Consider the following 57,671-nt stretch of genomic DNA (forward strand, 5'->3'; position numbering starts at 1 on the left):
CACCTCCCTCGAGGTGGATGTTGAATCAGCACAAAACGCAGCCGTCACATCACAATCGATTCATCGATCACAGGACGTGCTCTAGGCGAGCCTCCGGGTCACGGCCGCGCAATTCGGCTTCGATCCGATACAGTTCGCCGATCCGTTTGATGCCCTCCTCGGCAATAGGTGCCGTTGCGTTCCGGGTGATCTCCACCAGCTTGCGACGAGCGTGCGCCCAGCAATAGGCAAGCCGAATGTCCGGCCGATGCGGTCGGGTCCGATCAGTCTGTTGTATCCGGCATAGCCATCGACCTGAAGGACACCGGAGAAGCCCTGCAATATCCGTTCGGCATGAATGCCCCGCGACCGGGAGCGTAGGTGAAGGCCACACCTGGCGGCGCACCTCCGTTCCAAGGACGATCATCCCGCGCGAGTGCCCAGAAGTATCCGGTCTTGGTTTTGCGCGAACCGGGATCGAGCACCGGAGCACGGGTCTCGTCCATGAAGAGCTTGGTCGAGCGCTTCAAGTCGGCAATCAACGCATCGAAGACCGGGCGAAGCTCGTAGGCTGCCCGACCGACCCAGTCGGCAAGTGTGGAGCGGTCGAGATCGATGCCCTGGCGGCTCATGATCTGGGCCTGACGGTAAAGCGGAAGGTGATCGGCATATTTGGAGACCAGCACATGGGCCACCGTCGCTTCCGTCGGCAAGCCCGCCTGGATGAGCTGTGCCGGAGCCGGAGCCTGAACGACGCCGTCGGTGCAGGCACGGCACGCATATTTGGGGCGGCGGGTACAATGACGCGGACTGCGCCGGGACTACATCCAGCCGCTCGGAGACATCCTCGCCGATGCGATGCAGGCAACCACCGCAGGCGCAGACCAGACTTTCCGGCTCGATGATCTCTTCGAGACGGGGAAGATGCTGCGGAAAGGAGCCGCGATTGGTCGCGCGTGGCCTGTTAATCCTGTTCCCGGCGGGAGCATCCGCCTCGTCTTCGGCATGGATCGTGGCAATCGCCGTTTCCAGGTCTTCCAGTGCCAGATCGAACTGGTCGGGATCGGTCTTCTCGGACTTGCGTCCGAAGGCTGCCTGTTTGAAGGCCGCGACCAGCTTCTCAAGCCGTTCGATCCCCTCATCCTTGCGGGCAATCTGGGCGTCTTTGCCTGCCTCGCTTAGCCGCGCCGCGATTCAGCATCGCCTTCAGGGCGGCAACATCGTCGGGAAGATCGGCGGTATCAAGCATGACCAGAAGTTACCAAATCCCGACCCGTTTTGCCTTCGGAATCTATCGTCCTGAGTCATCGTGCCGCAGCTATTCGACAGTCTCCGGCGTTCTCGTCTTGATGGCATGAACCCGCCGCCAATCCAGGCCCGCAAACAGGGCTTCGAACTGGGCGTGGGTCAGCGTCATCAGTCCATCCTTGATACCGGGCCAGGTGAAGGTGTGCTCTTCCAGCCGCTTGTAGGCCAGGACGATACCGGAGCCATCCCAATAGATCGCTTCAGCCGGTCTGCCTTACGCGACCGGAACACGAAGACCGTGCCGGTGAACGGGTCCTTGTGCAGTTCGTTCTTCACCAATGCCGCCAATCCGTCATGACCCTTGCGGAAGTCCACGGGTTTGGTCGCCACCATGATCCGCACGCGGTTCGATGGGAAGATCATGTCGTCGTCGCCAAGGCACGCGCGATGGCAGCGATCCGGGCAGCAGACGCCCCTTCCTCAAGACGGATGGTGACCGGACCCACGACAATCTCGGCGCGGGAGGCGGCTTTGGCAGCCAACGGCTCCGGCGCGGTCGTGTCGACAACCATGGCCGCGAATTCGACTGCGTCTTCCGGCTCAGGCAAAACCAGCTTACCCTGCCGGGCCAGTGTTCGCCAGGACGACAGATGATTGGCTTTCAGCCCGTGACGTTCCGCGACCTCGTTCACCGTCACGCCAGGACGCAAGCTTTCCGAAACGATCCGTGCCTTGACCGCGTCCGGCCATTGGCGATGAACCTCCCGTCGGCCCCGCCGCGTCGTGAGAACCTCCAACGTAGTCTCCATGGAGAAACTCCTTGCCGCTCATCCATGGGCACTCAATCACAGATCACGCGACAATGGGCAACGTGGGGGGGAGAACAGCGGTTACCATGCAGGCACGCTGGCGTTGCGATCAAGCGGCCTGTCGGTGCTGTAGGGGCTGCGCTCGATAACGGTGCCAGCCTCCAACTTTCGATCCGCGCAAACGGCACGGTCAAACGGTCAAACATCCGGGCCGGCAGTTCCAGCCACAGGCACGTCAGCCCGTCCGCCACGCAGCAACGGCAGATATTCCAGCTGCCCCTTTTGATCACCTCATGGACACGGGCGGTGCGCTCGAGCCACGGGCGCCCAAAGCAGCGCAACATTTCAGCCGACGGACACGGTTTTCGCAGGGCGCCCGGAACGCTGTTTCGGTGCGGCCGTTCGACACACTGCCTACATTAGAAGGTGTTAATAAGTTATCACCTAGCCTCATTCTCGCCGCAAATGGCAGGTTTGGTTACGTACATCGTCCTCGAATGATCAATTCACACAGGTACAAAGCCGTGTGTGAAAAGGTTAGAAAACGGAAGTACCTGTGTTTTACTTAGCGACGCGGGTCAAATTAAAACAAAAAACCGCAATGAGCTAATGGTCTACGGTGCTTATACTATACGACAGGCTCGGCGTTACGTCCGCCGGAAGAGTTGCTCTCACTTCGATCCGGCAGCGGCTGGAACCGTTGAACACCTTGTGGGGCGTCGGCAGCGACACCGTATATGGTTTCAAGGAGGAGGCCCTGATGAGCATTCCCGTTGACAAAACTCACCTTCGAGGGCGGGCTTAACGTTAAGCTCGCTCGACAATATGTCTGGGCGAGGACCTCCAAATCTCCGCTACTTAGAAATCCGTTCGCGGTGCGTAGCTGCGAGCATGCTCATGTCGCGCGCCTCGGCGATGCGCGGCAGTAGAAATCCCTTTTTTCAACCTCAAAGAGGATCACCAAATGGCGCTTTCCACACCCTCAGGCTTTGCCTCTAGCGACCTGGTCTACGAGGAGAACTTCTCCGGTACGGCGCTCGACAGCGATTGGCATACCTACATCACCAGCAATGCCGCCAACGGCTGGCCATGGAATACCAATGGGTCGGGAGGAAGTACACCGGGCGGCCCATATAATGCCGACTACGATATGCCGAGCCAAGTGTCCGTGAACAACGGGACCTTGGATCTCACGGCGATCCAACAGCCCATCAGCGGCATGAATCAGGGGACGGCACAAACATTCCCGATCACGTCCGGCGCTGTCAGCAGCTACGGCAACTTCGAATTCAACGGCGGTTACCTTCAGATCAGCATGCAGGCGCCGAGTGGCGACGGCGCATGGCCAGGCCTCTGGATGATGCCCGGCCAAGGCGCGGGCAGCAGCGGCGACAATTTCGAGATCGATATACAGGAGGGTGGATTCACCGGTTCGGGGCCCACAGATCATAATTTCGCCTGGCACCTCCACGGGCCGTCAGGGGCGACCGGTGGCGTCGTCGACAGCGGCGTCGACCTCACGGCGGGCTTCCACACGTACGGCCTCAACTGGGTGCCCGGTGAATCGATCACCTGGTATCTGGACGGGAAGCAGATGGCGCAAGTGACCAGCGCACAGGCCGTGATCCCGGATGAACCGATGGAATTGATGATGAACAATGGGGTCGCGAATTCGAACGCGAGCGGATGGCATTCGGCTCTCGACAGCTCGACCCCATCGTCGATGCAGATGCAGGTCGACGAGGTGCAGCTCTATCAAAAGACAGGTAGCGGCGACACTGTCACGGGCGCGAACGTCGCTCCCCCAATCACTGGCTCGACCGGGACCGAGACTGGGTCTGGAACCGTGACTGTCCCTCCTTCCGGCGACACCAGCGATGGCACCTTGTACGGTACCAGCGGCGCCGATGTATTGCATGGAACCAGCGGCCACACGATGATCGGCTATGGCGGCAACGACACTTACTATGTCGATAATGCCAACGAGAAGGTGGTTGAGGCAGTGGGCGGCGGCAACGACAGTGTGATCGCCTCGGTGAGCTATGCGCTTTCGGCCGGCTCGGAGATCGAGCATCTCGCCACCAACAACCCGTCCGGCACGAAGACGATAAGCCTCACCGGTAACGAGTTCGCCCAGACCATCCAGGGCAATGCCGGCAACAATGTCATCAACGGCGGGCTCGGCGCCGACGTCTTGACCGGTTTGGGAGGCCACGATGCCTTCTCGTTCAATACTGCTCTTGGAGCCGGCAATGTCGATAAGATCACGGACTTCAAGCGCTCCCTTGACACGTTCCATCTCAGCGACACGGTTTTTGCCGGGCTTCAGCCGGGAGGGCTACCATCCAAAGCTTTCTTTGTTGGTGCAGCCGCGCATGACAGTTCCGATCATATCATCTACAACAGTGAAACTGGGGCGCTCTCTTTCGACAGTGACGGGGCCGGCGGCGCATCTCAAATACAGTTCGCCACTCTTTCCCCACATCTCTCGCTCGCCGCAGCCTCATTCTATGTGACCTGAAGGAACTCGGGGCTGCCGTGGCCGAATAAGGACTGGATAACAGCACCTCGAAGCCATCGTCCCGAACCGAAGTCAGCGTAGCAAAAAGCGGGAGCCCGGTTTTCGGAGAAGATCTGCCAAGCAAAAGAGATGGGGTTCCATCCCGATGCCATCGGGATGGAACAGGCTCTGGTTGTGAGCTTTCTGTAGGTTGTCCATTCGGACCGAACTGAGGAGACTGGAGTTACCAAGCTTCGGGTCCGAATGAACATCCCAGACAGGCACACGCAGCATCATCAGCTACTTTCGCTCTCCAATGATGCCACACAAGCAGCAAACACTGCGAGAGCGGTAAGAAGCCGGTTTGCAGCCGACGAAAGTTCGCCCTCCGGTTTCAACTCGAGAGCGCCGCAATCTGTCGAGGCGCAGCCGAAGCATGCGATACGCAAAGGCGGGAAGCGGTCGGCTCGAAGCTGGATGACCAAAGCCGGGTGTGGAAGGTCGAACTGGAAGAACTCGCTCGCGAGACAGGCCTCGCGCTCCACATTGCATCACCATCCGACGGGCACATCGACGTGGAGCAACATCGAACACCCCTGTTCTGCCGCATCACGCAAACTGGCGCGGACGGCGCCCTCCTCAATCGCGCGGCCCTGGTCGAGCTGATCGCAGTCACGACAACCAAACGGGCCTGAAGTTGGGCGCGCGGTCGATTCCGCGACCGGCGAAAAAAGGGAACAAGTGAACGATGTCGAGATGGAGGCGCTCGCCATCTAAGGCGACGCATTCGTTCCGGAATGGATCTACACCATCCGCCTGAGATCAGTGGCAAATCGGAGCAGTTGACGGGTCCTAGCCCGAGCTCCCTCCCCTGCGCAATAAGACCAATGCTTGCAGGTGACGCCGATTTGGGAAACTATTGACCCGCGAGGCCTCTCACGCGGTTGATGTGGTTCAGGTTGCCGCAGCTGAATTCGTGGCGATCTCTAAACCCGACCTCGTTGTGCTGGGAAATACAAGTGCTGACGTCGCGGCGCTCATTCCTGAAGCTCTTTGGCGCCGTGTCGCTCGCGACATTCGGTCTGGCGAGTTATGCGCTCGCGATTGAACCCCGGTTTCGACTGAGCGTCACGCGCTACAAGGTCCTACCGCCGCGCTGGCCGACCACTGCCAAGCCCCTGCGCATCGTCGTGATCGCTGACATCCACGCCTGCGAGCCTTGGATGCCGGTTTCCAGGATCGACGAGATCGTCGGTGTTTCGAATAGCCTGCAGCCCGACATCATCCTTCTCCTTGGCGACTATGTGATGGGCGTGCGGCCGCGCTATGCCACCGGGATCGTGCCCGACACTGTTTGGGGCAATTCACTTTCGAAACTTACCGCGCCACTTGGCTGCCACGCCATTCTCGGCAACCACGACTGGTGGCACGGTGTGGACAGCGTCCGCGCAGCCCTCGTGGACAATGGAATTCCGGTCCTCGAGAACACCGCCACGCTTATCCGTCAGCAGGATGGCCCAGCATTCTGGCTCGCGGGTCTTGGCGACCAGTGGGCCATGCAGTTTTCTCGCGGGGTGTACAAGGGCGTCGACGATCTGCCTGGAACAATGGCCGCAATACCGGACGACGGCAATCCGATATTGCTCCTCGCGCATGAACCGGACATCTTCATTACTGTCCCTGACCGTGTCAGCCTGACGTTATGCGGCCATACGCATGGCGGACAGGTGCGCTTGCCATTCATCGGCCCCCCCATCATCAATTCAGCCTACGGACAGCGCTTCGCCTATGGGCATATCGTCGAGGGTGGGCGGCACATGATCGTATCCGGGGGTTTGGGCGTATCGTGGCTGCCGGTGCGCTTCGGCGTGTCGCCGGAGATCATGGTCGTCGATATCGGCTCGAATAACTCTCGTCCTGTCGACGAACGACATCTGCTGTCCCAGAGAGACCTGCCGTGCGCGGACCGTTCCGCGCGAGGGTATTGATGGTCGTGTACATGCGGTCGGGGTTTCGCCGTGTTCCCATCGCCTTCCAACACGAACGCAGCACAGTCCCTCATCCTTTCTCCGGACGGGCGGAGTTCGGCGGATAGCTCTCGATTTCCACTAGAATGTCTTTAAGGAGCTGAGCCAGGCATCCAAAACACCTTTCTTCGACATTTTCGGGGAAGGGAAAACCTGAATGCGGTCAGCGGCAGCTTGCACCCCATCCTTGTCGTTGGCGCCAGAGCAGAACGCATCTTGGAGCATGCAAATGGCCATTCTTGCACGAGACCTCGTTTGGCCATCGGCGGGCATACTCCGATTGGATGAGGCGGCGCGAACCAGCGTTTTAGGACTACTCCAATTCCTGAAGGGGCCTGCGCCCGGCAGCGTGTTAGGACTGTTGCGCGCAACACCGGATCAAAACCGTGACCCTCGACATGCTCGGCCAAGCCAGGCCGAACACATTCGTCTTTGAAAGCAGTGCTCTCATCAAAGCCACTGGCTTTCGGGAATACGACGCGCGCTGGTGGTTCGGCCATGCAGACCGGGAGAAAAAGCCCGAACTCAACCTGATCGGCGTGCAGGCGATCGGCATGGCGCTTCGCACCTTGATCGGCCGAATAGGTGTAGTTCCCGACACCATCACTGGTCACTACTTGCATAACCGCCATCTAGAGGCGCGTTGCCAAACTCGTCGATGCCACAGCTGGCTTGGAAAAGTCGGGGCATTTCTTCTTCAACCCGCCGATCGGGCGCGGCTAGGACGACGGGCTCCTCACGGCGATAGCTGTTTGCCAGATGCTCGACCGCAGCTTGGGCAAGACACCGGCGGACCTTTATCGCGATCTGCCGCTGACCTTGAGCACCCCGACAATGTCGCCCCACTGCCTAGAGGAGGTAAAACGCGTGGTCGCGATACTTGCGGGGGAATTCACGCAGGACGGGATCGAGTTCGCCAGCCATGCGCTGGCCAATCTCGTCACCGTGAATGGGAGCGTGTCGTTGCCCAGACGGCACGTAGGCTCTGGTCAGAGCCTTGTTGAACGAGCCCGAAATTGTTGTCGTCGTGGGAGGCCCCGTCTCGCCGGAGCGACGTCGCGAGATGTTCGGGGCTCTCAATGCCGTGCGGCGCCGCAATCCAAAGGTCGGAGCCTACAACTGAGAGGGACTGGACCATGTCGGACCGGATCATAAGTTTTGTCATGAGCGGGGGCGTCGGCTCACGGCTATGGCCGCTGTCGCGCGAAGACAATCCCAAGCAATTTCACGACGTTTCGGGCGACGGCTCCATGCTCGCGAAGACTGTCGGACGCCTCAAGGCGCGGCCGGACGGCGAGATGCCGATCTACCTGCTAGCTTCCGAACGGCATGCTGACCGCGTTATATCGGATATATATCCGCTCGGCCTGAACGGCGGCACACCGATTTTCGAACCCGTCGGCCGCAATACCGCCGCTGCGGTGGCCATAGCCACTTTGCACACGCTCTCCGAATTTGGTGGCGACGCGCTTGTGCTCATGGTCCCCTCCGACCATCAGATATCGACCGAATCGCAATTCTGGGAAACCGTCGAGGCGGGCATGCCTGCCGCCGATTCAGGAAGCATTGTCTTGTTCGGCATCAAGCCGACGCATCCCGAAACCGGGTACGGTTACATCGAGGTTGCGGCAACTGGTGACGGAGTGCCCACCGTTTCCGTTTCGCGCTTTGTCGAAAAACCCAATGCCGAGGCGGCCCGCAACTATGTGTGTTCGGGAAGATTCTACTGGAACGCCGGCATCTTCCTGTTTCGTGCCGACACGATGCGGAAGGCATTTCTCGACTTCCGGCCGGACATCTGGGACACCGCGGAACGGGCCTATAAGGCTGCACGGACCGACGTCTCGGGCATCTACCTGCCCCAGGGCTTCTATCGGCTGTCCCATCGACGTCGATCGACTACGCGGTCATGGAGCATGCACGCGGTATTGCGATGGTTACGGCTTCCTTCCGCTGGAACGACCTTGGATCGTGGCAATCGCTGCTGGAAGCCAGCCCGACGGACCGCGACGGCAATGTCGTAATGGGCGACGTTGTCGCCATGGATTGCGGCAACTCCTATCTCCGGAGCCAGGGCAGACTGCTGACAGTCATCGGAATGAAAAATGTGGCGGTGGTGACGACACCGGACGCGGTTTTCGTCGCTCCTGTCAGCCACAGCCAGAATGTCAAGAAAGTCGTCGAACAACTCGAGAAGAGCGGACGACTCGAGACGAAGTTCACGGCGTCGGAAGACCGGGTCATCATCAGCGGGTCATGGCGGAAGCGCGTCGAACATTGGCTCTTCAACGAAACCCTGCCGCTGTGGTCCACTGCAGGTGTCGACGATGTGTATGGCGGCTTCCACGAGGCGCTCGGTTTCGATGCAAGGCCGCTGGGCAAACCCAAGCGCATGCGGACGATGGCTCGCCAGATTTACGCTTTCGCGGTGGCCAAAGAACGCGGCTGGGTCGGACCGGCCGACAAGCTCATCGACCACGGCATCGACTTCATCGCGAGACACGGCCGCACCGATCGCGGTGGCTGGGTGCGCACCCTTAATTCCGACGGCAGCGTGGCTGACCCGACGGAGGACGCCTACGACCATTCCTGCGTGCTCCTGGCGCTTGCCCATGCTCACCGATGCGGCCATCAGGATGCCCTGCAGCTGGCACAAGAGACGTTCCATTTCATCGACACCCATCTCGAGGACGTCAGCCTGAACGGCTTCCTCGAGACTCCCGGCTGGAAGGGGGTACGGTACTCGAACCCGCACATGCACATGCTGGAATCCTTCCTTGCCTGGCATGATGTCACCGGCGAGCGTGCATATCTCCGTCGGGCGGCACGCGTCGTCGATCTCTTCCGGTGCCATTTTTTCGACCAGGAGAGCTGGACGCTTGGGGAACATTTCGACGTCAATTGGCTGCCTTTGCCGGGAGACGAGGGACAATGGACCGAACCAGGGCACCATTTCGAATGGGCTTCGCTCCTCGTCGAGTTCGCGCGGGCAAGCGGGCAGAAAGACTTGGCAGCCTACGCCCGGAAGCTCTATTCGTCGGCGATCGCCAGCGGATTGAACCGGGCCACGGGCCTGGCTTATGCAGCCGTGTCGCGGCAGGGAATTCCCTTCGACCGGCTCTCCCGAAGCTGGCCCCAATGCGAGGCTGTCAAGGCGGCCGTCGCCCTGGACGGCATCGGAGGGCCTGATCTGAAACCCGAGATCGAAGCTCGTGTCGCCCGCCTCTTCAAATGGCATATCGATCCCGCACCGCTTGGCTTGTGGATCGACAGGATTGACGAGCGCGGAAGGTCACTGGCAACGGAGGTCCCCGCGAGCATTTTCTACCACCTCGTGACGGCCCTGATGCAGTATTTGGACAAGACCGCAGGGCAGGTCGAACCTTTCCCGCTGCCAGCTTTGGATACGAGCAAGGGCGTTGCGATGCAGGGTTACGGCTGACCCAACTGTCCGCGTAGCCCCTTGTTGGTCAAACGATCAATAACGAAACTAGTACAAGATCGGGAGGAATACCCATGAAAGTGACAATCCTGGGGAACTATCCGCCCCACGCCTACAGGGGACTGATACAAGGCTCCGACCGAGAAGCTGCAATCAAGGCGGTGTTGGAAAGCGTTGGTGGCAAGGTGTCCCGTATGATGTTTACTCGCGGCGCCTATGATATTGTCATCAATGCTGAGGTTCCCGACCAGGCCGATGGGATGGACCTAGCACTGGCGGTGCGGTCAAACGGCTGGATAAAGGACCTCGTTGTCCTCGAAGAACTCGACATGAATGCGGTGCTCGCAGCTGCCAAAAAGGCTGCCGGCGTTTACAAGCTCACCGGATGATTGGACTGGCTGCACATTGAAGGCAGCACGGTTGCGATTGAACGCGCCGTGCTGCCAAGTCTCAAGGAAAGTCAAGCTGGGGTTTCGGAAAGCCGAAGCAGGCGCGGCATTGGTTCTGCTTCAATACCGCGCCGACAGCCAACGCGCCCGGCTCAGGGATCAGAAACGGAGGTCATGCCGAGTTAATTTTGGAATGTACACCCTAGAAGGTGCGCTTGACGGATCGGCTAGGTCCGGTTTTGTAGCGGTTTCTTGTCGGAGCGCTTCTTTATCTAATCGGAGCGCGACAAGGCAATCGAGATCACATTGTCAGTATCTGTTTCAGGTAGCTCGAACAGCATTGGCACAAATTGGCCGCTCGGGCGGCGTTCTCATGATCACCGTCTCTAAGCGAGCTCGGACTTAAACGTTCCAGGATCCCTATGGTCCTGACGCAGCGGGTGAAGCTAGCCGTCACTTGCCTACACACTGTGCGCCGCCACCAATCTCGCGTAGAAGGGCCTGGCCGAACCCGGCCCCGCGACGCGAGAAATCCATGCGAATAGTGTTGCCTGTTCTGTTGCTCGGCGCCGCCCTCGCCAGCCTGTCGCCCGCCCGGGCAACGGCCGGCGATTGCGGCGATGCCGCCGCCCTGGTGCGGCAGGCCTATCCCAAGGCCCAAAAGAGCGCCGACGGCGCGTCGTTCACGCTTGTACCCCATACGAGCATCGCCTCAACGCTCCCGGAGAGCGATGCGCCATTCGGCCTGGCCTGCAAGATCTGGCCGGCTCATGACGACCTGCTTTTGGTAGCGGTACCGCTGATCGACAGTGCTAACGGCGACCACCTGCATGTCGGCGACATCGAGCTACTGGTGGTCGATAGAAAGAGCTTGCGGGTGCGCCAGCGCCTGCTCCAGCCTGGACTGATGACCGATGATGCCATCGCGATCCGTAAGGTGGAATTCGACACCGGCCGCTATGCACTGGCCCCTGAGGTCACCGCCTTCGGCCTGCGCATCGAAATGGCAAACCATTCGCAGGCTACTCCCTTCACTGAAACCGACCTGCGGCTCTATGCCGTCGCCAGCGATGCGCTGCGCTTGGTGCTCGACGGCCTCGTGGTGGCCGGCTCTGGCGGCGATAGCGATGCCAGTTGCGCCGGATCCTTTCATTCCAGCTAGGTCAGCCTGGCGATGAGTCCGGCGCGCCACCACGGCTATCGTGACATCATTGCGGTCGAGCGGTCGACTACCGACAATCCCTCCCCCGACCGAATGCCAGTCCCATCCCGGCAAGCCTGTGAAGCGGACCTACCGGCTGCGCTATGACGGCAGCCGCTACGCGGTTCCCGCGGCACTCAAGGTGATGGGGTTGTGACGCCGCCGCACACGTCCTTGCCTTGGTTCGTCAATGCGATCAATTCCAGTTGAAAGGGTATCGACCGTTAATTCTCTCGTGGTAGGAGGCGCTCAAGGGGGCTCTTCCCAAAGGAGCTGATGATTTGTGGTGGTCAAGATTCAAAAGGGGTTTTGCAGGAACGTGGGACGACAGACTTGACGGGCTATTCTCCGCAAAGGTCGACTACACCGGAAAATCCATTCTCGATGTTGGCTGCAATATGGGCGTTGTCGCCTATGAGATATCCAAGCTGAAACCCAGCTCGATCCACGGGATCGACATTGCCAAGCCGCACATCGAGACTGCAAAAATGTTATTGAGCGGCTCCCCGGTTCATGCCCGGTTCGATCGCCTGAATCTTGGCAGCCGGCGCCTCGGCAATATCCTTCTACCGAAATACGATATCGTCCTGCTGCTGGCCGTCTATCAGCACATGCAGCGCAACATCGGCCCAGGCAAGGCGCGAAGGGTGCTTTCCAATATTGTGAGGCGCACCTCGAACGTTGTTGCCCGCGTTCCGCCGGGAACGGATGGCGAATTCATCGAAGCGCTTTCTGACGAGGGGTTTCGAGTCAAGAGCACCCACACGTCGCCCCTTGGCAGTCATGTGCTGGTGCTTGAGAAACCCGCCTTAGGAACTCCGCAGCCATAAGACGACACATCGCCGGTGGTGTTACCCTCCCGATCGTCCATGGGCCAGCAGCAGGCGCCGACCCGCCGCCTGCTGCCGGGCCCGAACAGGACGGGCTCACGGGTCTTGCTGGAGGTCAAGGCTTTCCGGAGTTCGATTTCCTTGCCGTTCCCCAAGGCAACGCCTTTCAACGCGAGTATCACGTGGTGCCGAGCCGCGCCTTCAGTGCCCGCAACGCCGGGCCGTTGCCCCGGTAGCCGCCGGGCATATTGTAACCAATCGGTGTAGGCTGCGGCAGACGCTGGTTTCGCGTGTTAGACTGCTTGCATGGAGATCGACACCGACAAGGTCGACGATGCCGTTATGGGCCTGCTTTGGCTGACGCTGCATGAAGAGAGGCGCGCCTGGAAGGGGTTGGATCGGAATGCTCTGGATCGCCTGCACGAGAAGGGGCTGATCGCGAATCCGGCAAACAAGGCGAAGTCAGTGGTTCTGACAGATGAAGGACTGCGGCGTGCTGAGGAGCTATTCCAAGCCTTGTTCACTCGCCCGGCGCCGTGAGCGTGGGGCGGGTGTTCCAGTTCCCCGGGGCGCGCAGCGCCCGTAGGCAAGAGGCATGGCTATGATTTCTGGCGACGGTTTTGTGGTAGGTTTCGGGCGTCGCTTAACTAATCGTGGGGAACGATTTGAGCTACTTTGAAGGTTCGGCGTGCGCAGCAATCCCCTCACACCATTGCTGCCTAATCTGGCGATGGCATAGTTTGCTCTCTAGCAAATGAAGGATCTGATCGTCTCTGCTTCGACAACTGCTACCAACCCGCAATCCACCTGCGCAGGGGCGGATGTTGACCACAGCAATCCCCCTCGATCGGGTGGCATTGCCAGCGAGCCCCCAGACCATCCCTTACGCCCTTTAATGTCCAATCGATGATGCTGATGCGATCCTCTGTGATCCTCCGACCGTCTCGGAAGCGGCAGGCGAGGAGCCGTTTGCTCGATGCCTGAACGCCGAGGCTCAAGCTTGACCGGCTGGCCCACAACGGCTGTCGCGGCCCCGCCATCCGCTTCGCCGCGCATCGCTGTTCCCGATTGTATGTGGGACATCGCGGTAGAGGCGCCGTGCCGTAGTATTCGGGTTCCGAGTAATGAGCGTCATACGCGATTGCGTATACTTCTTCTTTATACGGGATCGCGTATATTGCTGAGTTATACGGGATCTCGTATATTGACGATTAATGCGCGATCCCGTATACTGCTCCTCGGAGACCCATCATGACCGACCAGATTGCTCGCAACGCAAAACAACTCGGCGCCATCCTACGCCGCGCGCGTAGGCAGGCCGGTCTTACGCAAGGCTCGCTTGGTAACCAGATCCATCTGCGCCAGGGCACAGTGTCCCGCCTCGAGGCCGGCGAGCCGGCCGTGCAGATCCGCACCTTGATGGCCGCTCTCTCCGCCCTCGACTTGGAACTCGTCGTTCGAGAGCGTAGCAAGAGCAGCTCCGCTGACATCGAGGACCTGTTCTGATGGCACGGCGCCCGGCTCACATCCCATTAAATGTCTTCCTGAACGGGCGCCTGGTGGGCGTGCTGCGCAGGGAATCGACGGGCGCGATCGACTTCCAATACGCCCACGAATGGCTGGACTGGCGTGGCACCTTCCCGGTCTCGCTCTCGCTTCCCCTGCGGGAGGACCGCTATATCGGCGCGCCCGTGATCAACGTCTTCGACAATCTCCTTCCGGATAGTGACGCGATACGCAGGCGCGTTGCCGAACGCGTCGGCGCCGACGGCACGGACGCATACAGCATGCTCGCCGCTGTCGGCCATGACTGCATTGGCGCGCTGCAGTTCCTGCCCGATGGCATGGATTCAGGCAATCCCGGCAGTATCGTCGGCAAGCCGGTCAGCAACGAGGACGTGGCGGGGATAATCAAGAACCTTGCGGCTGCTCCCCTCGGCCTTGGCGAGGATGAGGATTTCCGCATCTCGATTGCCGGCGCGCAGGAAAAGACCGCGCTGCTGCGCAAGGACGGGAGCTGGTACAAACCAGTCGGCACGACGGCGACCACTCATATCCTCAAGCCCCAGATTGGCCAGCTGCCGAACGGTATCGATCTCTCCAATAGCGTCGAGAACGAGTATCTGTGCCTCAAGCTGCTCCAGGCTTTCGGCGTTCCCGTCGCCCAAGCGGAGATCGCTGACTTCGGAGAGCGCCGCACGCTGATCGTAGAGCGCTTCGACCGGTGGTGGGCCCGCGACGGCCGCCTCTTGCGCCTGCCGCAGGAGGATATCTGTCAAGCGCTGTCGGTGCCGCCCACTCGCAAGTACCAGTCCGATGGCGGTCCCGGCATGCGGGAGATTATCGAGCTTCTGAAGGGCAGCGATACACCTGATGAAGACATCGCCGTCTTCTTGCGCGCCTGCATTTTGTTCTGGCTGATTGGCGCGACCGACGGCCACGCTAAGAATTTCAGCATCTTTCTCGGCCCCGGCGGGGGATTCCGCATGACGCCCCTCTACGACGTGCTGAGCGCGCAGCCCAGCCTTGATGCCGGACAGATTCCCCGCAAGAAGTTCAAGCTAGCAATGTCGGTCGGCAAGAGCCGGCACTATTCGGTGCCTGACATCATGCCCCGCCACTTCATGCAGACCGCTGATCTTGCTGGGGTGGGCAGGCGTGCCATGCGCAGAATCTTCGAAGATATTGCTGGAAACGTGGAGAAGCAGGCCGACACCGCGATCGTCTCATTGCCACATGGCTTTCCTGAACAGCTTGTCGACTCGGTCAAGTCGGCCATAGGTAAGCGCGCCACCCTTCTCGCTCAGACCAAGGCTGACGCCGTCCATTGATCGAGGTGCGAAACGAACGGGCTGCGGGGCTATGCATTTTGCCGACCGAACCAGGCCGAATCCACCGACGGGCGATCAAGCCTGTGAGGCGGGCAGCCAGATCGCGGCCAGAAGTCACTGATACACATTCGTTTTCGCGCATGTGCCTGGAACTGCGCTCGCGTTGCGGTGATCAGGCCTGACGCGTTCGTTTTGGTTGCGCAATCATCGTCTAGCCAGATTTAGCAGCCTTGCCGCTGGCGACAAAATGCCGGTTGGCAAAATCCTCGTCGTAGCTCCTGGTTGCGCTGACCGTAGGCGAGCGGCGCACCATTCAGGTGCGCGTCATGCTACCGGCAGCGCGAAATATCGCGTCACCCGCCGCGGTGTCCCATTCCATAGTGCGGCCGAAACGCGGATACGTTCCGCGGGACACTTTTCCTTCTCCGACGCGCTCCCCGGCCGCAGAAGTCTCAACCGTGCCAGAGGTGAATTTTTGGCGCCTGAGCGATTATCATTGCGGGCCACAACCGACTTTGCGACATCCCTTCACTGATTCACTGCGGATCTAGCGCCAGAATGCGAAATCCGCTGTGAGGGTCGGGGCTCAGCAGCAACCGCTCAAGGTCGGTCCGACGTTGCAGGGCTGACGTGTTCTCATCGAGCCAAGACTGACTCTGGTACCGTGCCGGGAATGAGCTATAGTTCAGATACTAAGACGGCCGGGCGCTTGCACAATGGCTGGACTGGGTGAACAGATTGCGCGTCAGCAGCGCACCATGGGACCGCTTCTTGTGGCAGCAGTGGTCATCGGCCTTATCGGCCTGCCCGTCGCAGCCTGGCTCGACCTCCGAGACCTATCGGAACGGATGCTGCGCAGGCAAGCCAGCGAAATCAGCCGGATCATCGACGAAATGCGCGGATTCTACGGCAGCGACGTCGTGGGACGCGTGCTGCAAGCAAACGGCGCCGTGACTGCGACGCACAACTACCGGGAGGTGCGGGGTGCGATCCCTATTCCAGCAACCCTCTCGATTGAACTCGGCAAGCGCATCAGCGCTCACGACGGGTCCGTCAAATATCGGTTCGTCTCGGATCTGCCCTTCAAAGGTCGCGCCCCCCACCAGCTCGATGTATTCGAGCGGAATGCAATCTTGGCTTTGCGCGCCAACCCGAAGGAGCCGATCATCGAAGTCTCGGGTTCACTGTTTGACCGGCAGGTCCGCGCCGCGGCCCCTGTTGTAATGGGACAAGTCTGCGTGACCTGCCATAACTCACACCCGGACAGCCCCAAGACGGATTGGAAGGTAGGGGATGTCCGAGGGATCCAGGAGATATCAGTCAATCAGCCTATCGCTGCGAACATCCTCACTTTCAAGTATCTGCTCGTATATTTCGGTTTCGCGGCGGCGGCGGGCCTGACGTTCATTCTCCTGCAGCGTCGGCAGTCCGCGTTGATTCAGGGCATCAACAAGGAGCTTTCGGAGGCAAACGACTTCCTGGCCGCGATTTCATTGAAGATCGCCAAATATCTTTCGCCTCAAATCTACAAAAGCATCTTCAGCGGCCAGAAGGACGTCACCATCGCGACCGAGCGCAAGAAGCTCACGATCTTTTTCTCCGACGTCAAGGATTTCACCGCGATCGTGGAACGGCTCCAGCCCGAGGACTTGACGCTTCTCCTCAACGAGTACTTCACCGAGATGTCGACGATCGCGCTCAAACACGGCGGCACCGTCGACAAGTTCATCGGCGACGCGCTTCTTGTGTTCTTCGGAGACCCCGAGACGCAAGGCATCGAGGAAGACGCGAGAGCCTGCTTGCGCATGGCTGTCGACATGCAGCGTCGGCTGGAGCAGTTGAACAGGGTGTGGCATGACCGCGGAGTTGAACGGCCCTTCCGAGCTCGCATGGGCATTAACACGGGCTATTGCAATGTCGGGAACTTCGGTTCCGATGATCGGATGGACTACACGATCATTGGAGCCGAGGCGAACTTGGCGGCCCGGCTGCAGTCGATTGCCGAGCCCGGCGGCATCTGCCTCAGCTATGAGACTTACGCGCTCGTGCGCGACCTTGTCCGGGCGCGTCCATTAGCACCGATTGCCATGAAGGGGATCAGCCGGGAGGTTGTCCCCTACGAAGTCGAGGGCCTCCTGGGTGAACTCGCTCAGCGCCCTCAGGTCATCAGCGAGCACGCGACTGGCCTCGACTTGTTCCTCGATGTTGAGGCAATCGACGAGAACGGGGTCGAGCGGGCAAAGAAACGACTTTCGGAGGCGCTCCTGGCCTTATCCATCCGAAGCAAGCCCGCCGCATTTTAGGTTCTTGCCTAAGTTTTATCATTGACGGTCTGACTTGACGTCTGGCCCGAGGGCGGCGTTCCCTACTATTCCGAAACTTAAGCTTGCCGGAGTTTCGCCCTACCGCGCAATTGGGGTCGGCTGTCTTAAGAGGGCCGCTGCCCAGGGTGCCTACTTCTTAACGCATTGACGGACTGGTGCGGCCGAGCAAACTTCGCCCACGCCGCAGTCCAGGTCGCGTGAACAAGGTTTCGGCATTTGCGGTGGCTCCAGCGTGACGTAGGGCGTCCTCGGCTCTTCCCCCGGTCTCGCCGTTCTCGGGAGGAAGGCGCCGGGTTCACCGAGCGACTTCACATATCGATAGAATGACCGAATGTCGCTCTCCGGCATGACGCGAACGTTGTACCAAGGCATCGGTGGCAAACTGCGAAGTGTCTTGATGTAGGTTACATACCCGTCTTCGCTAAGATCTTGCACGCTCCATCTCAGATTGCTTGCATAGGTTGTGCCCCACGGTCCCCGCCAACCTATTGCTTTCCCTCTCAATGCCTTGGTGGGGTCGAGTGCGCCTTCGGCTTCCCTGTAGCCGTCAGTATGGCAGTCGTGACAGCTGCCGATGATGGAAACCAGCCGTCCTCTCGCGACAGACACCTCCTCTGCCGCAAACGCTGCCCCCGATGCTGTCAATATTGCTGAGCCAACCAGGACCTTAATGAAGTGCATGGTAGCCTCCAGCGCCCTCACACCGCTCACTCAAGCCAATAACAACGTCGAGACTTTACCACAATTTTGAAAGTCGGGGTGGGGAAAGCAACGATCGTTGGAGGCAATGGTCCCTAAGAGGCTCCTGGGCCACCTGCAGGCTCAACGACGTCAACCCGGTCGCCTACCTCGCCGAAACCCTCGACGCCATCATCAACGGCCATCCGCAGACCCAGATCGAGGAATTCATGCCCTGGCGATTCCGGAAAACGTCAAGCCCAAATCCATAGGCGGTCCGCGAGGCGCTTACGGTTCTTGAACGTGATGCAATTTGGACCGTGGAACGGGCAACCTACTTTTGTTCCGTGACAGTCGGCCAACCGTCGCACTAATGGAGAGCGCGACAAGCCGGTAAGCGACGCTTGCGCTCTGCGTCGCGAGACTGTGGCACTCACGCAGCGTCGATGTCGGTCTGCGGAAAGTGGGCGCCTTTGAACATTAATGGCAGGTCGAAATGCCGGGCACAAGCATAGGCGAAGCAGTCACCAAAGTTCAGCCGCGCCGGGTGCCGGCCCTTGCCGAAGCGATCGAAAGCGTCAAGCGCGAGTCGAGCCGTGTTCGGCGGCACCGCGACCATGTCAATCTCCATCAACGAGAGATAGCTTTCCACGGCCTCGGCCGCCTCGCTGATTGCCAAGTCCAAGACTCTCGCGACCGCGATTGCAGCCTCCCATACTGCAAGTGGCGAGGTCAGCCGCTTTCTGGTCTGCATGCGTGCAAGGAGTTCGCGCGCATCATCCTCGTTGGTCATCAGCGCCGTCAGGGCCGAGGCGTCGATGAACATCAGTCATTCTCGTACAGGCTGTCGCGAAACGCCTTGTCGGCGGGCCTGCCGTGATCAGGCTTGCCCCGGGCTCGCAGATCACGGCAGAACCCGACGCCGATCTCCACCAGAGACGGTCTAGCCTGTTCGCGCTCAAGCTCATGCTTGAGCGCGGCATGGACGGCCTCTGTCAGACCAGTCCTCTTAAGCGCGGCGACCCGGCGGGCCAGCGCGTCGGTCTCGCGATTCTTGATGTGGAACGCCATCACTCGCTCGTATAGCCGTTAAAGTGTATCGGTATATAGCAATTTGGATACACCGTGTGAAGCCCCGCAGCATCGACCGGCACGAAGCAAATCGGCCACGCCGACCCAACTGTAGGCTCGATGGGGATCGTACCGTTGTGTTTACAGATCTCGAGCAGTATCTGAGGTCGCTTCCATAAGTCAGTTGTAACACCCGCACTTTCGTATGGGTCTGGAACTGCGCAACCATCGCCTAGCCAGATCTAGCAGCCTTGCCGCTGGCGATGAAATGCGGATTGGCGAAATCCTCGTCGTCGCTCTGGTTGCGCTTGCCGTAGGCGAGCGGCGCACCATCCAGCGTGCGCGTCATGCCGCCGGCAGCGCGTAGCACCGCGTCACCCGCGGCAGTGTCCCATTCCATGGTGCGGCCGAAGCGCGGATAGACGTCCGCCTCGGCGCCGGCGACAAGGCAGAATTTCAGCGACGACCCGATCGAGACGATCTCGGCCGCGCCAAGCCCGCGGATATAGGCATCGGTTTCCGGCGTGTTGTGGGACCGGCTGGCAACGACGGTCAGCGGCACCACACCGGCCCTCGCCGAAATCGGCTGGCGATCGACGATCTCATAATCGTCATTGATCTCGATCGCTTCCGCTTTGCCCGGCCGGCCGGAAAAGAAGCGGCCGGTGCAAGGCGCGAAGACAACGCCGATCTCCGGCACGCCATGGCGAACCAGCGCGATGTTGACAGTGAAATCGGTCCTGCGGTTGACGAACTCCTTGGTGCCGTCGAGAGGATCGATCAGGAAGAAGGCGTCGCCGAGATCCGGCGCCATGATGCCGGCCGAAGCTTCTTCCTCGGCCACGCACGGAATCTCGGGAAATGCGGCGCGCAGCCCGGCAAGAATAATCTTCTCGCTCTCGCGGTCAGCCTCCGTCACCGGCGAACTGTCCAACTTGCTGTCGACCGCACAGCCGGCACGAAAGACGCGCATCACCTCGCGTCCCGCCGCCAAGGCAAGGTGCTCGAAGACGGCGAGCATCGCTTCGTCGTCAGATACCGCCGCCGCTGTCATATTGGTCTTCGGCAATGTCCCGCTCGTTCAGCCAGTGTTCCAGGGCGTCCACCATCTCCTCGGCCGATCTGCCGAGTGTTTTGAGATGAATTTCGGGTCTTTCCGGCACCTCGTACGGTGAATCGACGCCGGTGAAATTCTTGATCTCGCCGTTCAACGCGCGCGCATAAAGGCCCTTCGGATCGCGCCTGGCGCATTCCTCGAAGGGTGTATCGACAAACACCTCGACGAATTCGCCGTCGGCCATCAGTTCGCGCGCCGTGCGCCGCTCTGCGCTGAACGGCGAAATGAACGACACGATGACAATCAACCCAGCGTCGGCCATCAGGCGCGCCACTTCGGCGACGCGGCGAATGTTCTCGACCCGATCGGCGTCGGTGAAGCCAAGATCGCGGTTGAGGCCGTGACGGACGTTGTCGCCATCCAGAATGTAGGTATGGCGCCCGGTGGCGAACAGCTTCTTTTCGAACAGATTGGCGATGGTCGACTTGCCCGAACCCGAAAGCCCGGTAAACCAGAACACCGCCGGCCGCTGGTTCTTCATATCGGCACGCGCGCGCTTGCCGACATCGAGCGACTGCCAATGGATGTTTTCGGCGCGACGCAGCGAATGCAGGATCATGCCGGCGCCGACGGTAGCATTGGTGATGCGGTCGATCAGGATGAAGGCGCCAGTGGTGCGGTTTTCGGCAAACGGATCGAAGGCGATCGGCGAGCGGGTCGAGATGTTGCAGATGCCGACTTCGTTCATTTCAAGCGACTTGGCCGCCTCATGGGCAAAGTCGTTGACGTTGACCCGGTACTTCAGGTCGGTGACGGTGGCGCTGGTCTGGTCGGTCTCGGTGCGCAGGATGTAGGAGCGACCGGGCAGCAGCGCATGTTCGTCGAACCAGACGATATTGGCGGCGAACTGGTCGGCGACCTGCGGCCGCGCTGCCGGCGATACCAGCATATTGCCGCGCGAGACCTCGACCTCGTCGTCGAGGACAAGCGTGATGGCCTGGCCGGCGATAGCCTGCTGAAGGTCGCCGCCATGCGAGACGATGCGCCTGACACGCGAGGATTTGCCGGATTTGGCGACGACCACCTCGTCGCCCGGCGCAACCGATCCGGAGGCGATGGTGCCGGCGAAACCGCGGAAGTCGAGGTTGGGACGGTTCACATATTGGACCGGAAACCGGAACGGCAGGTCGACCGCGGCCTCGTCAACCGAGACGGTTTCGAGATGTTCGATCAGCGTCGGCCCGGAATACCAGTCCGTCCTGTCGGAACGGCCGGTAACGTTGTCGCCATAGCGGGCCGACATAGGGATAGGCACGATCGTCTGGAAGCCGAGTTCACGTGAGAACTGCGCGTAATCCGCGACGATCCGTTCAAAAACCGCTTCGTCGAAGCCGACAAGATCGATCTTGTTGACAGCGAGCACGATGTGGCGAATGCCCAGCAGCGAGGCAATGATCGAATGCCGCCTGGTCTGGCGCAGCACGCCCTGGCGGGCATCGATCAGCACGATGGCGAGATCCGCCGTCGATGCACCTGTCGCCATGTTACGCGTGTATTGCTCGTGGCCGGGTGTATCGGCGACGATGAACTTGCGCTTTGGCGTGGCGAAGAAGCGATAGGCGACGTCGATGGTAATACCTTGCTCGCGCTCGGCTTCGAGGCCGTCGACCAGCAGCGCGAAGTCGACGTCATCGCCGGTGGTGCCGTGCTTGCGCGAATCGCGCTCGAGCGTGGCCAGCTGGTCCTCGAAAATCTGCTTGGTGTCGGAAAGCAGGCGCCCGATCAGGGTCGACTTGCCGTCGTCGACCGAGCCGCAGGTCAGGAAGCGCAGCAGCGACTTTCGTTCCTGCGCCGCCAGATAGTCCCGGACGCCGTCGGTTGGGGCGAGGCTCTTGGCCATGATATGGCGCATATTCAGAAATACCCCTCGCGCTTCTTCTTTTCCATCGAGCCGGCTTCGTCGCGGTCGATCAAGCGACCTTGCCGCTCGGACGTGCGCGCCGTGAGCATTTCGCCGACTATCGCCTCCAGAGTGTCGGCATCCGAGTCGATCGCGCCGGTCAGCGGATAGCAGCCGAGCGTGCGGAACCGCACCATCCGGTTCTCCACTGTTTCGCCGGGCCGCAGCTGCATGCGCTCATCATCCCTCAGGATAAGCATGCCATCGCGCTCGACGACCGGCCGCTCCTTCGCCAGATACAGCGGCACGATCGGGATGTCTTCCTGGAGAATGTACTGCCAGATGTCGAGCTCGGTCCAGTTCGACAACGGGAACACCCGGATCGATTCACCGGCAGCGATGCGGGTGTTGAAAATCTTCCACATCTCTGGCCGCTGGTTCTTCGGATCCCAGGCATGCTGGGCGTTGCGGAACGAGAAGATGCGTTCCTTGGCGCGCGACTTCTCCTCATCGCGTCGCGCGCCGCCGAAGGCAGCGTCAAACCCGTATTTGTCGAGCGCCTGCCGCAGCGCCACCGTCTTCATCACATGCGTGTGGGTGTTGGAGCCATGGTCGAACGGGTTGATGTTGTCGCGCAGGCCGTCTTCATTGACATGGACCAGGAGGTCGAAGCCGAGCTTTTGCTGCATCTGGTCGCGAAAGGCGATCATCTCGCGGAATTTCCAGGTGGTGTCGACATGGAGAAAGGGAAACGGCGGCTTGGCCGGATAGAACGCCTTCATGGCCAGGTGCATGAGCACGGACGAATCCTTGCCGACCGAATAGAGCATTACCGGCTTGGCAAAGGCTGCGGCCACCTCGCGAAAAATATGGATGGATTCGGCCTCAAGCCGCTGAAGGTGCGTAAGTGCGATGTTCATGAACTGTAAGCGTTCTTTCGTAATCCACAGAAGGGCCTGTATCATCAACCGGCGCGACCTTTAGCCGGCCCGGTTCCTGCTGCACTCTGGACGATCTATTCTCGTGCGGGGGTTCTAGCAGATCGTTCCGGTCCAGAACAATGCAAGACAGGCTTGTCGCCGAATGGTTCGGGAATGAATTTTCCGCACGGCCAGCAAAATCGGGAAATTTCTGCTCAGCGACCGAATCCGTTTGGGAGGGGCAGGAAAATATTGCCTGGGTTCTGGGGAGCTGCCAGGAGCCCGCGGTCAGGGGCGCTTGCCCGACAGTCGTCCGCCTCATTCAGCCGACGAGCAGCCGTGGCAACGATGTCGTTAAGATGAAGTGCTGATGGGGACAAGCAGCTTGTCACCGTTGTGATCGATCTCGATCATCTCACTCTTGCGGCTCGAGCGTTCCGCAAATCCTTTGTGGAAGATGATGGCGTTCATATAGGCAAAGGTTATCGCCAGTGCCGCGGTTCGCAGCGGATAGTCGACCAGCGAATGAATAAGAAGAAAAGAAACCGAGAGGAACGCTGCTTTCTGGAGCGGGTCTCGGCGAATTCTAACCAATGCTGCGAAAAGCAACAAGAAATAACTCGACATCAGCAGGATGGCGGGAACTCCGCCCTCGAAGGCTATTTCAAGATATTCATTATGGGCATGATTGACGTATTGCCTGAAAATCATGCTCTCCCGTTCGTATATCTGGTAGGCGTTTTGAAAATTCCCAAATCCGACGCCTGTCGCCCAATTGTCCTTTATCCCCTCGATTGTGGTTCGGGCGAATTCTCCTCGCCCGAAAGCCGGATCGAGCACCTGTGCATCCAGCTTGGTCCAAGCGCTCATCGTGTAGACCGAAAGCCCGATAAAAATCAGGAGAGCGCTGAATCCACTCACTCTCGAACGGGCTGAGAGAAAGATCACGGATAATACGGAGATCGCCAACCCAATCAGAACACCAGCGCGGGAACCCGCAGCCAAAAGAAGCAGCAAAAGCGCGATCAGGCCGAAGGATCCGGACAAGAGATGTCCGCGGATCAGACCGTAATAGACGACGAAGGGAATAGACACAAAAAGCAAAGCCGAAAAATGATTCACATTGGCAAAAAGCCCGGCATTGATCGTAAAAGGAAACAGCCCCACAATAGCGATATCGCTAGAGAGCGAATATTGAATCGCTCCCGCCAAACCATTGCAGATAACGCCCATGAAGAAAAACGGAAGAAGCGCGCTGACCTGCTCGGCGCGCAGACGCAATACGGCCAAAAAAAACGCGGCTGCGGCCAAAAGATAAAGCAAACATTCGATCGTGCGGCCGACACCGACGCTGATGAAGCGAAACCGCGTGTCTCCAACCCAGGGATCACCAAACAGCAGCTCCGGCCGCAACCCGTTGAAGATGCCCGCCGGCAGTGGGACGATTTGCAAAACGATCAACGCCACGGCGAAGATCAGCAGCCACAAGACAGAACGGGGGCTTCTTTGACCAGAGGTTCGCGAAAATATGGCTGCCGCCGAGACAATTGCCGCGACCTCGATCAGAGTGTCGGTGTAAAGGCCGCTGGCCGTACCACCGCCGATGAGCAGGGATACAAACAAGACCGAGCCGAGGAGATATTTATCCCATTCCGACGGTCGGTCGTTCAAGATGGAAGTCTCTCAATGCTCAATTTGTGCATCACCAAGGTGCCGACATAGCGAAATCGCCAGCTCTCGGCAATGGCGGCGGTCTTTAGCGTCAACAGTTGCATGGGGCAGTCAGCTGGTCCAACCGAGAAATCCTGGCTTAGATTTTGGCGGTTATATGTCCCCTCGGGAACGTTGAACCGTGCAACTTCGCCGGCTGGCCCCGCGCATCTGATCGACCAGAACAATTCCTTTGGAAGCTTCAGGTTTCGTGCAGAGGCAACCAGGGAAATCTTGTAGGAGCCTGGAGGCAGTTGAATATATTGCTGAAGGGCAGTGTTCTTGACCGGGGTGTTCAAGAACCGGACAGTCGCCCCACCCTCGCCCTCCACAGCATCCTGGGATGCTGCAAATGTCACTTCCAAGCCCGATTGACCGGGAACCTGCCAATCGAAGGGCTTGCCGCTGGGGACCGGCTCGAACGTGCTGTTAAAAATGTATCCGCCTAGTTTGCGCTCTTGCTCAGACAGGGTGAAAAGAAACAGCCGATAGGCCGGTTCATATTGCTTCTGACGAATATAGCCGCTGATTGCGGCTGTGAGTTCACTCGAATTCGGTGGCGCGCTTGATCCGGTCAAATCGAGCAGCAGCCGATTTGCGAAATCGATCCCCTCGGGAGTTTTGCTAAGAGCGTAGATCAGACTGACTCTCCAGGGCGCCTGCGCCCTGATGGCCGTCAGCACGGCTTGGTACCCATCAGGATTCGAGAGAATTGTCGGCAGGCCGTCGGCGACTGCAGGAAATTGGTCTGGCCATCGCCGCAGCAATATGTCGATCTCGCCAACCGCCTTCGGCAAATCACCTGTTTCGATCTTGCGGGCTATGGATCTCTGCAGTGCATGGATCTCTGTTTTGGACAATTTTCGGGCTTGATCGAAGAGCTGGTAGGCTTCGTCCTTTTCGCCCTGCCGGTATTTGATCTCGCCGATCAGGCTGTAGAGACGCGCATCCGCCAGATCGAAGGCGAGCCCGCCCCTGGCCCTGGCAAGCAATGCATCAAGATCAGGAGCATTGTTCATGTCGTTCAGGTCGCCGGTGATTTCAGCTATCAACGCATCAACGTTGAACGGATCCAATGCAAGAGAAGCAGCCGGTGCTTCTGTTTCAAGAAATCGACTTAGCCCGATCGAGGAAGCCACCAACACCAGAACGGACGCGACGAACCAGACGACTGAATGTCGGAGACTTTGCGTAAGCGGGCTGGCTTGCTCCATCATCGACTTTGCCCTCAATCTTCGGAGTATTCGTGTCAGTGCCGTAGTTGTAGTACTGATAATTCATATATTTGTAGGCGTAGTTGTAATCGAACTTGTTCACCGCAAACTTTGACATCGCGGCTCCGACCACGTTCGCGCCAGCAGCTCGCAGGCGCTTCAATGCGGTCTTGGCCGACTTGCGTGTCACCTGATTGGTAGAGATGACCATCAATGTGCCCTCAGCAAGCCGGCTGAGAATGGGAGCATCCGAAAGACCGACGATCGGCGGAGCGTCGATGATGACAACATCGAAGCGCTTGCCAAGATTGGTTATGATCAGGGCCATCTTCGGCGAAGAGAGCAGATCCGCGGGGTTCGGCGGAATCGTTCCAGAAGTCAGCACGGTCACGTTGGGATATTTGGTCGCCCTGAAAATGCTCGCCAGATCTTCCTTGCGCACGGTGTTCGTCAGCAGATTGCTTAGCCCGATCGTGTTGTCCAGACCAAACAGGCGATGAAGGTTCGGCTTCCGGAGATCGCCGTCGACAATGAGAACTCTTGCGCCAAGTGCTGCAAAATCCTGCCCGAGCTTGAACGATGTGGTCGACTTGCCTTCCGAAGGCTCCGAACTCGTGACGACCAGTGATCGTGGCGCGCCTTCCGCACCGGAAAACTGCAGCGATGTTCGGAGCGAACGATAGGCCTCCGAAAGGCCGGATTTCTGATCGGCAATACTGGCCATGAGTTCCCGGTCATCGACCAGCGGCAAGATGCCGAGCATCGCCAAGCCGAGCTCCTTTTCAACCTGCTCGGGATTGGTGAAGGTGTTGTTCAGCAGTTCAATAACATAAATGACCGACGCGCTCAGAGCCATGAAAAGGGCCAGGGCGATTGCGAGATTGATGCTCAGGCGCGGCGAATATGGGCGATTCGGCTGCGTGGCAAAATCTACGATTGCCGCGCTTTGCGTCTTGAGTTCTGAGCTGACACCGACCTCGTTCAGCTTGGCGATTAGGTTGTCATATTGCGACCGGTTTGAATCGACCTCGCGTTTAAGAATCGTGTATTTGATGTTCTTGTCGTTGAAGATTACCTGCTGCTTTTCCATCTCAGCAAGTTTGGCTTTGAGATCGGCCTCCTTGTTCTGCGCCTCCTGATATTTCAACCGCAGGGAATCGGTTATAGCCAGCACGCCGTTGTTATAGAGCCGCTGCAATTCCTTGATCTGGGACTGAAGCTGCTGCATTTCGGGAAAACCGGGCTTGAGAATGCCCAGCTTTTGCTGGTACTGGCTAGTCAAATCCGCCAGCTTGTCACTGAGTTTCTGCAGGCCTTCGCTTTCGAGGACGGGGGCCAAGCTCGAACCGCGGCCTTTATCTATCTGGTCCACCACACGTCCAGCATCGAGACGATCCTGAATTGCTGTCGCCAGAGCAGTGTTCAGCGCCTCGATGTTCGATCCTATCAGCGACTTGTCGTCGCCGGTTATCGTGATGCCTGCATCCTTGGCATAAGCGACCAGATCCTCTTCGGATTTTTGCAGCTTTTGCTTTACTTGCAAAACCTGTTCCTGGATGAATTGCCGTGCAAGGTCCGAGGTCTCACTGGTTTGATCAAGGCGCTGATCGATGAAACTTTGCGCAACCTGGTTGGCTACATCACTTGCATACTTCGGCTTCTGATCGACAAAGGTGATGGACAGCAGGCTCGTGTTGGGGACGAGGTTGACCATGAGATCACTTAGGATTCGTCCGATCGCAATTGCCTCACGTTGCTCCGGAGTGGTCTCCTCAACGGAGGGCGATTTGGAAACGCCGAACGCGCGGTAGAAAATGTTACTGAGCGAAAAGTCTGGCGTGGGAAACAGGAAATCGGGCTTTTCGCTCAGACCCAGTTGAAACACCACACGCTGGGCCAATGCGCGGCTTTTCAGCTTTTCTCGAGCCGTTTGAAAGGCCCGCAAGTCGCTGTTTTCGGAAACCACTTCGATATCCTGGAAGACCTTGGCGGAAGGAACCAGCACCTCCAATTGCGTTGTTGCCTGATATTTTGGCGTCTGCATCATGGTAACAATGATGCCAGCGACAAGCCCAGCTGCGACCATTATGACGATCAGCCAACGGTACTGGACAGCGTAAAAGAGCAGCTTTAGCGGGCTGAAGCCTTCGTCCTGCTCCGAGTGGTCGCGACCGTACGGGCTATAGTTTTGCGCACCGTCGTAATAGAGGTCCGCGGACAATACCTGGCTATGTCCCGGGCCTGCGATTTGATGCTGTCTGTTACGATCGAGCATGGTGCGTCGTAATCCTAGTTTTTTGCTTGCATTCCGACAAATTCCGGTGGCTGCGATTCATAGTCCCGGGATCACCGCAATTCGGGCTGCGCTTGAGGCGACACCGAGGGCATCCTTGAGATTGTTCATCGCAATTTTCGATTTCGAGGCGAAGACCACGATCTTGTCGCCACCGTAGATCCGTGGATTGCGGCTCTTGCCACCACGAATCTCCTCGACGTTGTAATTAGCAACCAAAGTGTTTGCGCCGATATTGCGATAGACAAAGACCTTTTTTGCATCCCCAATGTTATTGAACCCTCCGGCAAGGGCGATCGCATCAATGAGGGAAGAATTGCTCGAGACCGGATAGATGCCGGCCTTGTTGACTTCGCCATCGACAGTTATGCGTTGTCCAATCGATTCCTTGATGAAAATCGTCACGTCAGGCGACTGCAGGTATTTGGCGCCGTAAGCGGTTTCGACTTCCTGCTCCAACTGGCGGACGGTTTTTCCTGCCGCTATGATGGTTCCGATAAGCGGAAGCGAAATCTGGCCACCAGAGTCGACTTGAACCGTTCTGTTTAAGTTATCGACCTGAAAGACATTTACCTCGAGCACATCGTTCGGAGACAGAGGCTGCTCGCTGCCGTTCTGTGTATTTTGCGGCGCAGGCAGTTCCTTCACCACCCGCAGAGCGCCGCCGCCTGAAAGTGGCGTGGACGACGATGTCAATTGAAGCGCATCAACGGACGAGGATGGTGTCGTCGCCGAAGTGCTCGTGCATGCGGAGATTGCCAGTGATGCAAGCAAGGCAAACATTGCGGCCATAGGGCTTCTTGCGAAACGGAAAACGCCCATCACACCGTCCCGCCCTTGAACAAGCGGCCCAATCCAAAACGGCCGGCGTTGCCGGCGTTAGGTTTTTTTGGACGTGCTTTTCCGACCGGCTCGATGGGCCGGTTCGCCAATATTTCGCCTGGTCGTTTCAACACCATGTTGCGGGCCTCGCCTTCCCCACATCGCTTGGCAGCAGCAGCAACCGCCTGTGAAAGCCCAGGACGCCTGCGTGTTGCGCTATGCGTGTCCGATGCGATGATGTCCACCCTGCCCTCGTCAATCAGCTTTTCCGAATAGTAAAGCGCCGTGCGTCCAAAAGCACCAACAATCGAGTCTGCGGTAAGCTGGATAAGACAGCCCACTGCATTCAATCTCTCGATAACGTCGTAATTCGTTTTGATCCAGGTCAAACGCTCAGGATGAGTAAGAATCGGGATGAAACCGGCGTTTATTAGGCGTAAAGCAAGATCCTCCATTCGTGGAGGTAGAACATGATGTGGCGGTTCGAACAGAAAATAGCGGGACCTGTTTAAAGTCGGCACACTGCCGGCCGCCAATTGGTCCGGAAGATCCGGCGCTATGTGAACATCGGCGCCGACATAAAGAGCAAGTGGTATAGCGGCGCGGCGCAGCGCCTGGTGCAGATCTTGAACCGCCCGGACGATGTTCGATGTTCCGTTCTCGTAAACGCCCGGCGTCACGTGTGGCGTGCACGCCATGTGGGTCGTTCCGTCGGCCACCGCCAGCCGAGCCATTTCCAGCGATTCGGCAAGACTGGGCGAGCCGTCGTCGAGGCCGGGCAGGATATGGGAATGTAGATCGATCATGGGCGTTTGTAACTGCAGCGAAGCAACGTGGCGACGTCATCCCCAAAAAGTATAAATGCGTCACCCGCAAGACAGCGAATGACGCATTTGTCAAGTTCATGCGATACGATGGATGCCAGGTCCCAGCTACTGGCGGACAGAGTTGTCGTCATCATGCGGGCCGATGATCAGCGCCGCACTGGCGGCAAAAGTGGCGCCTGATGTTTCGAGCGCTAGACACATGCCGCCCTCCGCAGTCGCGTTCGTCGTATCCGAAACTTGCACCAACACGCAGCAGCAAAAGATTGCGATTCAACAAATTTGCCTGGATAGACCGGCACTTCGCTCCTCATCCCGGCATGTTCGCCAGCCTCAGTCATCCGCATGTCGCCTTGGCTTAGGCGATCCGACCGATGCGGCAGTCGCGATACCAGCAAACACGCCAAGCTCGCTCTGTCGCCAACAACAGACACAGCAGAAGCGCCACACGCCTCTGCTGCCGTTGCCTTATGTACTACGCGGTCAACTTTAGTCGCTAACGGCGTGGCCGTGATCTTTGTCCGCCGTTGCAGCCAGAACACCAGCCCCAAGAGCCATGCCGCCAAAAATGAAGAGCGGCGTGTTGTTGTTGTTTGTGTTAGTATTGCCCGTCTGGGCAGTCTTCTCAGAACCCAGGACATTGAGGCAAATCTTGTTCTCGACGCGCGAAATATCGAGGGTCGAATTGGCCGGCACGCTCAAGTTGCAGCCGCCGACATTAACCGAAGCCGATCCCTTGGCACCAACCACGACGCGGCTGCCGAAATCGAGCGCACCGCCCGCTTGCGCCGGCCCGTAGCCAGCCACCTGCGAGATCATTACGTCGCCATTGAGGTGCCCGAGCGATCCAATTGGACTTGCGCCCTGATAGGCAGTTGCACAGGTGCACGACCCATCCTGCGCGAAAGACGACACCGGGGTGAAGCCGGCCAACACAAGAACTCCGGCCAACGCACTCTTCAAAACTAGGTTCATCCGCATCAATCCTTCTGTCCCACGTTACCTGAGGCCCCCCAACCACTAAGGTACTGAAATCAGCGCGTAACAGCTTTCTGCGCCAATTCCAACCCATTTCGCATATGCGAGATAATTTTTGGTTTCGGTGTGGTTGATAAAACACACCGTTAGAACATCGTAACGAGCTATCTTTACAGCCGGCTAATAGCAGGCTACCGGCGGGCCGATCTGCCATTCCTGTGGCCGCTGACGCTACAGTCGCTCAGACACACTACACACAAACCCTTGCAATCGACAGTGTCGAGACATCGTCCATCCAGTCTTCTTCCATTCGAGGCAAGAACTACGAGCCCGGCGCGCAAGGTTTATAGGTCGAGCCCGCCTGCGCGGGCTGCCCGCACAGAATGCCTGCCTCGACGAGCTTCGCAGCCAGATCCGTTCCGTCCGAGGTGAGGCACTGCACGACGACGGCGTCACGGAATTTCGGCGCGACATTGCCGTCGCACGGTGTCCCCAAGCCTACGGGTTTGCATGTCAAGGCGAGTCCTTGATAGTCCCGGCGCACGACCTCGGTGACCATGGCGCGCATTGACGGGGGCCGAATAAATGCGACACCGCACAGCACGATCTTGCGGCCACCGATGCGCAGATCATCGATTGACTGGACGGCAAGCTTGCCATCGAACGATGTAGGGACTTCCGCCGGCTTCGGCGCCGGTGCGCGAATATTTGTTCCCTTGTTGATGACGATGAAAAGAAAGCCGCCCGCAAAAGCCAGCGCCATGAACGCAAGTACGGCCATCTTCCCGATCGACAATTCCCACTCCCGATTCAGTAAATCAACGCGCGGCGGTTTTGGTCTTTTCAAACAAGGTGAGGAGTGCTGCCGCATAATCCCGTCGGCGGACCTGTTGCCTGCCTTGCAGCACGGTGACACTGTCGCGGGCAACAGTCGGGTGCCGCCCGACTTCAAGAAGACGCTGCGCCAGGATTTCGGCGTTGTTCGGCGGGAAGAAGAGCGCGTCCGGGGCCTGCTCGCGATGCAGCCGTATGTCGGACAGCAACATGGGCGCGCCCAGCGATTTCGCCTCTTCAACGGTGGTCGACCACCCCTCGAAATGGGATGGGTTTATCAGGCAGTCCGTTGCACCTATCAGAGCGACGACGTCGTTATACGGGATCAATCCGAGGTGTCGAAAATGGCTCTCAACCCGATACGTTTGCGCAAGGCCCATCAGACGCTTGAACAAGGTCGGGTCGCGTGGGTCAGTCGTGCGCCCGGTGAGGACTATCGGCGGCAACGAGCCCAACGCCCCAAGCCGGTCTATATGCCTCAGCGCCTCGACGACCAGCCCGTGATTTTTGTGCATCCAAAACTGGTTGGGCAGGAAAAAGAAGCGGTCGGGCAGATCGTGCGCCCGGCGTGCGGCTTCGGTGCGCGCCATGACGGCGCCTGGATCGACATCGATGGCGAAGCGCACCACGGCGGTCTTGCCGCGCGAAGCCGGGTAGAATGCTTCGCAATCGCCGAGCGCATCCTCGCTCGAGAGCATTATGGTGCGGTTGCCGGACGTCTGCAAACGGAAGCCGAGATCTCTGCGCCACCAGGCGCGACGCGGAAAGAGGTGGGGCAGGCGACGGTGCTGAAAATCCGGAATCCAGGAAATGACTGGCAGTGGAAATCGGTTGCCGAACCATTGAGCGACTTCAAATACGAGATCGACGCCGTGTGCGACCACAAGATCGGCAAAAGCCCGGTCACTTCCACCAGCGAGTGCGATCAGTCCTCGCTTGCCGAGCCCAGCGCCAGTGGCCCGGTTGTCGACGATAGCTGGCGCGGCCAACATGTGATCAAAGGATGCGCCGACGCTAGCGTGCTGCTCGGGCGTCAAAAACAGCTTTCCCTGAACCTTGCCGCCCAACTCCGAGGCGATGACGCTCAGCATATTGCGTAGATAGGACTCGCCGCCTGACCAGGATCCGCGGCCAATGAGCGTGAAGCCGACGGTAATCAAGGCGCAGCGCGCCGCAGACGACCGACCGGTTCGGCGAGAATTTCAACACGATACCAATCGACATAGCCGGCAATGCCCCTGCTGAGCGGCACCTGTAACTGGAGCCCGTCCGGGACGCCGGAGGGATCGGAGATCAGATTGACGGGGTCGCCCGGCCGGGACTCTCCAGAAAACGAGAGGCGATGGTTCCCTCCCCAGGCCTTCAGAACCATGCTGGAAATCGTTCTGACGGATGCAGCGGCGCCCGCACCGCCATTATAGATAGCGAAGCGCGCCGCACTGGCGGGCAAGACGCGATGGATCAATCGCACGACATCCGAGACATGGTGCCAATCCCGCATTTCCGCTCCGGTGCCACCAAGCACAATGTCGGTTTCGCCTGCCGCGAGCCTGCCGCAGAGGTCCCAGAGAAGCTGCTTGCGCAGCCCCTCGCCATAGACGGAGAAAAGCCGGGCTACCGAGACCGGCTGTCCGTATGAGGCACAATGTGACCGGCCAAGCTCCTCAACCATGCGTTTGTGGTAGCCGTAGGGAGAATAGGGGTCGAGCGTGGCGTCGACCCTGATCGAGCCGACATGCCCGCCACCATAGACCGCAGCGGAAGACGCAAGAACGACAGGTGCATCGGGTGCGTGACGGCGCAAGAAATCGAGGACACAAGCCGTGGAACCGACGCTTTGTTCAAAGTCCTTCAGCGGCTCGGCGATAGACCGGCCTACCGTAGAGCCGCCTGCCATATGATATACGGCCGCCGGGCGACCATATGCGGCCAGAGCAGCGCCCATCGTTTCCGCGGTCACGCCGCCGGAAAAAAAAGCGCCGCCGGTTGCGAGGGCGAAGCCAGGCGCTTCGCTTCGGCCGAAGCCGAGGACAAGCTGGCCTTGCTGGGCAAGAAATCGCGACAGATGCAGGCCGATAAAACCCCCGGCGCCAGTCACCCAGACAGGCTTAGACTCTTTTGATTGCGTCAAGAAGTCAGTCCTTCCCTTGCTTATGGCAAAGGAAAGAGACCAGCCGCCCGGGCCGCCGGTCAAGCAGCGTCGCAGCTCCGGCAACGGCGCCGAAGGGCAGTGGGGACAGGGCCAGGCGGACGAGCCCTGACAGGGGACCAAAGGCCGAGGCGAGCCTCGCACGAATTTCGGATGCTGTCATCGGGTCATAATTCATTAAAGGTTGATTCCATTGAATGTTTTGGTCTGGGTTCGGTGAGCTGCTTTATCACTCTCGCGGGATTGCCTGCTACGACGGAGTATGGCGGGACACTTTTGGTGACAACGGCACCGGCTGCGACAACCGACCCGTATCCGACCGTCACACCCTTTAGAATGATTGCATTGAACCCGATCCACGCAAAATCTTCGATAATTACGGGACTGGAAGCCACATTTGACCAGTCTCGAGCCAATCGCCTTGTGTGATTGGTAATATCGTCTCGCCTTTCGTCCACATATATAGAATGCGAATTATGATCTACAATAGTAACCCCCCACGACATTAGCACATCATTACCAATTACAATTTTGTTTGCTGCAATTATCTGACTTTTTCCTATAAAACATCTATCTCCTACCGTTATAGTAGCAGACTCTCGATCAAAATAGAAGCGGCAATACAATGCGTTATCGACACCAATATTCAACCGTTCTGGCACGATACGAAGGGCATTCCGTATGCGAATCTTGTTGTGCCGCTTAAGAACAATAATCTTTAGAATGGAGCGCAAAAATCTCAGCATGGCTATCCACCAGTCCAATCCAGAGACCTCTGTCACCTCAGATGCGCGTCGATCACGCTTCCGTAAGAACGTTGTCCGAAACGCCCAGCTAGGCTAGCGTTTCTCGACTCGTCAAGTTCAGCTTATAGGGATTCAAATCGTGCAAATTTCGGCCGCGCAAAAATTCGCCGATTGGCGACGCTGGATACCGAGCATAATGTTTTTCAAGACAGTGTTTTGTATGTTGTGCCTTTTGGCCGGCGTGGCGCCCGCGACCTCTCAGACGCGCGCACCGTTCAAGCTTTTCGAGGCCATTCGGTTCCTCGGAGGGCCTGATTTCCAGGCGTTTGGTTTCGAACACCTTACGATTGCCGACCCTCATGTTCTCGGACCGGATATTCCTGATGCCGGCCAGGTGCGGCAAGCGCTGACTTTGCCGAGGAGCAATGAATACCTCAATATCGACATCGAAAGCTGGCCGTTGGAAGGTCCCGATCAGGCATCATCCCTGGCGAAATACCAGAAGACGCTCGGCGCGTTCAAAAAGGCGGACCCGAACGTCAAGATTGGGCTCTATAGTGTTTTGCCGATCAGGGATCATTGGAGAGCGATCGGCCACAATGGGCCTGCGGCACTCGACGACTGGAAACAGCAAAACACCGTTGTTGCGTCCGCTCTCGTCCCCTACGTCGATGCGCTCTTCCCCTCCCTCTATACGTTTTACGGCGACAAGGATGCCTGGGTCGCCTACGCGAAAGCTAACATCGGGGAAGCGCGAAGGATAGCACAGGGAAAGCCGGTCTATTGCTTTCTGTGGCCGCAGTTTCACAAGACACTTGCCTTTTTGCCAGGCGACCTCTGGTATGCCCAGTTGGACACATGCAGGAGACTGGCCGACGGGATCGTCATCTGGGGTACTATCGGCGGCGATTCGCCGTTTCGGCCGGCCCAATGGGACGACAAGGCGGACTGGTGGCAGGCTACCTTGAAGTTTCTTGAGGAACTTGGGACAGCCCAAAAAACTTAATTATTGCCGCGCGAGAACCCAGCGTCCCCTATACCAGTTCAAGAAACCGCTCAAACTGGCGTTTCTTGCCATATTCCTCACGTATGACGCGATTGCCGGCCCAACCGACGCTGTCCCAGCTTCCGTCGTCCAGCCGACGTTCGATTGTTTTTAATGCGTCCTTTGGTTGATCATAGACGGCCATGGTTTCGCCATTGCGCATCGGTGCGGGATAGTTGCCGGAGTCGGACACCAGCAGAGCGCCCGCGCCCATTGTTTCGAAACAGCGCATGTTGCCACGGTCCGGGCCCGCCATGTCGATCGAGGCATTGACCACGACCTTCGCTCTTCCGAGTTCGGCATACATGGCGCGACCGAATACGGGAGGCGCGCTGACATTGCGGATGGTGCGCGGCCGGCGCACCGCACGCAGGGGACCGAACCAGCCAAGCGGTGTTTCGGCGAGCGGCGTATAGCGCGACAAGTCGAGGTGGAAGACGACGCGAAGACGGCTGGATAGACTTGCGACAGCTTCCAAAATCTCCCTGCGGCGCTGGTGGTGACGACTGTAGCCGCCGAAGAAAAGGACATCGATATCCCTGTTCCGGTTCGCGGCAACGGCATCGAGTTCCGGATCGTGGGCGGGAAAGAAATGAGCCGTCCTGGCGCCCTGCTCTTCCCAGAGCCTTCGCATCGACGGGAAATTGCAAACGACGAGATCGTACCCCGAAAAATCAATCCTGCCGGGTGCGGCGCGCCAGGCGATCTTTCGCTTCACATGCCCCGGCAGCCGGCGCACGAAAGAGGCGTCGTAACGAAATGGATCGAGATTGTAGAAGATGTCCGTTTTGTGATGCTCGATCTGGGCAAGAAGGATATCGGCCAGCGACACATGTTTGCTAAGCCCGTGTTCGAGCGCCCATGCCCGCTGCAACGATTCGTCGTCTCCATTTGTAAAGAACGCTTCAGGGCTGCCGGCATACACCGGCAACAGGATATGCGCCGCCCCGTAGCGATCGTTCAGAAATACGTCCTTCTGCTGGTCGAACTGTTGGATTCCCGCAACAAGGGTCACGAGTCTAGCCCGATAGCTTGGCGAGAGGCCAGCATTTTGAAAAATTCGCATGGCAGTTCCTGTTGGAATTTGGTCTCGGTTCTGGGGTGCTGATAGAACACGGCATTAGCCGGTGTGGCAGAACTTCCACCTTAGTAAGCACGAACTTCCGAATTACGGGCTTTGGCGAGAAAACCCTGATATCCATACCAAAACGATATCGTTAGGGCGGAGGTGACCCAGAAGATTGAATTTCCCCACAGACCCCCGCTCGCCATGCCGGCGATCGCTTCCCTGAGGAACAGCACGGCGGTCAGCACTGCAGCGAGCGGAAATTTGCCGGACCGAATGATACCGGCAGTCGATCTGAGCGCCAAAATTATGTGAGCCGCAAATGGCAACGACCCAATTATCCCCACCGACATCAGAGACTCAAGATAAATATTGTGGGGATAGAACTTAAATTGCATTTCGACCGCATAACGCCCGAACACCGGGTCTTCTAAAAACTGTCTCCAAGCTCCAGCGAACAATTGGCTGCGTATCATTGTGGATTGATCGGCATCTACGCTGATCGTCTGAAGTCTTGCGATGACAACGTCGATGAGTTCCACGCCACTGGTCGCTAAAATTGCCAGGGCCACAACTAATGCTCCCAATATGGCGAACAATCTTTTTGACCCTTTAAGCAACAGTATGTACACCAATAGAGACCCCGCGCCAGCAATGTAAGCGCCGCGAGACCTAGAAAACACAACGACCAGCAATAACATCGGTCCAAGCACCATAGCTTGGATCGTCAGTTTTTTTGTCTTTCCCAAAACTAGGAAAAAGTATATCAAAAATGCGAAAGCTGTATGCCCCATCGCTATCGGATTTATTTTGTCTATAGACATCCTCTCGCCTTGTGCCACGAAGAGGACGTCCCTATTAAGGTAGAGCCCAATCAAAAAGATTACGCAAAGCGCATTCATTACAAGGGTCAGATCCGTGTTTATTATAGCTCTATCCATAGATGCGATAAGCAGCGTAGCGCCGACGCTAGCAACCAGGAAAACACCAAATACAAGACTAGGACCCGGTGAGATTATTATCGAAGACAGGTAAACATTCTCAACAAGTCTGCACAGGTATATCACAAAAAAAATCTTCATCGGAAGAAGTGCGGCCGTAGACGACCTTAACTTCGCCGGAAGAACTGCATATGAGGCCACAGTTACCAAGGCAATGGCTACTCTTACCAGGATCGACCCGGCACTGCCTTCTGGATCAAACCTGTTTACAAAGCCGGCAAAAGCATATGTGCCAACAATCGCGAGAGCGAACGCCGTTGCTGGGGAAAACAAAATGCGCCAGTCAACATAGCCTCTCAAATGCGCAAGCCGAGTGAAATCGGCGGATACGCCGTAACGAAGATTGGGTCTCCGGGTCATGCGACTGTTCGCGCCTCGGTAATCACACGGTGAAGTGTGCCACGCCGTGGACACCGCGGGCTATGTTCCCCTTGGAAAAAAGGGACAGAAATTTGATGCCGAAGTGATCGGCCCAGAGCCGCAATATCTGCTTTTCGCCAAGCCGATGGATATCATCGAGAAACACGGCGTAGTCTGGCGCGAGTTGTGCCTGGAGTGCCGGAAGTGCGGGGTAGCGCGCCAGTTCATATCCGGTCTTGTAGGCAGGCGGACCATCGACAAGCACACAATCGACCGACAGATCCCGTACAGCCGCTGCAACGGCCGCTTGATCGTACCAGTCCAGGCCATTCTTGCTCAAGGTACACGGTCCCAATGGCGCATGAACGACGGAGGCGAACTCGGACAAATTCAACGCTGAGAGACGATTCTCGACGAATGTTGCCCATTCCGCGTCGCTCTCGAAGCTGACCAGCCGGCCGCCGAGCCGTGACAGGACTTGGGCAATGTAGATCGTGGAAATACCACTTCCAAATTCCACGACTGTCTTGCGGGAATTGATTTCAATTTCATTGAGCACCACCTGCAGGGCAGAAGGAAGCAAGGACGCCTCGGACCACGGCAAGTATGGCAGACCGAGCCGGGATAACTCCACCGCAGCTCGCGTATTGTTGGAAGCTTGCGCAAAATGGTTCCACTTTGCCGCCATTCTGTTCAAAACCGTCATGCGCTCATAGCTCCGCTTTTGCTTCTGGTGTGCGTTGGCGTTGCCCGGTCAGGCATAGGCGCCTCGCCTTACTAAATTCCAAAACTCTTTGGGAGCGCGCCACGGCATCAAGACAGAGCGCGACATCATTAAAAAAACAGGCCTCGTTCGGCGCGGGATGGCCAAGGTGAGGTAGGAGGCCGTCGCATAGGAGAGGAACGTCGCAAGTGCGGCCCCAATACTCCCATAGTGGGGGATGAGAAGGAAATTAAGAGCTACGTTCGTCAGCGCGCCGAGGCCTTCGGTAACAAGGAAGAATGTGGCACCACTCTTTATGATCGTCCATCGCGTGAACGCGATCCGCATGAAATAGAACGGCGCAGACAGGACATGGACCAGCAGCACCGGGATCGACGCCTCGTATTGAGCTCCAAAAAAAAGCCGAATGATAGGACCGCCCAGCAGGAGCATCGTCGCGATGAGGCCAAGCCCCGCCAGCCACAAGATGTCGAACACCGTCTGAAGCCGTCTCTCAAACAACTCTTGATCGCTTTTCGCGGATTCGATCAGCTTGGGGAACACGCTGGCGACCAATGCAGCCGGCACGAAGTATGCCGCCTCCGAAAGGGCCGCTGCCACCGCATAAGTGCCAACCTCCGACGGTCCCGCTAGCCACCGAAGCATGATCACGTCGATCTTCAGGTAAATGAATGCAAAGATGGAGCCAAGGAAAAGCAGCCAGCTCTCCGAGAGGAGGGTCTTGGCCAATGCCGGCGAGAATCGCAATTCCGATAAAGGCGGACCTTTCTGCCGCCTGTAAAAGCGGAAGGAGAGCGTGGCCGCGATCAAGACCTGGGCCACATTTGCAGCGGCGAACGCCACCACTCCAGCCCCTGTCCAAACAAGCCCGAGTTTTCCCACGCCGACTAGCAGCGTGGATATGCTCGATGCAACGGCGTTGTACCGGGCCTGAACGCGGGCGTGAAACCAGAGCCCGAGGAACGCCGATAGCGCTGCCAGGGGTATGAAGGCCGCAGCCCAAAACAACAATATACGCTCCGTCGAATCGACGCTGACAGACAGCGCATAAACGACCAAACCTGCGGCTCCGAGCAAATGCCCAGCGAACTTCAAAACGAATACTGTACCCAGTACGCGCGGCACGTCGTCGGGGCGGTTGACGATTTCTCGAATTACCAGCCCGTCGAGCCCCAGTTGTCCGGCAACCGCAAACAGGAGCGCCAAAGAAAACGCATAGGACAGCAATCCAAAATCGCTCGGCCCGAGATAGCGCGCCACCGCGGCCGCCACAAAAAGCGTCATCAGGCTTGTTGATAGTTTTTCAGCAATCAACCAAAGCGAGTTTGAAATATATTTCCAATACCGTCCGACAAAACCTGTCAATTTCCGGAGCATCATGAAGTACCGATGTTTGGCAAAATCGGAAACTCGTGAAACGCTCGTCCCGCGCGATTGCCGGAGGCACAACCGTCACCCGCGTTTTGATCAATGCCATTCAGCCTTTGCGGCACACAAAAATCCTTTCGCCTCGCCATAAGCCATACGTGACGCAGTCTTCACCGGAGGCAGTATACTCATCCAACAGGAAACCAGCGGAAAGTATACGGTCGCGAAGGTCTCGCCCGTAGTATCGGAGATGATCGTTCTGACCGAAGTGCAACTCTCGCTCCCGCGCTCCTTTGGCATGCTGATGCTCGTAGGTTGACTCCCACCCATCAATAACCGGCGTCATCAGGTAAAGGACACCCTTTGGCCGCATTACACGATACATCTCAGCCAAAGCGCTCCGATCATCAACGTGTTCAAGAACGTGACTACATATTATCGAATCGAATGAACTGTCCGGAAAATCGATCTGTTCGATATTGATCGTGTGATCCACGTGGTGCCCACTGATGTCGGCCGTGACATATTCTGCAACAGCTGGACGCACAAATCGGGTCATGGCCGGCTCAGGGGCGAAATGTAAAAGCCTTCCATCGGGTTTTAACGGGAATTCTGATTGCATGGCCAAGCGCAGGAGCCGGTGACGTTCCAGCGATCCGCAACTCGGGCATTTTGCGTCCCATCTCAGCGGGGAACCGTGCGCTCGGAAATACCCCCTAAACTCACAGATGGGACAAGTTCGCTCAAATTTCCCATTTAGTGACTGCGCTACCTGCGTAAGTTGAATAATGTCCACTCTGGGTAAGACACGTACAAAACGTGCACCTGCCATAAGTCTTAACCAAGTATCCGCTGCACGCGTATACAGGCTTGCCGGCAACAGGCGTTTAGCTGTCCCCTTTAACGTATTCATTTCACCCCCGACAAACTATATAATTAAAGCACAGTCTTTCTACTGCCTCACACGTCGATCCGGCTGATTGCCACTTAGCAGGGCTTCATACAGGTCGACATAGCGATGGGCGATAGCCTTTGGTGAATATCTGTCGATCACGGCGGCGCGTGCGCTCACTCCAAAACTCCTCAATGATGAAAATGGCAGGACTCGTGCTGCCTCGACGGCGGCCAATACCGCATCGTGATCGCCGTGCTTGGCCAACCATCCGGTCTGCCCGTGGCTGATGATCTCTTCGGCTGGCGTTTTGAAGAGCCCGATGACAGGAGTTCCGCATGCCATCGCCTCAACCGTGACTTTGCCGAATGATTCTTGAAGTGAGGGCATCACGAATACGTCGGCCGCCGAATAAATCTGGTTGAGAGTGACATCGTCGCGGAGGAGGCCAAAACCTGTACAGTTTTCAGGTACCGGGTCGACCAGCTCTGCAAGTCCGTTGCCAAACAAACACCAGTGAATATTTTTGTCATGCCGGTAAGCATTAAGCAGGTGACGCATGATATCCGCGCCTTTGCGCGGATCGGCCAGATTCAAAGCGCCGGAAGCGATCACGAATTTACCTTCTGGGAGACCCAGTGCGCTACGCGCTTGCGCCTTGTCAATCACGCGAAGCTGGCTCATTTGAACACTGTTTGGGATTACATGGATTTGTCGCTCACTCAATACCACACTCCTTCGAGCCTGCTCGGCAATCGTGTGGCTGATCGCAACGAATACCGATTGTGGACCATAGTGCTCGGCCTTAAAGGCAATATCGGCAGATGTAATCTTCTCGTCCCCTCCGCCCAGGAGTGGGCACTGGCCGCAACCACTGCCATATTTCTCGCACAAACCAGAAAAATGACAGCCGCCAGTGAACGGCCACATGTCGCGGAGCGTCCAGACCACCGGCCGTTTTTCGCGCTTAGTCGCACGCCAGAATGCTGGCCCAAGCGTGGGCGCGTGGGCCCACTGGACATGGATAACATCAGCTTTCCGATATTCCGGCGAATTGTGAAGGCTGAGGCCGTGAGAGATGGGATGAAAATTTGGCGGAATCACCCCGAATTGCCGCATCAAGTGCCACATGTAGGCACGGTTCTTAATGCCAACAGGCAGACGTTGCAGCAAGGGAACTCTTCTGGCGAACAAGTCCTCTGGAAGGTCCCGCTCAACCCTCCCCAGAATACGTGAACGAATTCCTGCATCCAATAAGGCTTCGTGCACAGCGCGGATTCCTCGACCCGCACCGGAGTTGAGCGCACAGCCAACAATCTGAACGACGTTCATGATATTAGAACAATCCGTGCGGCAACCGTTCCATTCGTTGCTTGGATCGTCGGAAAGCTCCTGATTGGAGCTGGGCTCACTCTCGAACCAGCCGGCTCATTGTTCAAAGTCTCAGGCCTGGCTTGGACGAAAATACAAGGCATCAATCTGTGTTAGTCGCTGCGTCTGCGGGTTTCTGTACCCTTGCCAGACATCCCACAATTCGAACCCACTGCCGCCAATGAGTTGATGCACCTCCAGCGCCGTCGCCTGCCCTGTATAGAGTTCGACCAGCGACAGTTCGGTTAGGATGCCTCGCAGTTGCGGTAGGACGGCGGAGGCACCTGCAAGAACAGCCCCTTCAGCGCCCTGCACGTCAAGTTTCAGGAATGCCCGCTTGCCAGCAAGGCCGATCGTGTTCGCGAGGGCATCAAGCCGCTCTGTCTTGACCTCGATCCGCTTGGCGACGGCCACACGGGGAGTGTGTTCCACGAACGACTCGCGTGGTTCGTGCAACGAACTGCTCGTCGACGCTTCCGTAACATGGAACGTTGCCGACCCACTAGTGTCGCTTAGCGCAACAGCTGGTCCTACCGTCCAGCGCTGGCCGGATGCTTTTGCTGTGCTCATGAGTTCGGAGTGCGCATCTGGTAGCGGTTCGAACGAAATCATCGAGCCTTGAAACCCCGCCGCAAACAGCATCGTGCCGAACTGGCCCTTGTTGGCACCAACGTCGATTACGAGATCGATCTCCTGCATGCGAAGAAAATGCACAAGACGCAAATCGTCGCGGGAATTAATGCCATTCAGGCGCACGTCAAACCCAAACCGCCGCCCTACGTCACGCAATGATATCTTCGCCTTGGCACTCAAGAATTGCAACACAATCAGCCTTTATCTCGATTCTTAGAACTTACATGGCAGGCGGCCAAGTACCCGTCTTAGCGGCGTTGACGCACATCCGCGTGGAGGTCAAAAGGCCGCGCGGATTTTCTGCACAAAATCGCCTCGCCAGCCACCAACTATTTCGCCCAGCCGTTCGGGCTTGGCGGACCGATTAGCTGCGGCGGCTGCAATATGGGCAGCGGCATCACCGGTATCGCCGTAAACTAAACGTACCGGCGCAACCACACCTTCTTGCGCATATTTCTCAAGATACGCGCCCTTTCGGATTATCGGACGCGTGCCCAATTGTACGCTTCTCCCGAATATGCCTGAAGCCTGATCGTAATCCGGCTCGTAACAGCACCAAGCGAAATCGCACGTTTTGTACAGGCCCAGGAGCTCGTCGTCCGACACGAACCGGTCAACCACCATTCCGCCGGCAGCAGTCAGGCGCGCGCAATCCCCGTCACAGGCTGGATCGACGTGCCCCGCAGCAACAACAAAAACATCTTTAGCGAGGTCTGGGTGGTCGGAAAAAATATCGACCAGGAATCCGAACCCCTTTGACTTTCTCACGCTGCCCAGGAAGCATAAAATTGCACGCCCGCCAGCCGCGGCCAACACATCGCGCGACAGCTGGCTAGTTTCGGCAAACGCCGCCCCGTGATGCACGTCCCACATCTGAGGGTCGTGCACCCACCCATGGGCGACCTCGGCAAATCTGCGATCGAAATTGAAGGGCAAGATCGTAAACAGCGACAGCCCAGGCAGATACCGCAAGCACCGGAAAATCCACCTTTTGAGGCGGCTAAGGAGCCTTCCGTTCTCAAAGCAACTGGACGGCCTCAGAAAAAGCCCAACCGTCCGCCGCCCGATCAGCGATCTTGCCAATGCAACGGCTATAAAGCCCGCAAAGTCGTCATCTATGGTGCCAAACAGGAGGTGGCGGGCCCGAACCATATCAAGCCACAGTCGAGGTCCAATGCGTCCTGTTACAGGTTCGAGAGCAAAGAGGCCGGCAAGGAGATCGCGATAGAATTGGCGGTGGCCATTTGGAGCAGACACGTGAGCGTAATCGCGCCTTGGACCGACCTTCGATGCATTGGAACTGCCTACCGAAACCACTATTCCATTTACTCCGTGCGGCTTTGCTTGGCGGTGCTGCCATCATCGATGCCGAAAAACTGCCCCAGTTTGCGCATAGGCTTAGCAACAAGCGCGTAGTCGATCGGTCCGGAGCGCAGCCAACGGCGGCGTGCCCGCAGCGCCTCCAGATTGTGGCCGATATGCGAGGCAAAGCTTCGCGTGCTGGCTCCGCCAACCATCATGTCTACCAAGACGTGGTTGGTCGCGGCGATTCGGAAACCGTGGAGTTCAACGGCTCTCAACATCCAATCATAATCCGATGCCACTTTGTGGCCGAGGTCGAATGCACCGACCGCGTCCGCAACCTTCCGCTTGACGTAGAACGTTGGATGGGCCGGCATCCAGCCGGTGCGAAAACCTTTAGCGGGCCGGGGTGCGGCACGCCAACGGCGTACGACGCGCTTGCTCAGATGGTCTTCGACAAAATCCAGGTCGCCATGCACGATGTCGGCCTGTTCGAGCCCTGCCGAGATCCGTCCCAGCGCCGTACGATCGTGGAAGCAATCGTCGGAATTCAGCACGCCAACCGCATCTCCGGTATAGAGGCGTAGTCCTTTGTTGAGCGCATCATACATTCCGCGATCGGGTTCGCTGACTAGGCGGATCTGGTCCTGTGGGTACGATTGAACTATCCGCAGCGTATCGTCCGATGAATTGCCGTCGATGATCACCAGTTCCTTGTCGAAATGATTCTGGACCAGGAAGCTGTCGATCGTATGCCTGATCGTCGCCGCGGAGTTCCAACAGACGGTCAAGACCGAGATTTTCATGTCAACCCGGTCCGGCGCCGCTTACTGTGCCGCAACGCGAATGCGATCCTCATCGAGGCGCCGATGTTCGGATTCCCGCCTTACTGTTTCGAGGTCGGACTGGACCATTTCCTGGACCATTGTCGTCAGCGACGTTGTTGCCGTCCACCCGAGAACGCGCTCTGCTTTGGAGGCATCGCCGATCAGAAGCTCGACTTCGGTCGGCCTGAAATAACGCGGATCCACCTCGACCAGAACAGCGCCGGATTTTGCGTCGATGCCCTTTTCTTCTATGCCGGAACCAACCCATTGGATCTCCGTCCCAACCTCATTGAATGCAAGCTCGACAAAACGGCGGACCGAGTTCTTTACGCCGGTTGCAAGCACATAGTCGTCGGGCACCTCATGCTGAAGAATTCTCCACATGCCTTCGACATAGTCGCGGGCATGGCCCCAATCGCGTTCAGCCGACAGGTTGCCGAGGTAGAGTTTGTCCTGAAGGCCGAGGCTTATCGCGGCGGCCGCGCGCGTGATCTTGCGGGTGACAAATGTCTCGCCGCGCATCGGGCTTTCGTGATTGAACAGGATACCGTTGGATGCATGGATGTCGTAGGCTTCGCGGTAATTCACTGTGATCCAGTAGGCATAAATCTTTGCCGCTGCATAGGGTGACCGGGGATAGAAAGGCGTCGTCTCCCGTTGCGGGATCTCCTGCACCTTGCCGTAGAGCTCTGACGTCGATGCTTGATAAAAACGCGTCTTTTTTGTCAGGCCAAGCAGCCGGATCGCCTCGAGCAGGCGCAATGTGCCGATCGCGTCGGCATTCGCCGTGTATTCCGCGGTCTCGAAGCTCACCTGGACATGCGATTGTGCGGCGAGATTATAAATCTCGTCTGGCTGCACTTCCTGGACGATGCGGATGAGGTTGGTGGCGTCGGTCATATCGCCATAGTGCAGCGACAGCTTTACGTCCTTTTCGTGAGGATCCTGGTAGAGATTGTCGATGCGACCGGTGTTGAACGACGACGAACGCCGTTTGATACCATGGACATTATAGCCCTTTGCCAAAAGAAGTTCCGCCAGATAGGCGCCGTCCTGGCCGGTGATGCCGGTAATGAGTGCGGTCTTCCTAGTCATTGTGCTTTCTCCGAGGTCGATACGACGGTATTTTCAACGCTGATCAGCGTAGCTTTGGACATTACAAATACCCACTTCAAAAACTGGAAATGTGAGGCTTGCGAGCGACGGCTTAGTTACGTCGACTGCCGATCGTTGTCGCCTTATCAACGCGCGCCAAATCCCGTGAGCATGGTTCGGATGGTACGAAACACGATCAGCACGTCGAGCCAAGGGGAGAAATTCTTGATGTAGTAGAAGTCGTAGTGAAGCTTTTCCAAGACGTCGTCGACGGCTGCAACATGGCCTTGGTTGACTTGCGCCCATCCGGTAATGCCAGGCCGAACGATGTGCCTATAGCGATAAAATGGCAGCTCCGCCTCGTACCATTTCGACAGTACGAGCGCTTCCGGCCGCGGACCGATCCAGCTCATCTCGCCGCGCAGGATGTTCAAGGCCTGCGGCAACTCGTCGATCCTGGATTTTCTCAAGAACTGCCCCAAACGGGTGATGCGTGTGTCGCCGGTCTTCGTGATGGCCGCTTCCTTCTCGTCGACAGCCGTGTCGCTGAGCTTCATCGTTCGAAACTTGTAGACCTCGTAGGGATGCCCTCTGTAGCCCATTCGCTTCTGTCTAAATAGCGCCGGTCCAGGCGAATCGATCTTTACAGCAATCGCCACGAACAACAGCAATGGCGAGAAAACAATGAGCACAAATAGCGCAGAAGCCCAGTCTATCGCCTGCTTTATTTTCAGGTAAGCCTGGTTTGGATTCAGGGAGCCCAGAGTGTTTTCAGAAAGATGCTCGATCTCTACCCTGCCTGTGAGCGACTCGCTTATTTGCTTGACATGGTAGACCGGCGTTCCCGAGAGCGCGCTGTCGGCAATATACCGCTCCCACTCATCTGAAAGGTCGGCCCGAAGATCGGCCACCACCCCGGTCGCGTACTCAACGATTGTGTCGGGCGAATGAATCCTGTGCCAGCTAACGCCGGGTATGCTCTCCAGCCTGTTGACGTCTCCGCCGGGAATTATAGCCAGTCGATGTGCATCGAGCCGCCGGGTCGCCAAGCCCAAACCAAAATACCACAATGTCGATTGAATGAAGCTCGCCGCGGCCTGGAACCGGCTGTAGTCGAACCTGAAGAAGAAGATCGTCGCGAACACCAGGCCGTAGGTCAGGGCAAAGGTTGGCAGGATGTAGCCAGCCGCCGCGACGCCCGGGAAATTGCCGATGCGCTTATAAAAGAGATAACCTGTCGTGTGAGCGATAAATGCCGCAAAGATCGTAACCTGCAGGTTGGGTGTCCGGATCACCTCCTGATCGAACGACAGACGGATCAGCGCCGGCAGCAGAATCGCGAATGTCAATCCGCCAAGCAGTTGGAAGCGCATCCGGAGCAGCAGATGCCGTTTGTCGGGTAATTGGATGGTAGTGGCGATCAATTTGAATCTCGCGAATCAACCCGGACGTTCACCTGACAAAATGCCGCTCTCGGCCAACGCTCGAATAAGCTATGCCTTCCCTGACGACATCCTCGCCGCGATAGACGTTTCGAAGATCGACCATAACCGGGGTCGCCATGAGTGCACGGAGCCGCTTCAGATCCAGCGACCGAAACGCATTCCATTCGGTGACGATGACAATCGCATGCGCGCCGTCGGCCACCGCGTAGGCGCTTTCCCCGAATTCAATGCCCTCTATCATCTTGCGCGCCTGGTCTATGCCGACCGGATCATAGGCCTTGATCGAAGCGCCTGCGTCCTGGAGTGCCTGAATGATGGCCAATGAGGGGGCGTCGCGCATGTCGTCGGTGTTCGGCTTGAAGGTAAGGCCGAGAATACCGACAGTCTTGCCGCGCACAGAGCCGCCGCAGGCCTCAACCACCTTGCGCGCCATCGCCCGTTTGCGCTGGTCGTTTATCGAGACCGTCGTTTCAATCAGCCGCACGGGGCTTGCCGCGTCCTGCGCGGTCTTGACCAGTGCCAGCGTATCTTTCGGGAAACAGGAGCCGCCATAGCCCGGCCCGGCATGAAGAAACTTTGAGCCGATGCGGTTGTCCATGCCGATGCCGCGCGCGACATCCTGCACATCGGCTCCCAACCGCTCGCAGAGATCGGCAATTTCGTTGATGAAGGTGATCTTCATGGCCAGAAACGCGTTGCCGGCATATTTGGTAAGCTCAGCCGTACACCGGCTCGTGTAGAATATCGGCGCGACATTTAGCGAGAGCGGGCGGTAGATCTCGCCCATGACGGCTTTGGCCCGTTCGGCATCGGTCCCGACAATGATGCGGTCGGGCCGCTTGAAGTCCTCGATCGCCGATCCTTCGCGAAGAAATTCCGGATTGGAGACCACCGCAAAATCCGCTGTGGGATTTTGCTCGCGGATGATCCGTTCCACCTCATCGCCGGTACCGACGGGAACGGTCGATTTCGTCACCACGACCGTAAACCCGTCGAGTGCGCGACCAACTTCGGCGGCCGCGTCATAGACGAAGGACAGGTCGGCATGGCCATCGCCACGCCGTGATGGCGTGCCCACGGCAATGAAGACGACATCCGACTGAGAAACGGCATCGGCCAGATTGTCGTCGAAACGCAAGCGACCTTGCGCGGTGTTCGTGGTGACCAGGTCGTCGAGCCCTGGCTCGTAGATCGGTATCTTGCCGAGTTTGAGCATGGCAAGCTTTTCCGCATCCCGGTCGACGCAGCAGACCTGATGGCCAAAGTCGGCGAAACAGGCGCCCGAGACGAGCCCTACATAGCCGGCACCAATCATTGTTATTCGCATACCGCGTACTCTCAATCAGCGCCGACGAGACGATCTCGCCAGACAGCGCCCAGTCCCACCGAACAACGGCTACCGCACTCCCGGGTGAAAACCCGAGAGCCGATCCTACAACAAATTTGCATCGCCTCGTCGCACCTCGATGCTTACGACTATGCGATGGCGACGAGATCCCTGGCATCAAGGTCGACAGGTATCTCGCCATTCATGATGGCAACCAGAACCCGAGCCCTTCCGGCTGGATCGAGCCGGTCAAGGCGACCGATCATTTCCGCGAAAGGGCCGGAAAGGATCCGAACCGAAGAACCGGCTGTGAGACCGCCGCTGAAGTCGAGCAGGCCGTGCCTGCCGGTCAACGCAATGAAGCGCTCTACCAGACCGGAGGGGACAGGCAAAGGCCGGTCCCCTTGCATGACGAGGGAACGCACACCGAACGTTCCGTTGATCGAGCGCCAACGTTGCAGCGCGACGTCAAGGGCGATGAACATATAACCCGGGAAATAGGCTGCCGACCGTGTTTCGAGCCGCCGGGCATGACGCACGGTTTTCTCGCAGCGAGGCACAAAGGGCTGGAATCCCTGGATCCGGAGATGCCGCTCGGCGACATGCTCCTTCCCGGGAAAGACGCTGGCCGCATACCAGCGAGTCGCCGGCGCGGCGGTCGGCTCAGGCGACAGGGTGGTCGCGTTGCTCGTTGTTTTTTCCGCGCTACTCACGTGTCTTCCTTCGGCGGTCGGCGGCATGATCTCAGGTCAACGGTTACGACAATGTGTCGATACCAGCAAGCAACCAAGCCACTAGAGTCAAGGCGGTTGGGTTAAGAATTTCCTACACATTGTCCAGAAATTTAGCTGCGCCTAAATAATCACCGAGGCGCTTTCTTTTTCAGCTGGCTAAGATGCTATGTCGAGCAATTTATTTCCATACGTAGGTGCTTGGTTACGCTGGTCGTGACGAATCGCCCGTTGGTTCTGGTACTTAGTCCGTCGACTTGAAGCTAATGTGACGGGCTCGCTGCATGGCGTCGCGCTACAAGCCTGCCGCCAACCAGAAAGATCCTGCACGGCCCCCAACTACGATGAAAAACCATTTGGACAGTCGTCGCGGAGACCAAGTTACTATCGTGTCATGGGGGTTCAGGCAATAACATGGTGACAGCCATGCAACGTGCAGGTCCGTTTTTGACTTCAGTTCCGCTCGACCGGCTTCACGAACGCTTCAGCAGCGACCAGACAGCTGGCACCAGGCTCGCGGCCAGCGCAACCTTGATCAGATCACCGACGATAAAGGGCACCACCCCGAATTGCCAGGATTTTTCCGGGCCGATCAACAGCGCCAGCCAGGCAAAGCCCATTGCCATCATGACGATCTCGGCCACCAGCATGGCATTGAAGAGCTTGATAGGATGGCGATCCCAGCCACGGTCGGCAGCCCAGCCGACGATCGCGGCCATGACGACGAAGCCGGCTAGATAACCGCCGGTCGAACCGAGCATGTAAGCAATGCCGATGCCTTTTTCCGGCGTGCTCTGGAAGACCGGAAAGCCCATCGCGCCCTCAGCCATGTAGAGAAGCAGCGTTGCGACGCCGAGGCGCATGCCGAAGGAGGCAGCGATCAGGAAGACGGCGAGCGTCTGCATCGAGATATCGACCGGACCGAGCATGACCTTGGTCTTGGCCGACAAGACCAGCAGCAGCGTTCCGGCGAACGCCAGCAGTAGCTGTCCCGCCAGGCGGGCCGCGCCCTTTTCGGGCAAAGCGAGAGAAATGAGCGGACGCATCGTCGTTGCAATTGCCATGGTCTTCCCCGTTCCGGATTGCCGCCGAACGCGGCCTTGCGTTTTCCTATATTGGCTTCCGTGCTAAGCGGCAATCGGTTTTGCCCTCGCCCCAAAAAAGGTCGCGACGTTAGAATGGCGCTGAAATTCGACACACACTTCGACCCTGCCTACGGCCAAGGCGTAGCCGTTGCGCCCGACGTACTTCGGATCACCGCCAGGAACCCAAGCCCGTTCACCTTTTACGGAACCAACAGCTATATCGTCGGACGCGAGACGCTGGCGGTGATCGATCCCGGGCCGGATGACGAGGCACATCTTAGAACACTGCTCGAAGTGATCGGGACCAGGCCGGTCAGCCATATCTTCGTCAGCCACACGCATCGCGACCATTCGCCGCTGGCGGCGCGGCTGAAGCAGCATACGGGTGCGGCGGTTCTGGCGGAAGGCCGACATCGTCCGGCGCGGCCGTTGCGTACCGGCGAGGTCAGTCCGCTCGATGCCAGCGCCGACACCGACTTTGCTCCTGACATCGCGCTGCCGGACGATATGGTGATCGACGGCGACGGCTGGGCGATCCGGACGGTGCTGACGCCCGGCCATACCGCCAATCATGCAGCCTTCGCGCTGGAGGGAACCGGCATCCTTTTCTCGGCCGACCACGTCATGGCGTGGGCAACCACGATCGTCGCGCCGCCGGACGGCGCCATGGCGGACTACATGACATCGCTCGATCGGCTGATCGAACGCGACGACCGGCTGCTGCTGCCCGGCCATGGCGGGCCGGTGATCGAGCCGCGCAACTTCATGCTCGGATTGAAAACGCATCGCAAAATGCGCGAACGGGCAATTCTGGAGCGGATCAACAGCGGCGACCGGGCAATCAAGGACATGGTGGAGGTGATCTATCGAGACACCGATCCACGCCTGCATGGGGCGGCCGGCCTGTCGGTGCTTGCCCATCTGGAAGACCTGGTGGCGCGCGGCCTGGTCCACACCGACGGCGCGCCGGCTATCGACGGCATCTATTCGCCGGCAAAGTAGCACCCTCCCGACATCATTCCGCCGGCGCCACGCCCACCTGGCCGGCGACTTCCTGGTCCAGTTCGGCAAGAAAATCGGTGATGCGCGCTGCATTGTCGCCAAGATCGTGGCGGCCGTAACGCGAGGCCGAGCGCATATCGACGATGACCACGTCGCCGTCGTCGGTCACGCGGATAGCGACATCGGCGGGAAGGCCAAGCAGCAAGCTCTTGGCCAGCGCATCGACCGTCACGTCGCTTTGCCCTGCTGCGTCGGGAAACGGCGCCGTGAGCTGCCAGCCGCGCCGATCGAGCACGGTTTTGACCGCCTCCAGAACGCGATCGAATGGCAAGGTGTAGCTGCGTCCGGTAACAAGCGGATAAGCTTCGATTTGAAGGCGCTGCTCGCCGGGTGTCGGCGGCAAAAGCTCGTTCATATCCTTTGTCCGGGTAGAAATATCGAGCGCCGGCGGGTCGTCCAGATCCGTCGAGATGTCGCGCAGCGGCGGATAGGTCGCCGCCCAACAGGCCGCGACAGCGTATGGGACGAGCACCAGAACCGCCAGCAAGGCGCCGAAGGTCAGGTCTTGGCCGCCGCGATCGCCGAAATTCCACAATCGCGCAAAGGCAAATCCGGCAAACAGAAGCGCAAATGCGGCCAGCAAGGCGACAATGCCAAGCACCCATAGGAAAGCTGGGGTCTCGACGAAGTCATAGCGATGGCCGATGAGAGCGGTCAGCAGCAGGACTGCCGAAAACGCGCCGGCGCGCCGCGACCAACCGGCAGCCCTCGACGTTTGTCGCTCGGGAATTCCCGTCATTGTTTTCCGCGCTGCCCCAACCCGAACAAAGGCATAGTGCCTTTCAGCGGCGGCTTGAAGGCGCAAAGACGCCGCATCTCCGGTTAATCCGTCGGCAGGCGATAATCCTGGAACTGCTGGCGCAAGGTAATCTTCTGGATCTTGCCGGCAGCGGTGTGCGGGATTTCGCCGACAAAGGCGACGTCGTCCGGCATCCACCACTTCGCCACCTTGCCGTCCATGAAGGCGAGGATGTCCGTCTTGGTCGGCTCCCTGCCCGGCTTACGCACGACCACGAGCAAAGGCCGCTCGCCCCATTTCGAATGCGGAATGCCGATGGCGGCGGCCTCCGCCACATCGGGATGGCCGACCGCAAGGTTCTCGAGCTCAATGGTCGATATCCATTCGCCGCCCGACTTGATCACGTCCTTGGCGCGATCGGTGATCTGCATATAGCCGCCGGGATCGATGTGCGCGACGTCACCGGTATCGAACCAGCCGTCTTGATCGAACTGTTCGGCTCCGATGCCGCCATAATAGGCGCGCGCGACGGCCGGCCCGCGGACCTTGAGCCGGCCGAAGGTCTTGCCGTCCCATGGCAGTTCGTTGCCGGCGTCGTCCGTCACCTTCATTTCGATGCCGAACGGTGTAAAGCCTTGTTTCTGCTGGACGCCGAGGCGGGCCTCGCCCTTCAGCCCGGCGTAGTCCGGCTTCAGGGTGCACAGCGTGCCGAGCGGCGACATCTCGGTCATGCCCCAGGCGTGGACGACCTGGACATCGTAATTGTCCTGGAACTTCGTCGTGATCGCGCGTGGACAGGACGCGCCGCCTATGACGACTTTCTGGAGATAGGGAAGTTTCTTGCCGGTCTCTTCCAGATGCTGGAGGAGCATCATCCACACCGTTGGCACAGCGGCGCTGAAGGTCACCTTCTCGGTGTCGAGCAGCTCGTAGAGCGAAGCGCCATCCATCTTGCAGCCGGGCATGACCAGCTTGGCGCCAATCATCGGCGCACTCTGGGCAAGGCCCCAGGCGTTGGCGTGAAACATCGGCACGACCGGCAATATGGTATCGCGCGACGACAGGCCCATGGCGTCGGGCATCGCGGCGATCATGGCGTGCAGCACGTTCGAACGATGGCTGTAGAGCACGCCCTTCGGGTCGCCCGTCGTGCCCGAGGTGTAGCACATGCCGGCGGCGGTGTTTTCATCGAATGTCTTCCAGGCGAAGTTGCCGTCGGCTTGAGCAAGCCATTCTTCGTAGGCAACCACATTGGGCAGCGCAGTCTCAGGCATATGCGCCGTGTCGGTCAGCACAATAACCTGCTTCAGCGACTTGACCGCGCCGGCGATCTTTTCGAGCAGCGGCAGGAAGGTCAGGTCGACAAAAACTGCCTTGTCCTCCGCATTGTTCATGATCCAGGTGATCTGCTCGGGAAAGAGCCGCGGGTTGAGCGTGTGATAGATCGCGCCGACACCCATGATGCCGTACCAGGCCTCGATGTGTCGCGCGGTGTTCCAGGCCAGGGTCGCGATGCGGTCGCCAAGTCCGCAGCCGTCACGATCGAGCCGCTCGGCGACCTTCAGGGCGCGATGATGGATTTCGGCATATGTGCTGCGCACGATCGGCCCCTCGATCGAGCGCGACACGATCTCGCGTCTGCCGTGCTGCCTCTCGGCGTTGTCGATCAGCTTATGGCAAAGCAGCGGCCATTCCTGCATCAACCCGAGCATCTTGTTCCTCCCGTTATTTTTTGCGCCATTGTGGGACGAACCGGCGAATTGTCCAGCGGTGACCGGGCTGGAGCGGTGCATAGGGCGAAATGAGGCCGAATTCGCCACAATCCGGCCATCCTCGGCGTTAACGTTGATTAACGGACGGGGCGCGATTGGCTAATGAAAGAGGTGTCGCATGGACGCGCAGCTCGACGACAAAGCCCTCGAAAATACGCTTGCCGAAAGTCTGGCCGATCTGGTGGCAGCCGATGTCGCGCAGGCCGATCTGGTGCCCGACGCCAAAACCGTTTCCGAAGATGAATTCGTCGAGGTCGTCGGTGGCGCCCTCGAAGCGGTCGGCGGCACGCTCTTGTTCAAGATGTGCGTCGAGAACGAGGGCGAAAGCCAGCACGTCGCCGCTGCATCGGTCGGCGATGGCGGCAATCGCCAGTTCCTGCTGCTCACCTTGCCGACCAGCGGTGGTGCGCTGAAGGTCGAGACCACCTCGAAAAGCACCAATCCGGTGGCCGGCATTGCCGCCGCCTATGCCGGGCTGATGGACGCCTTCCAGGCCGCCGCCTGAGTTTCGGCGAAGCGAAGAAAGAGCGGAGACTTCCCCCGCGGGCGACACCCGCCTGGTGGCAGGCAGCTCTTGCGCAAGGCTCTTGCCAGACACATCTTGGGTTGAGGCAAGGAGATCCGACATGGACCAGATCGCAAACCCGGCACCAGGCTTTCAGCGCAATCCGGGCAAGGTCATCACCGTCGAGCCTTACAAGGGCACCGTGACGGTGCGCGCCGGCGATGTCGTCATCGCCTCGTCCAGCAAGGTCAAAGTGCTGACCGAATCGCCCTACCCTCCGGTTTTCTACATTCCGTTCGGCGACATCGACTTCAAACAGCTTGGCAAGACCGAACGCTCGACCCATTGCCCCTACAAGGGCAATGCCAGCTATTGGAGCGTGCTGCCCGCCGGCGATGCAGGCAAGGATGCGATGTGGGCCTATGAGCGGCCGTTCGACGAGATGGCCGATATCCGCGATCACGGCGCGTTCTATCCGAACAAGGTGACCATCGAGGCCACGCCCGACTGATCAGTCGGTGGTGCCTTCATCGCCGATGCCATCGGCATCGTCGAGCCGCACGAAGGTGAGGCCCTTCGCCTTCAGCGCCAGAAGGCCCTGCACCACGCCTTCGCCGGCCGCATGGGTCGGCTGGTTGATATGAGCGATGATGACGTCGCCGTCCTTTGCCGCGGCAATGCGCCGGGCGGTCTCTTTTGCACCGAGCAATGAGCCGCCGTCGCCGTTGATCGAGAATCCGGCGATCTTGAAACCAAGCTTGCGGATCATCGCGATTGCCGACGGGCTGTATTCGGCGGTTGCGCCGCGAAACCATTTCGGTGCCGGTTCGCCGGTCACGGCAAGAGCGGCGGCGCCGGATTCGACTTCGGCCAGCACGGCCTCCGGGCTGCCGGCACTGCGAATGCCGTAGATCTTTTGCGGAGTGTCGACGGCCGGGACGTGGCGGCCGCCATGGTTTTCCAATTCAAACAGTTCAGGATGCGCCCGCATGATCTCGACGGCGGCGGCGTTGTGTTTCAGCCAGATGCCGGTGACGAAAATGGTGGCGGGAATCTTGTTTTCCACCAGCGCCGAGAGAATCCTTGTATCGGTCCGCCCGCCGCAGGCATCGAGCGTCAGCGCGACGCGGCCGTTGGCCGCCTCGGCCTTTATGTGCAGCGTCGGTTCGACGAGCAACTGGGCGTTGCCGGGAGAGGCAGCCCACAGCGATATCGCAATGGCGCAAAAATGCTTTTGGAAAAGGCGCATTGATTACTTCCAAGTCGGCGGGATCAAAGTTGAAGCGGCGACCCCAAGACCGGCATCAAGGCGGAAATCGGGACGATGCCCCTGCAAAAGCGTCGGCAGCGGCAATTTGACCGCCGGCCTGACCTTTGGCAAGCACGAGGTCACAATGCGTGCTCGACGTCCTTAACCGTACGTGAAAGGATCGCGCGCACCGCGTCGACAACCGCTTTGACCTCTAGTCGCCAGACGCAGAAAGCCTTGCTCGGATCGGGACGGCGGCACAGGTCCCTGACTATGCACTCGCAAGGCATGGAGGGCCGCGGCGTAACACTGGCCACGCCGACAGGACCCCAGACGGCGGGGTCGGTCAACCCGAAGAGGCCTACAACCGGCGTTCCCGCGGCGGCGGCCATGTGCATCGGGCCACTCTCGTTCCCCAGAAACAGGCGTGCCTGGCCGAGGACCGCCAGCAGCGTTGCCAGCGACAGACCCCCGACCACGTTGACGACCGGCGAAGCGGCCTTGGCGACGATGCGCTCGGCAGATGCCTGTTCACCGGGGCCGCCGACAAGCAGGAAGTCCAACCCGGTCTGTCGAGAGAGCTCGTCGATCGCCAGCGCAAAAAGTTCCGGTTGCCATTGCCGGCCCCGGAAGCTCGCTCCCGCATGAACGGCTATGAAGGCGTTACGCCGCAGATGATGCCGGTCGAGAAGCGCCAATGCCTTGGCGGTCTCCAGCGGCAGCGGCTCAATCTTTGGGACCGGCGCGCGCAACTCTACGCCGAGTGCCTCAAGCGGCGAAAGATAGCGGTAGAGATAATGCTGGCCACCAAAGCCAAACGGCTTGGCCAGGACGTTGGCGGGCTGGCGTTCCATCCAGCGCAACGGTTTTTCGGGAGGATCGTATCCGACGCGGGTCTTGGCATTGACGAATCTCACGATGATGCGTGAGGTTTTGGAATCGGCCAGGTCGATGGTCAGGTCAAACCGGAACCGGCGCAGAGCGCGCACCATCGCGTAAAGCTCGCGGCCACGCTCCAGTGGGGTGCCACGCATCCGGGCGCGCCGGAACGCCACCACGTCCGAGGCGATGCCATGAGCCGTCAGGAAACTGGCAAAGCTCGCCTCGCAAAGGAACACGATCCTGGCCTTTGGATATTCGAGGCGCAGGTTTCTGGCGAGCGCCGAGGCGAGGACAAGATCGCCGATGAATTTCGTCTGGAGGATGAGAATCGAGCGGACGTGCGTGGGCGGGTTCTGCAACATCTGTTTCTGGCACCGGGGCGGGTTCGGGAGCCGGAAACTGGGCAGAAACGAT

At 58.6% G+C, this 57,671-nt stretch carries 48 protein-coding genes and 6 pseudogenes; 17 read left to right on the plus strand and 37 right to left on the minus strand.

What is annotated here, in order from left to right:
* Positions 1–82: 82 nt before the first annotated feature.
* From tnpC to tnpA, 3 genes and pseudogenes are all read right to left on the minus strand, one after another.
* Positions 83–1,228, minus strand: a pseudogene (tnpC, locus tag NKH83_RS18060) (IS66 family transposase); the annotation flags it as partial.
* A 69-nt stretch (positions 1,229–1,297) separates the two neighbouring features.
* Positions 1,298–1,650, minus strand: a pseudogene (tnpB, locus tag NKH83_RS18065) (IS66 family insertion sequence element accessory protein TnpB).
* Positions 1,647–2,036, minus strand: coding sequence for an IS66-like element accessory protein TnpA (tnpA, locus tag NKH83_RS18070; protein WP_352806206.1), 390 nt, complete (start codon positions 2,034–2,036; stop codon positions 1,647–1,649). The pseudogene tnpB and the gene tnpA overlap by 4 nt, the downstream one beginning before the upstream one ends.
* Positions 2,037–3,000: 964 nt before the next feature.
* Here tnpA and NKH83_RS18075 point away from each other — a divergent pair.
* The 11 genes and pseudogenes from NKH83_RS18075 to NKH83_RS18120 all read left to right on the plus strand — a co-directional run bounded on the left by NKH83_RS18075 (position 3,001) and on the right by NKH83_RS18120 (position 15,256).
* A complete protein-coding gene (locus tag NKH83_RS18075; RefSeq protein WP_352806209.1) occupies positions 3,001–4,557 on the plus strand; it encodes a family 16 glycosylhydrolase in 1,557 nt (518 codons plus the stop codon).
* A gap of 470 nt (positions 4,558–5,027) precedes the next feature.
* Complete coding sequence (locus NKH83_RS18080) at positions 5,028–5,231, plus strand: hypothetical protein (RefSeq protein WP_352806212.1); 204 nt, start codon at positions 5,028–5,030, stop codon at positions 5,229–5,231.
* 324 nt (positions 5,232–5,555) lie between these two features.
* Positions 5,556–6,524: a metallophosphoesterase gene (locus tag NKH83_RS18085; RefSeq protein WP_352806215.1), complete on the plus strand. Its 969-nt coding sequence runs from the start codon at positions 5,556–5,558 to the stop codon at positions 6,522–6,524.
* 675 nt (positions 6,525–7,199) lie between these two features.
* Positions 7,200–7,686: pseudogene (locus tag NKH83_RS31660) on the plus strand (phosphomannomutase/phosphoglucomutase); the annotation flags it as partial.
* Between the two features lie 13 nt (positions 7,687–7,699).
* Positions 7,700–10,005, plus strand: a pseudogene (locus NKH83_RS18090) (AGE family epimerase/isomerase).
* A 74-nt stretch (positions 10,006–10,079) separates the two neighbouring features.
* On the plus strand, positions 10,080–10,394 hold the full coding sequence (locus tag NKH83_RS18095) for a GYD domain-containing protein (RefSeq protein ID WP_352806218.1): 315 nt from the start codon (positions 10,080–10,082) through the stop codon (positions 10,392–10,394).
* A gap of 544 nt (positions 10,395–10,938) precedes the next feature.
* Complete coding sequence (locus NKH83_RS18100; protein ID WP_352806221.1) at positions 10,939–11,556, plus strand: PA3715 family protein; 618 nt, start codon at positions 10,939–10,941, stop codon at positions 11,554–11,556.
* 320 nt (positions 11,557–11,876) lie between these two features.
* Positions 11,877–12,425, plus strand: a complete 549-nt coding sequence (locus NKH83_RS18105; RefSeq protein ID WP_352806224.1) for a class I SAM-dependent methyltransferase — start codon at positions 11,877–11,879, stop codon at positions 12,423–12,425.
* A gap of 306 nt (positions 12,426–12,731) precedes the next feature.
* Positions 12,732–12,965: a DUF6429 family protein gene (locus NKH83_RS18110; protein ID WP_352806227.1), complete on the plus strand. Its 234-nt coding sequence runs from the start codon at positions 12,732–12,734 to the stop codon at positions 12,963–12,965.
* Between the two features lie 711 nt (positions 12,966–13,676).
* Positions 13,677–13,931: a helix-turn-helix domain-containing protein gene (locus tag NKH83_RS18115; RefSeq protein ID WP_352806230.1), complete on the plus strand. Its 255-nt coding sequence runs from the start codon at positions 13,677–13,679 to the stop codon at positions 13,929–13,931.
* Positions 13,931–15,256, plus strand: coding sequence for a type II toxin-antitoxin system HipA family toxin (locus tag NKH83_RS18120; RefSeq protein ID WP_352806233.1), 1,326 nt, complete (start codon positions 13,931–13,933; stop codon positions 15,254–15,256). Before NKH83_RS18115 ends, NKH83_RS18120 begins: the two co-directional genes overlap by 1 nt.
* Before the next feature lie 211 nt (positions 15,257–15,467).
* Here NKH83_RS18120 and NKH83_RS18125 read toward each other — a convergent pair.
* A pseudogene (locus NKH83_RS18125) lies at positions 15,468–15,656 on the minus strand (inositol monophosphatase family protein); the annotation flags it as partial.
* Between the two features lie 316 nt (positions 15,657–15,972).
* Here NKH83_RS18125 and NKH83_RS18130 point away from each other — a divergent pair.
* Positions 15,973–17,559 carry an adenylate/guanylate cyclase domain-containing protein gene (locus tag NKH83_RS18130; protein WP_352806236.1) on the plus strand — a complete coding sequence of 529 codons (1,587 nt, stop codon included), beginning with the start codon at positions 15,973–15,975 and terminating at the stop codon, positions 17,557–17,559.
* Between the two features lie 740 nt (positions 17,560–18,299).
* Entirely contained in the window at positions 18,300–18,530 is a 231-nt protein-coding gene (locus NKH83_RS31665) for a transposase domain-containing protein (protein WP_502895585.1), read from the plus strand.
* Positions 18,531–18,691: 161 nt separating this feature from the next.
* Here NKH83_RS31665 and NKH83_RS18140 read toward each other — a convergent pair whose 3' ends face one another.
* The 15 genes from NKH83_RS18140 to NKH83_RS18210 form a co-directional block, all read right to left on the minus strand.
* Positions 18,692–19,084: a type II toxin-antitoxin system VapC family toxin gene (locus NKH83_RS18140; RefSeq protein WP_352806239.1), complete on the minus strand. Its 393-nt coding sequence runs from the start codon at positions 19,082–19,084 to the stop codon at positions 18,692–18,694.
* Positions 19,084–19,329 (minus strand): type II toxin-antitoxin system VapB family antitoxin, encoded by a 246-nt coding sequence (locus NKH83_RS18145; RefSeq protein WP_352806242.1) that lies wholly within the window; start codon positions 19,327–19,329, stop codon positions 19,084–19,086. The genes NKH83_RS18140 and NKH83_RS18145 overlap by 1 nt, the downstream gene beginning before the upstream one ends.
* 232 nt (positions 19,330–19,561) lie before the next feature.
* On the minus strand, positions 19,562–20,350 hold the full coding sequence (gene cysQ, locus NKH83_RS18150) for a 3'(2'),5'-bisphosphate nucleotidase CysQ (protein WP_352806612.1): 789 nt from the start codon (positions 20,348–20,350) through the stop codon (positions 19,562–19,564).
* A 10-nt stretch (positions 20,351–20,360) separates the two neighbouring features.
* The gene (gene cysN / locus NKH83_RS18155; RefSeq protein ID WP_352806244.1) at positions 20,361–22,298 is read right to left on the minus strand and encodes a sulfate adenylyltransferase subunit CysN; all 1,938 of its coding nucleotides are present in this window, start codon (positions 22,296–22,298) and stop codon (positions 20,361–20,363) included.
* Positions 22,299–22,300: 2 nt separating this feature from the next.
* On the minus strand, positions 22,301–23,206 hold the full coding sequence (gene cysD, locus NKH83_RS18160; protein ID WP_352806246.1) for a sulfate adenylyltransferase subunit CysD: 906 nt from the start codon (positions 23,204–23,206) through the stop codon (positions 22,301–22,303).
* Positions 23,207–23,560: 354 nt separating this feature from the next.
* Complete coding sequence (locus NKH83_RS18165; protein WP_352806249.1) at positions 23,561–24,877, minus strand: O-antigen ligase family protein; 1,317 nt, start codon at positions 24,875–24,877, stop codon at positions 23,561–23,563.
* Positions 24,874–26,055: a tetratricopeptide repeat protein gene (locus NKH83_RS18170; protein ID WP_352806252.1), complete on the minus strand. Its 1,182-nt coding sequence runs from the start codon at positions 26,053–26,055 to the stop codon at positions 24,874–24,876. The genes NKH83_RS18165 and NKH83_RS18170 overlap by 4 nt, the downstream gene beginning before the upstream one ends.
* Entirely contained in the window at positions 26,021–28,405 is a 2,385-nt protein-coding gene (locus tag NKH83_RS18175; protein WP_352806255.1) for a GumC family protein, read from the minus strand. The genes NKH83_RS18170 and NKH83_RS18175 overlap by 35 nt, the downstream gene beginning before the upstream one ends.
* Before the next feature lie 57 nt (positions 28,406–28,462).
* A complete protein-coding gene (locus tag NKH83_RS18180; RefSeq protein ID WP_352806258.1) occupies positions 28,463–29,245 on the minus strand; it encodes a polysaccharide biosynthesis/export family protein in 783 nt (260 codons plus the stop codon).
* The gene (locus tag NKH83_RS18185; protein WP_352806261.1) at positions 29,245–30,051 is read right to left on the minus strand and encodes a tyrosine-protein phosphatase; all 807 of its coding nucleotides are present in this window, start codon (positions 30,049–30,051) and stop codon (positions 29,245–29,247) included. Before NKH83_RS18185 ends, NKH83_RS18180 begins: the two co-directional genes overlap by 1 nt.
* A 507-nt stretch (positions 30,052–30,558) precedes the next feature.
* Positions 30,559–31,044 (minus strand): hypothetical protein, encoded by a 486-nt coding sequence (locus tag NKH83_RS18190; RefSeq protein WP_352806265.1) that lies wholly within the window; start codon positions 31,042–31,044, stop codon positions 30,559–30,561.
* Positions 31,045–31,369: 325 nt separating this feature from the next.
* Complete coding sequence (locus NKH83_RS18195; RefSeq protein WP_352806268.1) at positions 31,370–31,843, minus strand: hypothetical protein; 474 nt, start codon at positions 31,841–31,843, stop codon at positions 31,370–31,372.
* A gap of 22 nt (positions 31,844–31,865) precedes the next feature.
* Positions 31,866–33,041, minus strand: a complete 1,176-nt coding sequence (locus NKH83_RS18200) for a glycosyltransferase family 4 protein (RefSeq protein WP_352806272.1) — start codon at positions 33,039–33,041, stop codon at positions 31,866–31,868.
* Positions 33,038–34,075: an NAD-dependent epimerase/dehydratase family protein gene (locus NKH83_RS18205; RefSeq protein ID WP_352806275.1), complete on the minus strand. Its 1,038-nt coding sequence runs from the start codon at positions 34,073–34,075 to the stop codon at positions 33,038–33,040. Before NKH83_RS18205 ends, NKH83_RS18200 begins: the two co-directional genes overlap by 4 nt.
* Positions 34,076–34,197: 122 nt before the next feature.
* Positions 34,198–34,776 (minus strand): acyltransferase, encoded by a 579-nt coding sequence (locus NKH83_RS18210; protein ID WP_352806277.1) that lies wholly within the window; start codon positions 34,774–34,776, stop codon positions 34,198–34,200.
* Between the two features lie 139 nt (positions 34,777–34,915).
* On the opposite strand from NKH83_RS18210, the gene NKH83_RS18215 reads away from it, so the two are divergent.
* Positions 34,916–35,782, plus strand: coding sequence for a hypothetical protein (locus NKH83_RS18215; protein ID WP_352806279.1), 867 nt, complete (start codon positions 34,916–34,918; stop codon positions 35,780–35,782).
* Between the two features lie 28 nt (positions 35,783–35,810).
* On the opposite strand, the gene NKH83_RS18220 is transcribed toward NKH83_RS18215, so the two are convergent.
* The 14 genes and pseudogenes from NKH83_RS18220 to NKH83_RS18285 form a co-directional block, all read right to left on the minus strand.
* A complete protein-coding gene (locus tag NKH83_RS18220; RefSeq protein ID WP_352806282.1) occupies positions 35,811–36,887 on the minus strand; it encodes a glycosyltransferase family protein in 1,077 nt (358 codons plus the stop codon).
* Between the two features lie 80 nt (positions 36,888–36,967).
* Entirely contained in the window at positions 36,968–38,248 is a 1,281-nt protein-coding gene (locus NKH83_RS18225) for an O-antigen ligase family protein (RefSeq protein ID WP_352806285.1), read from the minus strand.
* A gap of 22 nt (positions 38,249–38,270) precedes the next feature.
* Positions 38,271–38,954, minus strand: a complete 684-nt coding sequence (locus NKH83_RS18230) for a class I SAM-dependent methyltransferase (RefSeq protein ID WP_352806289.1) — start codon at positions 38,952–38,954, stop codon at positions 38,271–38,273.
* A 48-nt stretch (positions 38,955–39,002) separates the two neighbouring features.
* Positions 39,003–40,337, minus strand: coding sequence for a flippase (locus NKH83_RS18235; RefSeq protein WP_352806292.1), 1,335 nt, complete (start codon positions 40,335–40,337; stop codon positions 39,003–39,005).
* A 112-nt stretch (positions 40,338–40,449) separates the two neighbouring features.
* The gene (locus NKH83_RS18240; RefSeq protein WP_352806295.1) at positions 40,450–41,253 is read right to left on the minus strand and encodes a class I SAM-dependent methyltransferase; all 804 of its coding nucleotides are present in this window, start codon (positions 41,251–41,253) and stop codon (positions 40,450–40,452) included.
* A gap of 39 nt (positions 41,254–41,292) precedes the next feature.
* Complete coding sequence (locus NKH83_RS18245; RefSeq protein WP_352806298.1) at positions 41,293–42,564, minus strand: glycosyltransferase; 1,272 nt, start codon at positions 42,562–42,564, stop codon at positions 41,293–41,295.
* A 111-nt stretch (positions 42,565–42,675) separates the two neighbouring features.
* On the minus strand, positions 42,676–43,392 hold the full coding sequence (locus NKH83_RS18250; RefSeq protein WP_352806301.1) for an FkbM family methyltransferase: 717 nt from the start codon (positions 43,390–43,392) through the stop codon (positions 42,676–42,678).
* 123 nt (positions 43,393–43,515) lie between these two features.
* Positions 43,516–44,208 carry a glycosyltransferase family protein gene (locus NKH83_RS18255; protein WP_352806304.1) on the minus strand — a complete coding sequence of 231 codons (693 nt, stop codon included), beginning with the start codon at positions 44,206–44,208 and terminating at the stop codon, positions 43,516–43,518.
* Positions 44,209–44,561: 353 nt separating this feature from the next.
* A complete protein-coding gene (locus tag NKH83_RS18260) occupies positions 44,562–45,344 on the minus strand; it encodes a glycosyltransferase family 2 protein (RefSeq protein ID WP_352806307.1) in 783 nt (260 codons plus the stop codon).
* Positions 45,341–46,460, minus strand: a pseudogene (gene gmd / locus NKH83_RS18265) (GDP-mannose 4,6-dehydratase). Before gmd ends, NKH83_RS18260 begins: the two are co-directional and overlap by 4 nt.
* Before the next feature lie 146 nt (positions 46,461–46,606).
* Entirely contained in the window at positions 46,607–47,884 is a 1,278-nt protein-coding gene (locus NKH83_RS18270) for a sugar transferase (protein WP_352806310.1), read from the minus strand.
* 28 nt (positions 47,885–47,912) lie between these two features.
* A complete protein-coding gene (locus tag NKH83_RS18275) occupies positions 47,913–49,232 on the minus strand; it encodes a UDP-glucose dehydrogenase family protein (RefSeq protein WP_352806313.1) in 1,320 nt (439 codons plus the stop codon).
* Positions 49,233–49,381: 149 nt separating this feature from the next.
* Entirely contained in the window at positions 49,382–49,972 is a 591-nt protein-coding gene (gene nusG / locus NKH83_RS18280; protein WP_352806316.1) for a transcription termination/antitermination protein NusG, read from the minus strand.
* A 464-nt stretch (positions 49,973–50,436) separates the two neighbouring features.
* Positions 50,437–51,027, minus strand: coding sequence for a biotin transporter BioY (locus NKH83_RS18285; protein WP_352478465.1), 591 nt, complete (start codon positions 51,025–51,027; stop codon positions 50,437–50,439).
* Between the two features lie 114 nt (positions 51,028–51,141).
* Between NKH83_RS18285 and NKH83_RS18290 the strand changes: the two genes are divergently transcribed.
* Positions 51,142–52,050, plus strand: a complete 909-nt coding sequence (locus tag NKH83_RS18290) for an MBL fold metallo-hydrolase (protein WP_352806320.1) — start codon at positions 51,142–51,144, stop codon at positions 52,048–52,050.
* A 13-nt stretch (positions 52,051–52,063) separates the two neighbouring features.
* Here NKH83_RS18290 and NKH83_RS18295 read toward each other — a convergent pair whose 3' ends face one another.
* Positions 52,064–52,849, minus strand: coding sequence for a DUF1499 domain-containing protein (locus NKH83_RS18295; protein WP_352806323.1), 786 nt, complete (start codon positions 52,847–52,849; stop codon positions 52,064–52,066).
* Positions 52,850–52,932: 83 nt separating this feature from the next.
* Complete coding sequence (locus NKH83_RS18300) at positions 52,933–54,561, minus strand: fatty-acid--CoA ligase (RefSeq protein ID WP_352806326.1); 1,629 nt, start codon at positions 54,559–54,561, stop codon at positions 52,933–52,935.
* Positions 54,562–54,739: 178 nt separating this feature from the next.
* Here NKH83_RS18300 and NKH83_RS18305 point away from each other — a divergent pair, with 178 nt between their 5' ends.
* On the plus strand, positions 54,740–55,126 hold the full coding sequence (locus NKH83_RS18305; protein WP_352806329.1) for a hypothetical protein: 387 nt from the start codon (positions 54,740–54,742) through the stop codon (positions 55,124–55,126).
* Positions 55,127–55,247: 121 nt separating this feature from the next.
* Complete coding sequence (locus NKH83_RS18310) at positions 55,248–55,637, plus strand: DUF427 domain-containing protein (RefSeq protein ID WP_352806332.1); 390 nt, start codon at positions 55,248–55,250, stop codon at positions 55,635–55,637.
* Here NKH83_RS18310 and NKH83_RS18315 read toward each other — a convergent pair whose 3' ends face one another.
* Both NKH83_RS18315 and NKH83_RS18320 read right to left on the minus strand, forming a co-directional pair.
* Positions 55,638–56,375 carry a polysaccharide deacetylase family protein gene (locus tag NKH83_RS18315; RefSeq protein WP_352806335.1) on the minus strand — a complete coding sequence of 246 codons (738 nt, stop codon included), beginning with the start codon at positions 56,373–56,375 and terminating at the stop codon, positions 55,638–55,640.
* Between the two features lie 140 nt (positions 56,376–56,515).
* Positions 56,516–57,619 carry a glycosyltransferase family 9 protein gene (locus NKH83_RS18320; protein WP_352806338.1) on the minus strand — a complete coding sequence of 368 codons (1,104 nt, stop codon included), beginning with the start codon at positions 57,617–57,619 and terminating at the stop codon, positions 56,516–56,518.
* Between the last annotated feature and the right edge of the window lie 52 nt (positions 57,620–57,671).

Origin of the sequence: Mesorhizobium sp. M0909, assembly GCF_040319515.1 — a bacterium.
GTDB lineage: Bacteria > Pseudomonadota > Alphaproteobacteria > Rhizobiales > Rhizobiaceae > Mesorhizobium.

Coding starts and splice junctions, on each gene's coding strand:
- tnpA (WP_352806206.1), bottom strand. CDS start 2,036: ATGGAGACTACGTTGGAGGTTCTCACGACGCGGCGGGGCCGACGGGAG.
- NKH83_RS18075 (WP_352806209.1), top strand. CDS start 3,001: ATGGCGCTTTCCACACCCTCAGGCTTTGCCTCTAGCGACCTGGTCTAC.
- NKH83_RS18095 (WP_352806218.1), top strand. CDS start 10,080: ATGAAAGTGACAATCCTGGGGAACTATCCGCCCCACGCCTACAGGGGA.
- NKH83_RS18110 (WP_352806227.1), top strand. CDS start 12,732: ATGGAGATCGACACCGACAAGGTCGACGATGCCGTTATGGGCCTGCTT.
- NKH83_RS18115 (WP_352806230.1), top strand. CDS start 13,677: ATGACCGACCAGATTGCTCGCAACGCAAAACAACTCGGCGCCATCCTA.
- NKH83_RS18120 (WP_352806233.1), top strand. CDS start 13,931: ATGGCACGGCGCCCGGCTCACATCCCATTAAATGTCTTCCTGAACGGG.
- NKH83_RS18130 (WP_352806236.1), top strand. CDS start 15,973: ATGGCTGGACTGGGTGAACAGATTGCGCGTCAGCAGCGCACCATGGGA.
- NKH83_RS18140 (WP_352806239.1), bottom strand. CDS start 19,084: ATGTTCATCGACGCCTCGGCCCTGACGGCGCTGATGACCAACGAGGAT.
- NKH83_RS18145 (WP_352806242.1), bottom strand. CDS start 19,329: ATGGCGTTCCACATCAAGAATCGCGAGACCGACGCGCTGGCCCGCCGG.
- cysQ (WP_352806612.1), bottom strand. CDS start 20,350: ATGCTCGCCGTCTTCGAGCACCTTGCCTTGGCGGCGGGACGCGAGGTG.
- cysN (WP_352806244.1), bottom strand. CDS start 22,298: ATGCGCCATATCATGGCCAAGAGCCTCGCCCCAACCGACGGCGTCCGG.
- cysD (WP_352806246.1), bottom strand. CDS start 23,206: ATGAACATCGCACTTACGCACCTTCAGCGGCTTGAGGCCGAATCCATC.
- NKH83_RS18175 (WP_352806255.1), bottom strand. CDS start 28,405: ATGCTCGATCGTAACAGACAGCATCAAATCGCAGGCCCGGGACATAGC.
- NKH83_RS18180 (WP_352806258.1), bottom strand. CDS start 29,245: ATGGGCGTTTTCCGTTTCGCAAGAAGCCCTATGGCCGCAATGTTTGCC.
- NKH83_RS18185 (WP_352806261.1), bottom strand. CDS start 30,051: ATGATCGATCTACATTCCCATATCCTGCCCGGCCTCGACGACGGCTCG.
- NKH83_RS18190 (WP_352806265.1), bottom strand. CDS start 31,044: ATGAACCTAGTTTTGAAGAGTGCGTTGGCCGGAGTTCTTGTGTTGGCC.
- NKH83_RS18210 (WP_352806277.1), bottom strand. CDS start 34,776: ATGCTGAGATTTTTGCGCTCCATTCTAAAGATTATTGTTCTTAAGCGG.
- NKH83_RS18220 (WP_352806282.1), bottom strand. CDS start 36,887: ATGCGAATTTTTCAAAATGCTGGCCTCTCGCCAAGCTATCGGGCTAGA.
- NKH83_RS18225 (WP_352806285.1), bottom strand. CDS start 38,248: ATGACCCGGAGACCCAATCTTCGTTACGGCGTATCCGCCGATTTCACT.
- NKH83_RS18230 (WP_352806289.1), bottom strand. CDS start 38,954: ATGACGGTTTTGAACAGAATGGCGGCAAAGTGGAACCATTTTGCGCAA.
- NKH83_RS18240 (WP_352806295.1), bottom strand. CDS start 41,253: ATGAATACGTTAAAGGGGACAGCTAAACGCCTGTTGCCGGCAAGCCTG.
- NKH83_RS18245 (WP_352806298.1), bottom strand. CDS start 42,564: ATGAACGTCGTTCAGATTGTTGGCTGTGCGCTCAACTCCGGTGCGGGT.
- NKH83_RS18260 (WP_352806307.1), bottom strand. CDS start 45,344: ATGAAAATCTCGGTCTTGACCGTCTGTTGGAACTCCGCGGCGACGATC.
- NKH83_RS18275 (WP_352806313.1), bottom strand. CDS start 49,232: ATGCGAATAACAATGATTGGTGCCGGCTATGTAGGGCTCGTCTCGGGC.
- nusG (WP_352806316.1), bottom strand. CDS start 49,972: ATGCCGCCGACCGCCGAAGGAAGACACGTGAGTAGCGCGGAAAAAACA.
- NKH83_RS18285 (WP_352478465.1), bottom strand. CDS start 51,027: ATGGCAATTGCAACGACGATGCGTCCGCTCATTTCTCTCGCTTTGCCC.
- NKH83_RS18290 (WP_352806320.1), top strand. CDS start 51,142: ATGGCGCTGAAATTCGACACACACTTCGACCCTGCCTACGGCCAAGGC.
- NKH83_RS18295 (WP_352806323.1), bottom strand. CDS start 52,849: ATGACGGGAATTCCCGAGCGACAAACGTCGAGGGCTGCCGGTTGGTCG.
- NKH83_RS18300 (WP_352806326.1), bottom strand. CDS start 54,561: ATGCTCGGGTTGATGCAGGAATGGCCGCTGCTTTGCCATAAGCTGATC.
- NKH83_RS18305 (WP_352806329.1), top strand. CDS start 54,740: ATGGACGCGCAGCTCGACGACAAAGCCCTCGAAAATACGCTTGCCGAA.
- NKH83_RS18310 (WP_352806332.1), top strand. CDS start 55,248: ATGGACCAGATCGCAAACCCGGCACCAGGCTTTCAGCGCAATCCGGGC.
- NKH83_RS18315 (WP_352806335.1), bottom strand. CDS start 56,375: ATGCGCCTTTTCCAAAAGCATTTTTGCGCCATTGCGATATCGCTGTGG.
- NKH83_RS18320 (WP_352806338.1), bottom strand. CDS start 57,619: ATGTTGCAGAACCCGCCCACGCACGTCCGCTCGATTCTCATCCTCCAG.